We start from the raw sequence: 57,671 nt of genomic DNA, 5'->3' as shown, positions 1-57,671 counted from the left end.
CCCGGAGGCAGCCAGCATCATCGAGGATAAAGACCCGCGCCGCACCGTGCGTGCCCTCGAAGTCATCGAACTGACCGGAAAGCCCTTTAAAGCGTCCCAGCCACCGAAGAATGCGCCACCGCGTTGGGGCACGCGCATCCTTGGCCTGCGCACGAATGCCGAGTGGCTCAACCCCCGCATCGAGCTGCGCACCCGCATGATGTTCGAGCAAGGGCTTATCGACGAAACCCGCGCCCTGGTCAAAGACGGCCTCGTCCGCAATTCCACTGCCGGACGAGCCATCGGCTACGCGCAGGTTCTCGCAATGTTCGACGGGGATCTCACCGAAGAAGAAGCGCTCGAGCAGACCATCACTGGCACTCGCCGCTACGTGCGCCGGCAACGCTCCTGGTTTAACCGCGACCCGCGCACGGTATGGCTCGATGCCGCCGATTCGAACGTGGTGGATCTCGCGTTAGACTCGCTGGCGTGAAGTTCCTGAAAGCACATGCCACCGAAAACGATTTCGTTGTCCTGATCGATGTCGACGACCAACTCGACATCACCCCTGAGCAGGTCGCCTTCCTCTGCGACCGCCGCGCCGGCGTCGGCGGCGACGGCCTGCTGCGTGTCGTCCGACGTGACGGTATGTGGTTCATGGACTACCGCAACGCCGACGGTTCCATCGCCGAGATGTGCGGCAACGGCATCCGTGCGTTCTCCCACGTACTCGTCGCTGAAGGGCTCGAAGATGCCCGCGAGTTCGACGTGGACACCCGCGCCGGGGTGAAGCACATCCGCGTGCTTGAAGCTGATGACGCCAACGCCGTCGTCTCCGTCGGCATGGGGGCGGTTCAGGTCACCGGTGTATCCACCGCATCGATGGGGGAGAACCAGTTCGCTGGCATCGGCGTGGACGTGGGCAACCCACACCTCGCCTGCGTGATCCCGGGCTTGACTCCTGAGGGGCTTGCGGAGATGAACTTTGTCGCCCCGACCTTCGACCCGGAGTTCTTCCCTGAAGGCGTCAACGTCGAAGTGCTTACCGAACTTCGCGACGGCGAAGCGCACATGCGCGTCTGGGAGCGCGGCGTCGGGGAGACCCGCTCCTGCGGCACCGGCACGGTTGCCGCAGCTCAGGCAGTGCTTGCAGACGCCGGAATTGAAAACGGTGCCGTCACCATCAACGTGCCCGGTGGCGCAGTCAAGGTCGAGCTCAACGACGGTGTAGCCACCATGACCGGCCCGGCCACCATCGTGTTCCGTGGAGAGCTTGCCAGCGCGCTTTAACGAGCAGTTTTTGTAAACCACGTGTGCGGGGGATTTTCCTGCCTTACAATCAACCTGTCATTGTGACCCCACCCCCCCTGACAGGAGTTTCCTATGCAACGCAAAGTTATCGCCTCGGCCGTCGCGCTTGGCCTTTCGGCATCCCTGCTCACCGTCCCTGCTGCATACGCAGCTGAGATCGGACCTCGCACCACCAACAACACGTGTTCGGTCAAGTTGGACCAGGCGGAAAAGGACTACCTGGCAAAACTGAACAAAAACTATACCGAAAAGAAGGTTTTCGAAGTTTTTGAAAAGGGTATTGAAGGCGCCTACCCGGAAATCAAGGGGTGGGCAGACTCTACGCTGAAGTCCGCAACAGTGCAGTCAGCGCTAAAGAAGATTGAGGCCCAGCGCACGGACGATCTCACTGCTGCTGAGGAGGAAGCCTTTGAAGCAGCCTACGACAAGTTGATGTCCTATAACCAGGACAACTACGTCGGCTACTTTTATGGCTACGCACGGCTGATGGAGAGCTACCCACGCGTTGCAAAGGAGCTCGTGTACAACGGCGATATCCCCGCGACGTCACCGCTTTCATTCACTGAAGTGGTAGCAAGCAATGAGGCTTTGCCGACTACCGATGTTGCATCGTTTGCCGCAGAGCAGCTGGGTATTCCGACGGGTCGCATTGAGGCATTCAAGAAGGCCGCCAACAAGACGGCGCACGTTAAGACCGGCAATGCAGTTCAGAAGGAATACAATCCTGCGGTTGAGAAGGCAATGGCTGCCTGCGCTCAGGGTGGCAACGCTACCGTTGCGTTCCCAACGAAGGGTTGGGCTTCGAACCCCTTCAATACTCCTGAGGAAAACGTTGGGGCAATCGTCGGCATCGTTCTCGGCACTCTCGCTGCCGTTGGCCTGCTGTTTGCCGGCGTAGTTGCGCTTGCTCCGCAGTTTGGCATCGCGCTGCCGTTTAACCTGCCGCAGTTGCCGTTCTAAAACCGCAACTTTAAACCGTTACGCCGGGCCGATCTCTTTTGCGGCCCGGCGTGCGTCGTCCCAGGCCTCCTGAAGTTCGAAGGCGCGCTCGTCAGCGACCATCAGGATGCGTTCCAACTGGGTTTTGTCGGTGCCGGGGGATTCGAGATAACCGTCAACGCGCTCGATGAAACGACGCGCGGAGGAGGCGCGAAGCAGAAACTCGTTGACCTGGGGGACTGAGTTATCTGGGTTTGCAAGCGCCGGGTAGTGCAGCGTCCGGTCTGCGATGTCGGCGGCTGATGCGCCGTTTTGGAGCTTCTCGTATGCATCGAGAATTTCGAGGATGTCGTCGCGCGCGTACTGCAGTGACGAGCGCATTGCTGCCACTTCGGGGTCAGGCTGCAGATGTCGGCTGATGAAGAATGCACAAACAATCAGTAGGGCAGACACGAGCAGACCGGGTAGTTTCAACGTCAAGACAAGCACTACTGTGGCAGCGAGTACGAGCGCGCCGAGTAGTGCTCGTGAGAGGTCTTTGTCCGGTGAACTCATGGTTCAAGCCCTACGGGATTAATGGCCGCCGCAACCGCAGGATCCGCCGCAACCGCCGCAGCCGCCACCGGTCGGAGTTGGGATGGAGCCGGCCATGACTGCGGTGCCTGCGATGACGGAGTCGCGGGACGGCAGGTCGCCGTCGGGCAGGCATACATCGAACGGGAACGCGGCGTCGACGGAGGCGTGGATGAAGCGCTGGCCGGTCAGTTCGGAGGTGCGGTATTCCGCATCCAGTACGCGGCCGGAGAATTCGGCGCGTGCGTCCGGGGTAGCGGCGGCACCGGATGCGACTGCTTCGGCGCCCGGGGAGGTTACCGTGCCAACCACCGCTCCCGGGTGCAGGGCCAGGTAGGCATCGGTGGAGGTGTAGCACTCCGTTGTCAGCGCGAGTGCAGTGACGGAGAGTTCTTGCCATTGGAGCGTGGGCTCGTCGACAAGCAGTGGCCCCTGGGCAAGATTCACGGTCAGGGATGCCATCGCGTTGCCGCGTGGGCCCACCACATCGGCGAGCGCAACTACGTCGTTGATTGGGGTGACGTGGGCGTAGGCGCGGGTTACGGAATCGAAACCTGCGAAGGTGGCAAACGGCTCAACTGCCAAAATGTTGAGCTGCGCACCTGAGGGGTCGGCGTATTGGATCAGTTGGCCGCCGCGCACTTCACCGGTGACTGCGAGACGGTCGGTGGCAATGGCGGCTTCCACAGCGTCCTGCCACTTATCAAAGTTCAAGCCGATTGCGGCGAGGTCGTTGCTGATTGCTGTGCTCATGGCGCCCGATAATAGTCGCAGTCGCACACGGGGAAGAATCTCGGCCGTATCTGCGTTTAATGGGGTAGATATGAAGAGGACATTTCAAGCTCCATTAAAGGATGTAATGACTGAACCCCACCTTGACCGTTTCGGCGGTAGCCGTGAGCGCTTTTTGCGTGACGACGACACCACGCCCGAGCAACGCGCCCACGACGAACTTCTCCGTGAGGCTTTTCGGCACAACACCGTCCCTGACGAATCCGCGCCGACGGTAGGCGCGCTCGACCTGGAGGAGCGCAACGCGTTTCGTACCGTGACCGGATCGACCGAGATCCGCTCGCAGGACCAAAAAGACATCACCGAGGTGGAGTACCGCAAACTCCGCATCGAACAGGTCTTGCTCGTTGGCGCGTGGACCGAAGGCACCCTTGCGGAGATTGAGGCTCGCATGTGGGAGCTTTCAGCACTGGCGGAAACAGCAGGCGCTGAAGTCGTCGACATGCTGTATCAAAAGCGCGACAAACCTGATCCGGGTACTTATATCGGCTCCGGCAAGGTTGCGGAATTGCGTGAGATTGTGCTGTCTACCGGCGTTGACACGGTGATTTTTGATGGTGAGCTTTCGCCGTCGCAGATGATCGCGCTGGAGGAAGCCCTCAAGATCAAGGTGATCGACCGCACGATGTTAATTCTCGATATCTTCGCCCAGCACGCGAAGAGTAAAGAGGGCAAAGCACAGGTCAGCCTTGCGCAGATGGAGTACCTCTACAGCCGTACCCGCGGTTGGGGTGGCAACCTGTCGCGTCAGGCGGGCGGTCGTGCTGGCTCCAACGGCGGTGTGGGCCTGCGTGGTCCTGGTGAGACGCGTATCGAGGCCGACCGTCGCCGCCTGCGCACCGAGATGGCCAAACTGCGCCACCAGCTGCGCGATATGGAGACTGCCCGAGAGATCAAGCGCGCGCAGCGCCAGCGCTCCACTATCCCGAAGATCGCGATCGCGGGCTACACCAACGCGGGTAAATCCTCGTTGATCAACGCGATGACGGGTGCGGGCGTGCTGGTGGAGGACGCGCTGTTTGCCACTCTCGACCCATCGACGCGCAAGGCCAAGTTGGCGGACGGGCGCAACGTAGTGCTGACCGACACTGTCGGGTTTGTGCGCCACCTGCCTACCCAGCTGGTTGAGGCGTTTAAGTCCACGCTCGAAGAGGTCAGCGGCGCCGACCTTGTCCTGCACGTCGTGGACGGTTCGGATCCGTTCCCACTGAAGCAGATCGAAGCAGTCAATGCGGTCCTTGCAGAGGTCACACGCGACTCGGGCGAGGAGATGCCGCCGGAGATCGTTGTGGTGAACAAGATCGACGACGCTGACCCGATCGTGCTCGCCGAACTTCGCCACGCCTTTGAAAAAACCGGCCGCACCGCGGTGTTTGTGTCCGCGCTGACGGGGGAGGGAATCGACGAGCTAGAGGCGCGCATCGAGCAGCACCTCAACTCCATCGACGCGCACGTGACCATGGTCGTGCCCTACACCCGCGGTGATGTGGTCAGCCGCGTGCACGAGGAGGGCACAGTGCGCTCCGAGGAGTACGAGGCAGAGGGCACGCGTATCGACGTCCGCCTGCCACGTGTCCTCGCCGACCAGTATGCGGAGTTCGTCGTCTCCTAAGCCTGGCGGTTCGGGTTGGCGTTGACCCCGGTGTTAGCGCCAGTAAGGGTCGAACGCCTTGTAGGTTTCGGCCCCGGTGAGCATCTCGGCGGCGCTTTCGTCTACGACAACCTTCGCGGCGTTGTGCAGCTGCAGTGCCGATGCCGGGCACGATGCGGACAGAGGCCCCTCGACGAGTGCTTGTACCGCGTTAGCCTTCGCCGGGCCAGTGGCGATAAGCACCAGGTGGCGTGCCTCAAGGATGGTGCCGATGCCCTGTGTCAGGGCTTGGCGCGGGACCTCGTCGGCAGAATCGAAGAAGCGTGCATTGTCCTCGATCGTGCGTGGATGCAGGTCGATGAGACGGGTACGGGAGCGCAGCGAACTCGTCGGCTCGTTGAACGCAATGTGTCCGTTTGCGCCAATGCCGAGAATTTGGATATCTACACCGCCCGCGTGGCGGATGGCGTGGTCGTAGGAGGTAGCTGCTGCCTGGGGGTTGGCGGCCTCGCCGTCGGGAGACGCAACGGACGAATCCGGAATGTCGATAGAGCCGGTGAACTCGCGGCGGATCGTCGAGTAGTAAGACTGCTCGTGGTCACGAGGGATGCCGTAGTACTCGTCCAGCAAGAAGGCCTTGCAGTTGGCGAAGCTCAAGCCTTCTTCGCGGTGTCGGCGGATGAGCTCTTTATAGGTTGGGTTGGGTGAGGATCCGGTCGCAAGACCGATGGTGGCGCCTTGTCGTGCGAACGGCTCGATGCAATCGGCGGCGTATGTGCCGACTTCCTCGGGGGTGCGTCGAATGATGATGTCCATGAGGAGCAACTTACCCGCTCGAACTGCTGCGGCTGCGATTAGCTATGCAAAGCGCGCGAGGGCCATAATGAAGACTCGTGACGAACTCAATTGGTTGGACCCTGCATGGCGACGGACGCCATGTGAAACCCGGGGCGGTTGTCGCTCCCGACGAACGACTGTCGTGGTCGCGCACCATCGGCATCGGCATGCAGCATGTGGTGGCTATGTTTGGCGCAACACTGCTGGTGCCCACGCTCACTGGCTTCCCAGTAAACACCACGTTGCTGTTTTCCGGACTTGGCACGATTATCTTCCTGCTGATCACCCGGAACCAGTTGCCGAGCTACCTCGGCTCTTCTTTTGCCTTCATCGCCCCGCTGACCGCGTCTCAGCAGTATGGCATTGGATCGCAACTCGGTGGCGTGCTGCTGACGGGTGTGGCGCTCATCCTTGTCGGCGTGATCGTGCAAAAAGCCGGCAAACGCGTCATTGACGCCGTAATGCCCCCTGTAGTCACAGGTGCGATTGTGGCGTTGATCGGCTTTAACCTCGCACCGACTGCGGTCAGTAACGTACAAACCCAGCCTGCTGTTGCAGGCGTGACCTTGCTGACCATCGTGGTGGTCACGGTTGCAACGCGCGGGATGCTTTCCCGACTGTCCATCCTGATTGGTGTGTTGGTGGGTTGGCTCTTCGCCGCGCTCACTGGCGGTTTGAGCGAGGACGCGCTGGCCACCATCGGTGACGCCGCCTGGGTTGGCCTGCCGCAGTTCCACACTCCGGAGTTCCACCTTTCTGCCGTGCTAGTGACACTTCCGGTGCTTGTTGTGCTCATTGCTGAAAACGTCGGACACGTCAAGGCGGTCGCCGAGATGACCCACCGCAACCTGGACCACATGCAGGGCCGGGCACTGATCGGCGATGGCATCGCCACGACCCTGGCGGGTGGCTTCGGCGGCTCCGGCACCACTACTTACGCCGAAAACATTGGAGTCATGGCCGCGACCAAGGTGTATTCCACCGCTGCGTACTGGGTGGCTGCCACCTTCGCGATCATCCTCGCGTTCATCCCGAAGTTCGGCGCCGTCATCTTCACCATTCCCGCCGGCGTGCTCGGTGGCGCGTGCTTGGTGCTTTACGGCCTGATCGGCATGCTTGGCGTGCGTATCTGGCAGGACAACAAGGTCGACTTCACTGACCCGGCGAACCTCACCGCAGCTGCCGTCGCGCTGATTGTCGGCATCGGCAACCTCACCTTCGAGGTCGGGCAGGTCACCCTGGAAGGCATCGCCCTCGGCTCCGTTGGCATCATCGTTATCTATCCGATGATGCGGTGGGCTTACGACCATATTGGTGAAGGCCAGTTCCGCTAACCTCACCCATCAAAAAGACTACGCCCGGGCAACCACTGTGGTTGCCCGGGCGTAGTCGTCGCTAAGCAAGAAGCTTTTACTCGTCGTCGAGATTTTTCGCGATCAGTGCGGCGATCTTCTCAACCGCCTCGGCATTATCAGAGGTGACGATGACCTCATCGCCGTGCTCTGCACCCATCGCCATGATCATGAGCGAGGACGCAGCATCAGTCTCATCGTCCTCGTCGCCGCCGACCAGGGTAAGCAGGATCTCGTCATCGTACTCACCAGCAGCGTCCGCAATCACCGTCGCCGGACGAGCGTGCAGACCAACCGTGGAACCGACCTTGACCGTCTTCGAAGCCATAATGCAACTTTCCTTTCACGCGGCTTTTCAAGAATGCGCTTTGCAGTCGAGTGTACGCCCTTGTGCTTAAGCCGACACGAGTTCTTCCTCGCGTTTCGCAGCCTTTCGGATCTCATCGTTAGGCCACCACTGTTTGAGCGCCACAACAGCGAGCGTCGCCACCGCGACACCGGCAGCCAACGCCACGAGCATGCCCCACCACGGGTGGTAGGCGAAGATCACAAACACGCCACCGTGCGGTGCCTGTGCACCCACACCAAGGGCCATCGAGACCGCACCTGCGGTTGCACCGCCAAGCATCATCGAAGGGATCACACGGAACGGATCTGCAGCTGCGAACGGAATTGCGCCTTCTGACACGAACGACAATCCCAACAGCCAGGCGGATTTGCCGTTCTCCTGCTCAGCCGGGGTAAACAGCGAGGAACGCAGGAAGGTGGCGATAGACAGCGCGATCGGCGGCACCATGCCCGAGATCATTACCGCGGCCATGATTTCGTACGCACCCTGGGTACCCGCAGACAAGCCAGCGGTGCCGAACAGGTAAGCAGCCTTGTTCACCGGACCACCCAGGTCGAAGCACATCATCAAGCCGATAGTCACGCCAAGCAGCACGGCAGACGAACCGGACATGGACTCCAGCCACGCGGTGAGTCCTTCCATGACAGCGCCGAGCGGACGGCCCAGCAGCAGGAACATCAGTACGCCGATGATCAGCGATGTCAGCAGCGGGATGATCACCACCGGCATGAGCGAACCCAGCCAGCGCGGAACCTTCCACGTCTGAATCCAGCGGGCGATCACACCTGCGAGCAAACCGGTGATCAGGCCACCGATGAAGCCAGCGCCGACCATCACGGAGATTGCGCCGCCGACGAAGCCAGGTGCGATACCCGGGCGCCCAGCGAGTCCGTAGCCGATGTAGCCGGACAGTGCCGGCACGACGAATTGCATAGCCATCTGCCCAGTGGCGAAGAGCACTGCGCCGAGGTAGAGCAACCAGCCGGAGCGCCTGAACGCAATGAGTTCGCCGTCCACAGTGATCTGATTGCTCGGCAGGTTGGTCGGGGAGTGCTCGGTGACCAGTGCCTGCCAGCCATTCGCCATGTCCGCGCCGCCGAAGAGGAATCCGAGGGCCAACAGCAGGCCACCGGCGGCGACGAACGGCACCATGTAGGAAACGCCGGTCATGATCGCTTGTTGGATGCGCTTGGGCCAGCTCTGTGTCGCGGCAGACGCGGTGTCGTCACTATCTGCCTTCGACGCTGCAGCTACTCGAGGTGCGTTTGGGTCCTTCGATGCGGCGATCGCCTCATCGATCATCGCGTCCGGTTCGTTGACACCACGCTTGACTGGACTGTCGACCACGGGCTTACCCGCGAAGCGACTCTTTCCGCGAACAGCGACATCATGGGCGAAAATCACCACATCAGCGGAATCGATAAACGCCTGGTCGAGCGGATCCCCACCGGAGGAGCCTTGCGGCTCGACACGAAGATCAACATTGTCGCGCTTGCTAGCTGCTTGCGTCAGTGCATCCGCTGCCATGTAGGTGTGCGCAATGCCGGTCGCACACGATGTGACCGCTGCAATACGAATTGGCGCATTGCTTTGCGACGACACCACCGCATCGGCCTTCTTCTTCGGCTCAGCCTTCTTCGGTTCAGCATTGACCACGCCGTGCACAAGATCCACGATCTCCTGCTCGGACGCGGCGGAGCGGAGGTTATCAACGAAATCGCCGCGGACCAGTGCGCGGGCGAGCTTCGAGAGAATCTTTAAGTGTGCCTTGCCGCCGCCTTCAGGTGCTGCAATGAGAAACACCAGCTCGGCGTCACCGTCGGGGCCGTTGAAGTCAACAGGGTTGGACAGCCGGGCAAACGCAAGCGTGGATTCGGTGACAGCGGCACTACGGCAGTGCGGGATAGCGACCCGTCCGTTCACGCCGGTGCCGGCCTTAGCCTCGCGCGCGACGGCTGCCTCAGCCACCGCTGCGGCATCAGTCGCACGGCCAGAATCTGCGATACGTGCAGCGAGCTGGCCAATGACATCGGAGGGAGAAATGCCAAGGTCAGCATCAAGCGTGACAAGTTTTGGCGTGATGAGAGGTTGATTCACGTTGTCTTCTTTCATGCAGTTATACGGGGAACACGTGAGTGTGTTCAAGGTCGATATCGGAAGGAGAGGGGATGCCAGTGCCCGGCAGCGACGCCGCAGCCGAGCCGTACGCCACTGCACGGCGGAGGCACTCGGCTGGTTCATCCCCGGCGATCCGTGCCATCAGGTAGCCAGCCAACGAACTATCACCAGCGCCAACGGTTGAGAGCACCGTGACTGGAGGTGGGGTCGCCGCCCACGCACCAGCGCGAGTAACTAAGCATGCACCGGCGCCGCCTAAGGTGACCAGTACTTCGTTGACCCCGTGGTCAATCAGTTTCTGTGCTGCCGAAACGATGGCGGCGTAGTCGCCCTCGGAAGCGCTGCGCTCCAATGCGCTGCCGTCGCCACCGGTGAGCTGCGCGAGCTCAAACGCGTTTGGCTTCAACACGTCCGGCGCGCTCGTATCGAGTCGCTCACCAATTGCCTGCAGCGGTGCATCGGAAGTATCCACTGCGACCAGCGCGCCAGCATTAACCCGACGGATGCGCTCCACAAGATCTGCGTACCAGTCAGTTGGGACACCAGGGGGAAGCGATCCTGCAAGAACGACGGCTTCAGCGTCTGCGACGACTGAATCTATAGCTGATTCAACGGCCGCCTTTTCGTCGTCGCAAAGCCTCGCTCCTGGTTCGTTGATCTTTGTCGTTGTTGCGTCATCTTCAACGATCGCAGTATTGGTTCGCACCGATGCCGCGATAGCAACGGGGTGAAACTGCACCGGCAGTTCACGGATGACGTCCGCAAACGGATCGGAGGGGGCACAGGGGGCAATCGCGATGGTTCGAATGCCCGCTTTGGCACACGCGTGCGCGACATTGACCCCTTTTCCACCCGCCTCTTTTCGGGTCTGGGAAATCCGCGCAACCTCACCGCGTTTAAGCACGGGGACGTTTACGGTCACATCCATGCTGGGGTTTGGGGTGAGGGTGACTACCCGCACCGTGTTCTTTGTGCTGCTCACACAACCAGTGTGTCCGACTGTATCCGTTTTTGCAACGAATCCCACACAATCGGAATTAGTGTGTGCTGGATGTCACCGGCGCAAGAACGACCTCAATATCATTGCGCTCGAGATCTTCGAGGAATGTCTCAGGTGCACCACTATCGGTAATGACGATGTCGATGGCATCGAGGGGTGCGAAACTGACAAGGTAATCGTTGCCGATCTTCGATGAATCACACAAGACCACGACCTTCTGGGCATTTGTGACCATGGCCGATTTCACGGCTGCTTCCTGAGAATCGGCGGTAGATAGGCCGTGGTCAATCGTCAGAGCATTGGTACCAATGAATGCGACATCGGCGCGGAGCAATGCCAACGTTCGAAGTGCAGTCGCACCAACTACCGCTTGCGTAATTGCACGAACTGACCCTCCAAGAAGCTGTACGCCATCAAGGCCTGCGGAGGAAAGATCCAGGGCGATTGGCAGCGAATTTGTCACGATAGAGCAGTCTTGAGCGCGGGTGCCCTCGCAAAGCAACTGTGCAAAGTAACTGGTTGTAGAGCCAGAATCCAGAAAAATCGCGGCGTTGTCGTGGCGGGGGAGAAAATCCAGTGCAGCTTTCGCGATCGCGGTTTTCGCATCAGATGCCGCACGAGACCGGGCATCGAGCGGGAGTTCAGAGGTGAGAAACGCTTGGTTTGCAACAGCACCACCATGTACGCGGTGCACAATCCCATCGGCGTGAAGTGCGGTGAGGTCGCGGCGGATCGTTTCGGCAGTGACATCGAACTTCTCCGCGAGTTCAGCGACGCTCACCCTGCCTTCCACAGCAGTAAGTGACGCAATCTGGCGTTTGCGCTCCTCGGCGTACATCGCACTCCTCAAACGTTTTGGTCGGAGTACTCAGTATTTCAGACATTCATGCCCGGATGTCTGCGATTGTGTTTGTTTTGCCCCTAAAGGAGGGCAAATTCCCGCTAAAGGGTGCGGAAAACGGAAATAACACGCCCCATGATCTCTGCGTTATCGCCCTTGATTGGGGCAAACGCATCATTGTGGGGAAGGAGCCACACACCGGTGGAATCGCGGTGGAACTCTTTGACTGTCGCCTCGCCGTCAAGCAATGCAGCGACGAACTCGCCTTCCTCGGCAACAGGCTGCGAACGTACAACAACCCAGTCGCCGTTGAGGATGCCGGCATCGCGCATGGACTCTCCAACAACCTGAAGCATAAAAACGTCGCCATCACCGAGTAGGTCGCTAGGAAGTGGGTAATAGGTGTCGACGTTTTCTTCGGCCAGGATAGGTGCACCAGCTGCTATTTGTCCCAAAACTGGAACGAAACGCGCGGGAGTCGCGTCCTCGGGCGTGTCCTGCTGGGGGGTTTTGCGCTTCGGTTTGGTTGTCTGTTGCAGGTGGCGCAGATCCACGGCACGCGGCTTATTGGGGTCGCGGCGCAGGAAGCCCTTCTTCTCCAGTTCCTTGAGCTGGTATGCCACGGATGAGGTTGATTGCAGCCCGGTAGCGTCGCCGATCTCACGGATGCTTGGCGGGTAGCCGCGGAGCACAACGGCGTCTTGGATGACCTGAAGGATTCGACGTTGCCTGTCTGAAAGTGTGCTCATGTCGAGATTGCCTGCGTCAGATTTTTTCTTTGCCACCGCTCTTCCTCTTTCCGCGTGTCTCTGTTTCTAGGTCTGTAGGCATAGAACCTACCAGAGAGGGCAAGTTTGTTCGATATTTTCCGCTTTGGGCTAGACAGTGTTTGCTCGCTTTGCTATAAATCGAACATGTAAGCGGAATCGAACATACAAACGATTACATATTCGAACATGTCGAGTGCATTCGTACAGTGGTGCACGAGATTGAAGGAGAGTGAAATGTCGGTAACGATTAATCCAGCAGTGAACAGTGGGTATGGGAGCGATTGCGGTGTATCTCGGACGCCTCGGTTAGCGCAGCCGGTCGAGGTGTGGGACCTTAATCCAGGACGAGATCGTAGCGGTGTTTATAGCGGTGTTCGAACGCTTGACGTTATTGATCGAAAAGGTGAGCGTACAGAGAACCTAGGTTATGGACGTCGGGAATATGTATCTGAGGCATTCGAATCTCACCGCGAGGGCAAGGAAGGTTTCGTCTTAGCAGCGTTGCTGACTGGAGCGCTTTTAGCCGGCTCTGCGTTTGGTGGAGTGTTTAGTGATGCAGACCAGGTGCCGGGATCGTCCCAGCCGGTTTTCATCGCAGACTCTGAGGCGGTCCGCTAGAGGGGTATTCTGAGCCCTATGTATTGCCCCTTCTGTCATAACGAACAGACCAGAGTCGCTGACTCCAGACTTGTCGAAGCAGGCTCTGCAATTCGCCGTCGCCGTGAATGTACAGAATGCGGTGGTCGATTCACCACTGTTGAAAACGCGGTACTCACCGTCGTCAAACGTAATGGAGTAAGTGAGCCGTTCGACCGCGACAAGCTCATCGTTGGTGTGCGGCGTGCATGTCAAGGTCGGGACGTTTCCGACGATGCACTGAAGCGCCTCGCACAAGAAGTCGAAGAAATCGTGCGTGCGCAGGGCAGCTCGCAGGTTCCTGCTCACGAGATTGGTTTGGCAGTACTCGAGCCACTTCGTGCGCTTGACGAGGTTGCATACCTGCGCTTCGCATCTGTGTATAAGTCGTTTGAAAGTGCCGACGATTTCGAGTCGGAAATCAGGCTTATGCGTCGGCGCGACCGCGAAGAATATCGCTAGCGCAGCGCATCAATTTTCTTCTCAATCCGGCGCTGGCTGACCGGTCGGGGAGTGCCAAGTCGCTGCGCGAACAAACTGACCCGCAACTCCTCAATGAGCCAAAGAATATCCTTGTAGGCCCGCGTCTTCGACCGTTGTGTGGGAAGTCGCTTCATATGATCAGCAAGGTAGCGTTTCACCCCATCGACAACTTCCTGGCGGTCAGCATCTCGGTCCGGGTCCAGACGCATATCCTCCAGCCGGATCCGCATCGCATCGATATAGCGCGGCAAATGCTGCAAGTGCTGCACCCCATGAACCGTTATTGCGTGACGGGGGAGGTAGAAGACGAGCTGCGAACGCATGTCATCAATCGCAGGCCCCTCCCACTGATCGAGCTCCACCGAAATGTCGGCGTACGCGGCAAGCGCTGGAGCAGTGTTGACCACAGCACGCCTTACACCACCCGAGACCTGTGGCTTAATCTCGGCGAGAAGGGCGTCGAACTCCTCCGGAGTGCGCACCGGCCCCCCGTGCGACATCATCAGATCACGAATCACTGCTACACGAGCATCCTCGACCAGGCCATTTGCTCCGCCGTGGGGATAGCGGTCAACAGCGACCTTGTGGCGCAGCGGTAGGCCCTTGGTCATCTGCTGCGCATTAACGCTGATTTCGCGCAACAGCAACGTCAGTGTCGCAGTGACCATCGACGCGTCGGCAGCAGCCTTCGTCGGGTGCACCGTGACCTTGACACCGTCTTTTGTAGCTTCGAGTGCTGGGTAAGCATCAACCTCGTTACCGTCGATTGTTGTGGTCACAGTCTCCGGTACAGCGCCGAGCGAGTCCGACGTCCACTTTTTTACAGACTCAGACTCCGATTGGCGTCCAGCTTTGGATACAGACGACTTAATCTTGCCCGCCTGACGGCGTTTTAACGCTGCGAGATCCTTGTCGTGGTCGACGATCTTGCCGCGGCGGTCGATTGCCGCATAGGTAACCTGCAAGTGCGGTGGCAACGCCTGGGGGTTGAAATCCGTGGCGTTAATACCGCGGCCACCAACGCTTCGAAGCGCATCGGCGAGCGCTTCAGTAAACGGGATGTCCGTGTTGACGTCCTCGGGCATTACCTCGAGTGCACGCTGCGCAAAGTCGGGGGCGGGGACGACGGTTTTACGTAACGCCTTCGGTAGGGTGCGGATCATCTCGGCAGCGAGTTCAGAGCGCAAGCCTGGGACGAGCCAATCGAAGCCGTCAGGGTCAAGGTTTGCCAGGAGTGGCACGGGTACCTCGACAGTGACTCCATCAAACGGGTCGCCCGGTTCGAACTTGTAGCGCAGTGCGTATTCCACGGAGCCCTGGCGCTTGGCCTCGGGAAAGGCGGTCGCAGAGGCGTCAACGTTGTCGTCGTCAAGCAATGCGTTCGGATCGAAGTCCAAATAATGCTTGTCTTTCGCACGCTGTTTCTTCCACCACGAATCAAAGTGGCGAGCGGTGGTGACATTGTCGGGCAGGCGAGCGTCGTAAAAGTCGAACAACGTATCTTCGTCGACGACAAGGCCGCGGCGGCGAACCTTTTCCTCGACCTCGGCTGCTTCCGCAAGCAACGCTTCATTGTGGTCGATGAACTTATGGTGACGGTTCCAATCGCCCTCCAGCAGCGCGTGGCGGATGAACATTGTGCGCGCAGCGGCAGGATCCACCCGGTGGTAGGGAACAAGCCGATCACGCACGATGGTCACGCCGTAAAGCATGGATTTTTCGTGGACCATCGCTGCGGAACGCTTACGCGACCACACAGGTTCCGAATAGGAGTGTTTGAGCAGGTCGCCGGCGGCACGCTCAACCCAAACAGGTTCGATCTTGGCTACGTCACGAGCCCAGAGCCGTGACGTTTCGACGAGTTCAGCGGCCATGAGAAACTCCGGAGGCCGCTTAGCCAGCGACGAGCCGGGAAAGACCATAAACCGTGTCCCGCGCGCTCCCTGAAACTCTTTGGAATTGCCGTCACGCGCGCCGATATTGGAGAGCAAACCAGTCAAGAGCGACTGGTGGACTGCAGCTGCATCGCGCTCACCTGCGACACTATCGGCGGGAGACCAGCCGAGCTGTCGCTCCACGTCGCGCAATTGGCGGACAAGATCGCGCCACTCACGGATGCGCATGTAGTGGAGGAACTCGCGCTTCATACGCTTACGGAATGCGTTGCCGGACAGCTCGTCGCGGGAATCGCCGATGTAGTCCCACAGTTTCAGCGATGACAGGAAGTCGGACTCTTTGTCCTTGAAGCGGGCGTGTGCTTGGTCGGCCTGGGCCTGGTACTCCAAGGGGCGTTCTCGAACATCCTGGATGGTCATGGCTGCGACGATGACAGTGACGTCATCAAGCACGCCGAGGCGATTGGCCTCCACCAGCATGCGGGCCATCTTGGGGTCCACAGGAATGCGGGAAATATCGCGGCCAACGTTGGTGAGGGTCGGTGCGCCACCACGTTCTTTTTGCGAGATCGCCCCCAATTCGTGCAGCAGCATAAGTCCGTCGCGGACCGCCTTATGGTCAGGCGCCTGGATGAAGGGGAACTCATTGATATCCCCAAGCCGCAGCGAGATCATCTGCAAGATGACTGACGCCAAGTTTGTGCGCAGAATCTCCGGGTCAGTGAACTCTGGGCGCGCTTCGAAGTTCTCCTCCGAATACAGGCGGATGGCAATGCCGTCGGCGGTACGGCCCGATCGGCCCGAACGCTGGTTCGCGGAAGCCTGGGAGATTTCCTCGATAGGCAGACGTTGGACCTTGGTGCGTGTCGAATACCTCGAGATACGCGCCAGGCCAGTGTCCACCACATAGTGGATGCCCGGCACGGTCAGAGACGTTTCGGCGATGTTTGTCGACAACACAATGCGACGACCCGAGTGTGGGGAGAACACACGGTGCTGCTCCGCGTTGGAGAGGCGACCGAACAGCGGAACAACCTCAACGCCACGCCAGTGCTGCTTCTCAATCGCCTCCATGCAGTCACGGATGTCGCGCTCTGAAGAGAAGAAACACAGAATGTCGCCGTTGCCCTCACCCATAAGTTCTTTGCAGGCGGCGACGACACCGTCGATCATGTCGGTGTCAATCTCCTTGATGGAGCCGTCTTTTTTCTGAATCTGCTCAACCAGTGGTCGGTAGCGGATTTCGACTGGGTAAGTACGCCCGGAGACCTCGATAATCGGAGCTGGGTTGCCCTCGGCGTCGGCGAAGTGGCTGGCAAATGCCTCCGGGTCAATGGTCGCAGATGTGACAATCACCTTGAGGTCCGGCCGCTTGGGCAGCAGTCGCTTGAGGTAGCCCAGCAGGAAGTCGATGTTGAGTGAGCGCTCGTGGGCCTCGTCGATAATGATCGTGTCGTACGCGTTGAGGAAGCGATCGCGCTGCATCTCTGTGAGCAAGATGCCGTCCGTCATCAGCTTGACCGCAGTAGACGGGGATACTTTGTCGTCGAAACGAATGGCGTAGCCGACAGATTCACCGATGTCCTGGCCGAGCTCGTCGGCGATGCGCTCCGCAACGGTGCGAGCGGCGAGTCTGCGCGGCTGCGTGTGTCCAATCAGTCCACGCCGGCCACGCCCCATCTCCAGCAGCATCTTTGGAATCTGGGTGGTCTTGCCCGATCCCGTCTCGCCGGCGATAACAACGACCTGGTTGTCGCGCACCAGTTCCATGATGTCGTCGCGGCGCGCAGACACCGGCAGGTTTTCCGGGTAAGTAATTTCAGGGATCAGAGCATCGCGCTTCTCGACGACACCCCGTGCCCTCTCAATATCCTTCCCAATCGCCCGCAGCGCATCCGGCGCGCTCGCATTTTTGAGTCGCCTACGGAACCGTCGAACATCCGCAATCGGTATAGCATCGAGCGCATCGTAGAGCTGCGGCTTCGGCGGGGCGGGGGAGGAGGAAGAATGATCAGTCATAGCCAGAGGCAGAGCTTAGCGCGGAAGCAGGGATTTACCTGATTCCAGGGCCCGCTCATACGAAGCCTTCACGAGTTGCCCTAACTGCTCGAACTCCGCAACACGCTGCGAGGACGCACGGTAGACCAAGCTCACCGTGCGTTGCGCCTGTACGCCGTTTGCAAACGTTGCGGAAGCGACTCCGGGGCGAGAGCACTCAGTGCCTACCGCGGAGGCCGGAATCAACGTTGACCCCAGCCCTGCCACGACCAACTGGACGATCGTGGTCAGTGACGATGCGCGTGTCACAGCATGCTTGCGCGCGCCGGGAGTTGCCTCAGCGATCTTGCACAGCTCCACAATCTGATCCCGGAGACAGTGGCCGTCATCCAGTAGTAAAAGGTTGAGGTCCTTCAGGCTGTCCAGCCCCAGATCGGTGCTGCCGGCAAGTGGATCGTCCGGATTGGTCACTGCCACAAACGGCTCGTCGTAAAGCGGCAATTGCTCCAAACCTGGTGCGTGCGTCGGAGTGGCAAGCACTGCCAGATCGAGTTGCCCGTCGCGCAACATTTTTAACAGTTGATCCGTTTGGTTTTCTACGATGCGCGGTTCCAAATCCGGGTAGTTTTCCTCGATCCCAATAAGCACTCCCGGAAGGAGATACGGCGCAATTGTAGGGATGATGCCAATGTTCAGTGGGCCGGCGAGCTCGCCGAGCGCTCCGCGCGACTGGGCAAGAAAAGCATCGGCAGCGTCGAGGGTTGCCTTCGCATATGGCAACAGCGCTTCACCGGTGGGGGTGACGATCACGCGCCGGGTGGAACGCTCGATAAGTTGCAGGCCAAGACCATTTTCAAGCGACGCCAAAGCCTGTGACAGGGAAGGCTGGGAGATGCCAAGTTTCGCTGCTGCGCTCACAAAGTGTTTCTGTTCTGCAACCGTGACAAAGGTACGGATCTGTGCGAGTGTCGGTTTATACTCTCGATTGCTCATACTTATGAATCCTACACCGGCTAATAGGTTTTTGGTTGCAACCTTCTGCGAACTGTGTCATACTGTTTTACGTCCGAAACACATTCGTTTGACCAGATTCTTTTGGAGGATCATCATGCCGATCATGACCGTTGGAGAGCGTTTTCCGGAGTTCGACCTTCTCGCACTGAAGGGTGGCAACCTGAAGGAAGCTAACGCTGCTTCCCCGGACGACTACTTCGAGCGCGTCTCCCTGGATAAGTACGAGGGCAAGTGGAAGGTCATCTTCTTCTACCCGAAGGACTTCACCTTCGTTTGCCCGACCGAGATCGCCGCATTCGGCAAGCTCAACGAGGAGTTCGAGGACCGCGACACCCAGGTGCTCGGCGGCTCCATCGATAACGAGTTCTCGCACTTCAACTGGCGTGCAACCCACGAGGAACTGCTGGACATCCCGTTCCCGATGTTCTCGGACATCCGCCACGACCTGATCCGCGCCCTCGGTGTTGAGAACGCTGACGGTGTCGCAGACCGTGCAACCTTCATCATCGACCCGGACGGCATCATCCAGTTCGTGTCCGTCACCCCGGACGCTGTTGGCCGTAACGTCGACGAGGTCCTGCGTGTCCTCGACGCTCTGCAGTCTGAAGAGGTCTGCGCTTGCGATTGGCAGAAGAACGACCCGACCAAGAACATCGACAAGATGGCTGTGGTCCAGGAGTCCCTGAAGTAGCACCCGAACTTTAGTTTCCGTGCCGCCCCGCGCTCCTTACCGCTGGAGTGGCGGGGCGCTCCCATACCAACTGAAAGGATCAACGTATGTCTATCGATAACCTGCGCAACGCACTTCCCGAGTACGCAAAGGACCAGAAGCTCAACCTTGGTTCGCTGACCCGCTCGACCGAGCTGAATGAGCAGCAACTGTGGGGCACGCTCGTCGCCTCCGCGGCCGCGACCCGCAACGCAACCGTCATCTCCGAGATCACCGACGAGGCCAAGGAGCACCTCTCCGAGGAGGCCATCGACGCAGCCTTCGGTGCGGCCACTGTCATGGCGATGAACAACGTCGCGTACCGCGCTAAGGGCTGGTTGGGTGACGACTACGCCAACGTGAAGTTCGGCCTTCGCATGAACATCATCTCCAAGCCGGGGGTAGAAAAGGCTGACTTCGAGCTGTGGTCGCTCGCCGTTTCCACCATCAATGGTTGCGAGCACTGCGCCGTCGCCCACGCCAACACCGTCCGCGAGGAAGGCCTGACCAAGGAGCAGGTCTGGGAGTCCATCAAGGTTGCCGGTGTTGTCCAGGCTGTTGCCCAGACGATCACTATCGAAGACGCACGCTAAGCCACTAGCGCGTATCGACGATTAAACGCCGCTGGCCCCGAACCTTTCTGTTCGGGGCCAGCGGCGTTTCGTCGTTAGGCAGAGCGCTCTACATGGGGCTGAGCACCTTGGTGGTCAGGGAGAACAGGTCCTTCGGATCATCCGGATCGGCGACCAACTCAATATAGGTCTGGAAGTCGGTGCCAGCAGTCGAGTCGCGCAGGTAGCGCAGGGCGGAGAAGTCCTCGATTGCGAAGCCGACCGAGTCGAACAGTGTGATCTCCTCATCGCTAGAGCGGCCCGGGACCTTGCCTGCGATGACCTTCCACAGTTCGACGACCTCGAAGTCCTCGCCCTTGTTTTGGATCTCGCCCTCGATGCGGGTCTGGGGAGGGAATTCGACGAACACGGTGGCGTCGTCAAGAATGCGCGGATCAAGCTCCGTCTTGCCCGGGCAGTCACCACCCACACCATTGATGTGCACACCAGGGCGAACCAGGGAGTAATCCAGGATGGTGTTTTGCGCCTTGTCGGCGGTGCAGGTCGTAATGATGTCTGCGCCTTCGAGCGCATCCTCAACGCTGTCGGCGATGTAGACCTCGATGCCGAGCGGCTCGATATTGCGGCGGAACTTCTCCATCGCGTCCGGGTCGATGTCGAAGATGCGGACCTTCTCGATACCCAATGCCGCACGGAACCCGAGCGCCTGGAACTCTGACTGGGAACCGGAGCCAATCATCGCCATGACTTCAGAGTCCTTGCGCGCGAGGTACTTTGCCGCCATTGCGGAGGTTGCAGCAGTACGAAGTGCGGTGAGCAAGGTCATCTCGGCTTCAAACGTAGGGTAGCCGTTGTCTACGTCAGCCAGGAAACCGAAAGCGGTCACAGTCTGGAAGCCACGAGCCGGGTTCGACGGGTGGCCGTTGACGTACTTGAATCCGTATTCGATTGAGTCGGAGGTGGGCATCAGTTCAATGACACCGATAGGGGTGTGGCTGGCCACGCGCGGAATCTTGTCAAATTCCTCCCAGCGGACGAAGTCCTTTTCGATGTATTCGAGGATGCCGGCGATGATCTTCTCCACACCGTGGTGGTCGATCCAGCGGCACATGTTGGTGACGTCGACAAGTTGAGTCATACGGAAACTTCCTTTCAAAGTAAGAGGGGATTAATGGGTAACGATTGGGGGATCAATGTCGGGTGCTTGTTCACCAGTGACGTGCTCGTAGTTCACGTGCGAACGCGAGATGAATTCAACGCGATCGCGGACCTTGAACCAGCCGAATGCAAGCGCCGGCCACATCAGCAGCGACACAATCAGTGTCCAGGTGCCAATTGGGTAGTCGAAGGCCATGAGCACGACAACCAGCCCAAGGAACAGCAGCGAGACAATATCGGTGAACGGCGAGAATGGTGCGCGGTAATCCGGACGGGTGTACTTGCCCTGCCGGGCCAGCCGCACAAAGCGCATGTGCGACAGGGAAATTGCCGCCCAGGACGCCATCGTGCCAAGTGCCGCGATATTCAACACAACCTCGAACGCTGCCTCCGGCACGAAGTAGTTGAGCACAACGCCGAACAGGGCGACGCCGGTGGTCATCAGAATGCCACCGTAGGGCACACCACCCTTGGTGACCTTGCCTGCCCACTGCGGTGCGGAACCGGCCTTGGACAGCGAGTACATGATGCGGCCCGTGGAGTAGAGGCCGGCGTTCAGGGAGGACAACGCAGCGGTGATGACCACCAACTGAGTGATAGGACCGGCGTACGGCACGCCGATGGAGTTGAAGAAAGTCACAAACGGTGACTCGTCACCGGAGTACTGGGTGTACGGCAGCAGCATGCACAGCAGGAGCACGGAGCCGAAGTAGAACACCAGCAGGCGGAAGACAACAGCATTAATCGCCTTCGGGATGTCCTTACGGGGGTTCTTTGCCTCACCAGAGGTCGTGCCCAGCAGCTCGATACCTGCGTAAGCGAACACGACGCCTTGGATCACGATCAGTGCCGGCAGTACGCCGTTCGGGAACCAGCCACCGTGATCGGAGATGAGCGTCAGGCCAGTCAGATCACCACTCGGATTGCCGAAGATGACCATGAAGATGCCGACCGCGAGGAACGTGAGCAGGAACGCCACCTTGATCAGGGAGAACCAGAACTCCATCTCGCCAAAGAACTTCACCGAGACGAGATTCATCCCCGTCACAAGAGCGATGATCGCAAGTGCGATGACCCACTGCGGAATGTCGTTAATCCAACCGTAGAACTGGCCGAACCAGCGGATGTAGATAGCAAGTGCTGTCGCGTCAGCAACGGCGGTCGCTGCCCAGTTGAACCAGTACAACCAGCCCGAGACGTATGCGGCCTTCTCGCCAAAGAATTCGCGAGTGTAGGACACGAACGAACCCGAGGTTGGACGGTGGACAATGAGCTCACCCAGACTCCGCAGGATGAGGTATCCGATGAAACCGCAGAGCAGGTACATCAGGGCTAGCGACGGTCCGGCGGCCTCAAGGCGCGAACCTGCGCCAAGGAACAGACCGGTACCGATCGCCGAGCCAATTGCGATCATGTTGATCTGACGGGTGGACAGCCCTTTCTGCAAGCCGGCATCTTCGTCAGGAATGACGCCAGCTTTAGGACGAGTTGATGCTTCCGATGGTGGTGGTTTCGTAGTCATCGGGTTCTCCCAGGGTTGTGTCGGTTAGTGGGGGACTAGTTCCTGATGCCGGCCGGGTCGTGGATGACGCCGAAACGGTGCAGGGTTGCGGAGATGGCCTGCTCCAGTAGGTACGGGAGCAACTCACGTCGACCGTCGATGAGCGCCGGGCTATCAAAAACGGCGGTGGTGATGTCGCCGTAGATGTCTGCTGGGGCATCACCGATAACGCGGATGCGCGACGGGGTGCCTTCCACACGGTTCGCATCGACCGTGATCGCAGCAGCCTCCAGATCCGAGGCGATTTCCGCAGGAGCAACGACACGGATCTCGGAGCCGGTGATCGCTGCTGCGAGCAGCTGGCGGTAGACATCGCGCAAGCGGTAGTTCTCACCGACGTAGATCACGACCGGCTCGAGCGTGTTGCGGTAACGGAAGATGTTCGCCTCCGAGCGAAGACCAGAGTGGTCGTGACCACGACCGAACTCGCGGTCCCATGCGCGCTGGTCGTACTCAGCAGCACGGGAGAGCCAGCCGTAGTCCTCCGCATCGACGTTCGGGCGGAACGCCTCCAGCTGCTCCTGGATATCGGCGGAGATGCTCACGCCCGGCGACGGAGCCACACCATCGCGGTCACGCCACGTGCCCATCTGTGCCACATAGTTCGGGCCACCAGCCTTCGCGCCTGGGCCGACCGAAGACTTCTTCCAGCCACCGAACGGCTGACGCTGCACGATCGCACCGGTGATACCGCGATTGACGTAGACGTTGCCAGCTTCCACACGGTCGAGCCAGGTATTGATCTCGTCGCCGTCAAGGGTGTGAATACCCGCAGTCAAGCCGTAGCCGGTGGAGTTCTGCCACTCAATAGCCTCATCGAGGTCCTTGGCGTGCATGATGCCCAGGACCGGTCCGAAGCACTCGTTCTGGTGGTACCAGGAGCCAGGCTTAACGTTGTCGCGGATACCGGGGCTCCAGAACTTGCCTTCATCATCGAGCTTCTTCGGCCGGAGCAACCACTTCTCGCCCGGTTCGAGCTTGGTCAAACCGCGCTGCAGCTTCTCGCCCGGAGCTTCAATCAAGCCGTTCATCGTGGTGGAGAGCTCGGTGCCTGGGCCGACCACGAGAGTGGAAGCAGCGTCAAGGAGCTGGCCACGAATACGCTCAGACTCGGCCGCGGAGCCGACGAGAATTGCCAGCGACGCCGCGGAGCATTTCTGGCCGGAGTGGCCGAATGCCGACAGGTACAGGTCGTTGATCGCCAGATCCGGGTCGGCGGACGGCGTGATGATGATGGCGTTCTTGCCCGAGGTCTCAGCCATGACGTTAAGTTGCGGGTTCCACGACTTAAACAGTTGGGCTGTCTCAGATGCGCCGGTGAGGATGATGGCGTCCACGGCGTCGTCGGTAAGCAGTGCCTTGCCCGCTTCGCCTTCGTCAGCGCGAACGTACTGCACCGTATCCGGGTCGATGCCCTTCTCTGCGAAGACTGCCTGGATGCAATCCGCGATCAGCTTGGCGCACTGCGTCACCTGCGGTGCCGGCTTCAGGATCACAGCGGAGCCTGCAGCCAACGCCGCCATGACACCGCCGGTCGGAATGGCGACCGGGAAATTCCACGGTGGAACGACCACGGTGAGCTTGTTTGGCTCAAACTCTGCCTCAATGTCGTCGAGGTGACGGGCGCTATCTGCATAGTAGTCGCAGAAGTCGATAGCCTCGGAGATCTCCGGGTCGGACTGGTCGACAGTCTTGCCAGCCTCGTGCGCAGCAACGGAGATGAACTCGCCACGGCGGCGCGCGATCTCGTCACCAATCGCCTCGAGCACTTCTGCACGCTCGTTCGCGGACAGCGCGCCCCACGCCTTCTGCGCCTCGAGTGCGCGCGCGATGTTGTCGCGGATAGCAACCGGATCGGTGATCTCCTCACCGGTGTCGATCGATGGCGGAGTGCTCAGGTGCTTGATCGCCCAAGCACGGTTGGCCTCAAGGGCAGGATCCGTATCCGGCTCGTTGAAGAAGCGGCCGGTCGTTGCGGAAGCATGTGCGACGTGGCGCTCAGTTTCCGTATTACGGTCTTGCGTGCGGTTCGGGCCATTGTGCACGTCCCAACGGTTGCAGACAGCCCAGCGGAAGACGTTCTCTTGCTCCTTAATCGGATCGCGGTCCTCAGTCTTCGGAGCGAACAGGGCATGCAGGAAGTTCTGCGGGGCAGCGTTTTCTTCGAGACGACGCACCAGGTAGCTCACCGCCACGTCGAAGTCATCGCGGCCGACAACCGGGGTGTAGAGGATCTGGTCGCCGTACACCTCGCGCACGATTTCCTGCTGCGCAGGGGACATGCCCTGCAGCATCTCAGAGTCGATCATCGCGGTGACACCGCGGCGCTGTGCCAGCTCGTATGCCAACGCAGACGTGAACAGGTTGTGCGAAGCGATACCGATAGAAACCGCATCTGCAAACTCAGGGCGCAGGATGAAATCCAGCAGGCGGTAGTAGTTTGCGTCCACCTCATCCTTGGTCAGGTACGGAGCCTGCTCCCAACCCTTGACTTCAGCGTGGTGGCGTTCCATGGACAGGTTCGCACCCTTGACCAGACGGATCTTGATCTTGGAGCCACCGTCGGCCACACGCTTCTGGGCGAAGTCGGCCAGGTACTCGAGTGCACCAAGCGTGTCCGGCAAGTACGCCTGAAGCACAATGCCGCCCTGGTAGTCCTTGAACTCCTCCTCGCTGAGCAGCTGCGTGAACACGTCCAGCGTGAGATGCAGGTCGTGGTACTCCTCCATGTCCATGTTGATGAACACCTGAGGGCTACGGTCGCGCGCAGCGCGGTACAGCGGGCGGATGCGGTCCTTGACCAATCGAACGCATTCGTCGTAATCCCAGTGGTTGAGCTGCGACACCATCGACGATGCCTTGACGGACACATAGGTAACGCGTGGGTTCTTGATCAAATTGAGGGTGCGTTCTGCACGATCTGTTGCTTCCTTCTCGCCGAGGACGGCCTCACCGAGCAGGTTCAAGTTGAGCTGCTCGCCGCGCTGCTGCGCGTTGTCGAGCAGCTTGTTCAGTGCGTCACTTTCGGCATCGAGAACCAGGTGGCCAACGAGCTGGCGGAGACGGGCACGTGCCGCAGGAACAACTACGTTTGGCAGGAATGGGCCGACGAAAGCACCAATTCCGACGAGTAGGGAGTTGATCTGGCCGAGGAATCGGGCGTCGACACCGCGCGTGATCGCCCGCAGTGCGTGTGCTGCGACACGGTTGCTTTCCGGGCGCATGACGCGGTCAACGAAGTCCATGGTGAAGCGGACACCGTTTTCGTCGCGAAGCAACTCAGCGAGCTGCTGGGTGGAGGCGTCGTCGGCGTCTGCTTCGGCGGTAGCTTCCATCCAGTGGTAGGCGCGAGCAACAGCTGCCTCGATTACTGCCTCGAGGTCATCGCTATTCGACGGCGCGATCTGGTTGGTGCTCAGTTGTGGCATTTGTGTTCCTTATCACTCATAACTGACCAATGTGACAGGAATTAAGATAAGGCACAACTGCGATTTTCAATGCAATTAGATGCCGTCGCACGAGTCGTGCGAGGAAACCTGCAGCGCACAGCGTTGACGGGTGGGGAAAACGGGGGATAAAAATAACCCCGCCACATGCATAGTGCAGTGACGGGGTTTGAAACGTTGGTGCGTTACAGGCCACCGAACGGGCCGCGCAGCGGGTCGAACGGCTTGATCGTCTCGTCGATCTCGCCGGTCACAATCTGCTTTGCCAGCATCTTGCCGGACAGCGGGCCCAGGATGATGCCCCACATGCCGTGACCACCGTTGGTGTACACGTTTGGCACCTTCGTCGCGCCAACCAGTGGGAGACCGTCCGGAGTGACCGGGCGGGAACCGACCCACTCGTCCTGGCGATCTTCCCAGTCGATGCCACGGAAGAACGGCTTCGTCGAGTGAATCATCGAGGTAATACGGCCTGGCTGGAACGGCTCATCCGGGCCGCGGAACTCCATCGTGCCTGCAATGCGGAAGCGACCCTGGTACGGGGTGCAGGCGATCTTTGGATCCGGCAGATACACCGGGCAGGTAGCAGGCTCAGCTGTCTCAACCGAGAAGGAGTAGCCGCGACCAGCCTGAATCATCGTGTTCACACCAAGCTGTTTAGCCAAGGACGGAAGCCACGCACCGGTTGCCAAAACAACGTTGTCGGCCTGCAGCCACTCCCCGGTGGAAAGCTTCACGGCTGGCTTGCGGGTGGAGGTGACCTCTACGACCTCAACACCCGTCGTGATCTTGCCACCGCGCTCGATAATCGAATCTGCAATGGCCCGGCAGTACGGACCCGGCTCGATGAAGCGCTGACCGCCCATGCGGTAGGTTGCGCCGACCTTCTCGGTCAGCATCGGGGCGTCAGTGCGGGCGTCGTCAAGCGTGATCTGCTCGAAAGGAATATCTTGGCCGTGACGCTGAGCGCCTTCGACTTCCTTGAGGAAGCCGGCGGCTTTGCCCTCGTTTTCGAAACCGATGATGAACGGACCCTCATGTGTGGAGGCCTTCACACCACCTGCTTCGAGCTCGTCGAAAGCATCGAGGGAAGCAATATCTGCCTTAGTGAGGCGAGCCATGGTCTTGTCCCATGCGCGTCCCGTCGCGTGTGCCATGAAGTTGGCGCAGAAGCGCCACAGCTTCGGGTCGAAACGCACCGGCACATCCAAAGCAGCGTGCTTATCAAACAGTGCGGTCGGGCCGTATGCCCACAGGCTCGAGTTGGACAGCGGGATCGTCTTGCCCGGTGCCAACCAGCCGGCGTTGCCCCAGGAAGAACCGGCCGCAACATCGATGCGTTCGAGAACTTCCACCTCATGGCCATATTCCTGCAGATGCCATGCGGTTGACAGACCGGTCATGCCGGCGCCGACAACAATTGTGCGCGTCACGTTGTGCTCCTTGTCACGCTAGAACCAAAGTTTGCCCCACACAATCTAGCCGGGGTGGATGTGTTTTGGGGCAAATTAGAACTTTCCGTTTCATGCGAGCACTTCTACTGCCCCCGAACCTCCAACGAGGAGACCCGAACCTCACCCGCTTCATCGGATGCGTCGAGATCCACCACACCGTGAATCTGGAACGCGTTGTCGCCTTCGGGGTCGTTAATAATCTGGGTGACCTGCCAGGATCTGCCGGATTGATCACCGATGTGGAAGAATTCAGGACCGCGTGCGTCTGGGCCAAGATCGACATCGTCGTACTCGTCGAAGTAGTCGTCCATCGCCCCCGGCCAATCCACCCGCTCGTCTGTTTCTAGGTAGTCGAGCATCTCGGCCAACTCATCTTCTTTCTCATAAGCGAACAGTTCGACCATTCGGAAGAAGTAGTTGCGGACCATGATTGTGAACGCACGACGGTTGGCGGTCAGTGCGGATGGGTCTTGTACACCAAACGCCAGCTCTCGGTCGATGGTTTCCTGGCTGACAGGTTCGTCTTCTCCGGTCATGTGCGCCCATTCGTCGATGAGCGACGAGTCCACCTGACGAATCATCTCGCCGAGCCATACGACGATGTCCTCGAGCTCGTCGTTCATGTAGGCATCGGGGATGGAGTAGGAGAGCGTGCGCCAAGCATCGGTGAGGTAGCGAAGCACCACACCCTCGGAGCGCGCCAGCCCATATGTGGAAATGAGATCGGAGAACGTCATTGCGTGCTCGATCATGTCCCGCACCACAGACTTCGGCGACGGCTCGAACTCCTTCGCCCACGGGTTGCCCTGGGTGAAGGTATCGAACGCTTCGTCCAACTCGTCGGCCAATGGCTTCGGATAGGTGACATCCTCAATAATCGCCATGCGCTCGGTGTAGTCAACACCTTCAGCCTTTAGCGCAGCAATTTCTTCTCCACGAGCGGCTTTCTCTTGCGCTTGGAGGAGTTGCCTCGGGTCGTCGAGGATCGCTTCAAATGCTGAGATGACATCAAGGGTGTATGTATCCGATTCCGGATCCAGCAGGGTAAGAAACGCCAGTGCGAACGGAGCGAGAGGTTGATTTAGCGCAAAGTCGCGGTCGAGCTCCTGCGTCAGCGTGTATGGGCGAAACGCGGGAGAGTCCGGAGTACGTTCCACCACTCCAGCGTTAATCAGCCCACGGAATAGCTCCACTGCGGTGAGGATGTCCCTGTTCTGCTTCGCACGGTTGTCGTGGTTGTCGCGCAGTAACTTGCGCATGTGCTCGTAGCCGTCACCAGGACGTGCCACCACGTTGAGCAGCATCGAGTTGCTCACCTTGAACTGGCTTGTCAGTTCTTCGGGTTCAGCGACCTTCAGACGTTCAAAAGTGTTCTCAGACCAGGAAACTTCACCGTCGCGGGCAGATTTCTTCCGTATCTTCTTGAGTTTCTTCGGATCATCACCCGCCTTGCGGCGCAGCTTTACGTTTTCTATCTCGTGTTCGGGCGCTTCCACCACTACAGTGCCTTCGGTGTCGTAGCCTGCGCGACCTGCGCGGCCTGCGATTTGGTGGAATTCACGCGACTTCAAGATGCGCTGGCGAGTTCCGTCGTATTTGGCCAACCCAGTGATGAGCACTGTACGAATCGGCACGTTAATCCCCACACCGAGCGTGTCTGTACCGCAGATGACCTTCAGTAAGCCGGTTTGGGAAAGCCGTTCGACAAGGCGACGGTACTTCGGCAACATGCCTGCGTGGTGGATTCCGATGCCACGACGCACAAGTTTGGACAGCGTCTTGCCAAACGTGGTGGTAAAGCGGAAATTGCCAATCTCTTCAGCGATCCGCTGCTTTTCCTCATCCGTAATGATTTTCATGCTGGTCAGCGCTTGCGCTCGTTCAGTGGCTTCGCGCTGAGAGAAATGCACAACGTAGATCGGTGCCTTGCCGTCGGCGAGCAGCTCCTCAATCGTCTCGTGCACCGGCGTGAACACATAGTGGAAATCCAGCGGAACGGGACGCTCAGCGCCGCCCACATAAGTGGTGGTGCGCCCGGTGCGTTTCGTCAGGTCCTCCTCGAGCCACGCAGTATCGCCTAGTGTCGCCGACATCAGCAGAAACTGTGCCTTTGGCAACTCGAGGAGCGGAACCTGCCAGGCCCATCCGCGCTCCGGCTCGGAATAGTAATGGAACTCGTCCATGACGACCTGGTCGATCCGTGCATGCTCGCCCTCTCGTAGCGCGATATTTGCGACGATCTCCGCTGTGGCTGCAATGATTGGCGCATTGGAGTTCACCGTTGCGTCACCGGTCATCATGCCGACGTTTTCAGCGCCGAAAATCTCGCACAGCGCGAAAAACTTCTCGCTTACCAGTGCCTTAATCGGCGCGGTGTAAAACGATCGTTGTCCACGGGCGAGGGCAATGAAATGCGCCGCGTTGGCCACCATGGACTTCCCGGATCCAGTTGGGGTAGCCAAGATAACGTTGTCGCCAGCGAGCAACGCTAGCGAAGCTTCCTCTTGAGCAGGGTAGAGGCTGATACCGCGGGACTCGGTCCAGGAGGTAAACGAGTCCCACACCACGTCCTCGAAGAGGGACTCTGGTGCTTCGGCAATGTCGGAGAGCATATCAGTGAGCGTCACGCTCACCACCGTAGCTGACCGCCCCGACATCCCATCAGCATTTAGGATGTTGCGCCGGTGTCACCGTCGCTGTCGTCGCTGTCGCCGTCACCTTCTTCAGCGTCGGGGTCGATGAAGTAGTAGTCACGCAAGCGCCGATCAGTGTCCTCATCGTGAGGCAGGCTGCGCTGTTGACCACGGTTGCGGTCACGGTCCTCTATGGCGGTGAGGTAGTTCTCAAAAGCCTCGCTAATTTCCTCACCAGACGGCATCTGCGCCTCGCCAGGCATCATGGCCTGCGGATGGTGGCGACGGTATTCCTCCATCTCCTGGTCATAGTGTTCCTCCAAGGCCTGGACCACATGGGTGATCTCAGCGGAGTTCGTCGTTTGTTCTGCAAGTTGCTGGGAGACCCGCTTCATGTCGCCTTCCAACGAACCAAGCGGGAAGGTCAACGTGGTGGAATCCTCTACCGACTGCAAGAGCTGGAAAGTTGCGTGCGGGTACGGAGAAGCAGCGACATAGTGCGGGACGTGCGCTGTGTAGCCTGCGACATTTCGCCCACGCTTGTGGAGTTCGCGCTCAATGAGAATTGCGGCGGAGCCAGGAACGCTCACCATACCGTCGAAGGTGTACATCGAGCCGACGAGGTCGGTGTCGTTGCCGTGTGCTGATACCACAAGGGGGCGAGTGTGTGGCGCGCCCATAGGGGCAGCGTAGAGGCAGATCGTTTTATCCACGTTGAAACGCTCGACGAGGTCGGCGACTGCATTGCTAAACGCTTCCCAGCGAAGATCCGGTTCAGGCCCGGACAGGAGCAAGAAAGACTTGCCCTTGCTGTCGCGCAGGACCCGCATATCGAGTTGCAGGTCTGCAACGTCTGCGATTTCAGCATGGGCGAGTGTCACCGTTGGGCGTCGTGAGCGGTAGTCGATGAGCTCGTCGTTGCTAAACGTCGCCACCGTATGGGTCTCTAGCGCGGCCTTAAGATGGTCGGCTGCAGACTCAACTGCGTGACCTGCGTCGGCGTAGCCGTGCATGGCAATAATCAGCGCCGGGCCCGATTGGGAGGTGCTGTCCACGGTGGGCGAGGGGTACTCAAGCTCGTACATCTGCTGATCGTAAGTCACGGTTGTAGATCTCCTGAAATGGTATCGCTGATTCCCCCACCACAACGAAGGAAGCGAGCAAAACATTCCCCGTTATGTTTTTGGATGGAACCGAACACTGTTTCAGTGCGTCTGATATTTATGACAGACACTCAACCACAAGGAACTCATTCATCGGATGGTGCTGGCGCGGCGCACCACGACACCTACACATTGCAATCGCCCGCGCACTTGATTGCATCACTTCCTGGAACTCTCGGGTACTTTCCAACTGAAACTGTTTCGCTGATCACCTTGCAAGCGCGTCCGGGGGAACCTGACATCTTGGATGTTGGACCGTATTTGTGCTCGGATTTGGGCAGCACAGAGCAGCTTCGCAACATGCTTGAGCAACTGCCAATAACGCAACGTGTGGCGACGTTTGGCGTGATCATTAGCCGAGTCCCTGATTCGGAGATGGTCAAACAGGCCGTTAAGGAGTTGCGAGACAGTTATCAGGGGATTGTGCCACTGGTCGACGCGTGCTGGTTAGTTTCGGAAGTCGCTGATGGCACCCCGTACCGCCTCGCGTTCTCCAACGAGACGGAGAACGCACAGATCTGGGGGTGGGAGGACACATTCGCTTCGGGTACGGTCGCTTCGGTGATCGCGTCGCCGGCGATGCGGCCGTACATCGATAACGGCTTGCTGCCGGAGCTCGATCGCGCGGATACGTTCGAGCACTTCGACCCGCTATTGCTCAGCGATGCTGTGCGTTGCGACGAGGTCGCGCCCGCTGCGTATCGACGAGGCCTTGACCTAATGGATCTGGTCTCAGTGGCACCTGCCCTTGCGCGCCGGGACGTCGAGCGGGCCTGCGAGCTCTTCGTCTCAACGCCAGCGGATTCGATCATTGACGGGGATGGATACGTTGAACTGAGCGATGTGTTTCAGTCGGATGACGAAGTCGAACTTATCGCCGCGATGCTGAGCAGAAGCCGGTTGCGCGACTGCTTAATCGTCGACGCGCTTGCATACCCGTTCGGGGCATCCGCGGTCATGCTGTGTATCGCGAGGAACTTCACCGGAGCCATTCGGGCCAACGCGTTGTGTCTTTGGGCGATGGTTGCCCTTTCCCAACGCTTGTACGCATGGGCGGGCACTGCGTTGCGGTGCGCAGACGAGGAAGTTCCAGGTCATGCGCTGTCGAATCTGCTGCTGCAAGTGATGCTGGCGGGCAAGGCAGAAGAGATTCTTGAAGTGAGCAGTCGAGCATGCAGAGACACGTGGCTCGAATTCGGAGGTTAACGCGCCGAGTGCGAACGGCTTCCCAGTTCGCGGGTGAACGCCCATGCGTCCTCGACGATTCGGCGTAGATCTGTGCGGGTGGGGTTCCAACCAAGCTCACTTTTGATCTTTTCGGACGACGCGATGAGCACAGCCGGGTCGCCTGCACGGCGAGGAGCTACCTCAGCTGGGATGGGATGGCCGGTGACTTCGCGACACATCTCCACAACTTCTCGCACCGAATAGCCAGCACCGGAACCAAGGCTATAGATCTTGTGTTGGCCAGGCGTGTTGTTTTCCAAAGCGAGCATGTGGGCGTCGGCGAGGTCGCGGATGTGAATGTAGTCGCGCACGCAAGTACCGTCGTTTGTTGGCCAGTCATCGCCGTACATCATGATCTTGTCGCGGTAGCCCATGGCAACCTGCAACACAATGGGGATGAGGTGGGTTTCAGTGATGTGGTTTTCACCAACACCGTTGTGTGCGCCGGCGACGTTGAAGTAGCGCAGACTCGTTGCGCCGAGGCCGTACGCATTGGCGTAGGACGTGATTGCGTGGTCAATCGCTAGCTTGGAGGCGCCATAGGGATTCGTTGGACGTGTTGGCGCATCTTCGGTAATCGGCACGGTGTCTGGTTCACCGTAGGTGGCAGCGGTCGAGGAAAACACCAGGGATTTCACGTCGTGCTTGCGCATTGCGTCGAGCAACGCGAGTGATACTCCGACATTGCCATGCCAGTACTTGGCGGGATCCTCCATCGACTCGCCGACAAGCGAGCGTGCAGCGAAATGCAGTACGCCATCGATGTCACCGTCAGCCAGTACGTCGTCGATAACATCGACAATGTTTCCCTCAACGAGCACAGCCTGCTCAGGGACAGCGTAGCGGTTTCCAGTGCTGAAATCGTCGATAACGGTGACGTCGTGGCCTGCTTCAAGCAGTGCTTGCGCGCACACACTTCCGACGTATCCTGCGCCGCCTGTGACTACAAGTTTCATGGGGTTTCTCCTCGAAGCGTTAGTTGAGCGGTTCGACGCGCAGCGCGTGTGCCAGCTCAGATGGAAGTACAACAGTTTCTCCGTTGGCGGTCTTGACTTCCAGCGCGCCGTCTTCAAATGGAGTCAACGTCACTTCTTGGCCGACGAAGTGACCGATGCCTGCAAGGGAGACACCGTCTGTCAACGGGACCTGAAGAATTTCCGAAATCTGCACAACACGCGCTCTGGTCGGCTCCTGGATTCGAAGATCGGTCGCTCGAGTTCCGCGTGTCTCGGGCACCCCCTGTGGTGCTCCCAGCTCTTCCAGTGCGGGGATCGGGTTACCAAATGGGGAGTGGGTGGGGTTATCCAACACTGCGACAAGGCGACGTTCGACCTCTTCGCTCATGACGTGTTCCCAGCGACATGCCTCGTCGTGCACTTTCTCAATATCAAGGCGCAGCACGTCGGTCAGAAGACGTTCCGCGAGACGGTGTTTGCGCATCACCGCGGTTGCGAGTGCGCGCCCTTCCTCAGTGAGGGAGAGGGAACGGTCTTGCTCAACAACGATAAGTCCGTCGCGCTCCATGCGTGCCACAGTTTGCGACACGGTGGGGCCAGACTGCTCAAGCCGTTCAGCGATGCGAGCGCGAAGGGGAGTGATGCCCTCTTCTTCCAGCTCGTAGACCGTTCGCAAGTACATTTCTGTGGTGTCGACGAGGTCACGCACGGTTGTTGGTTCCTTCCACTCGACGAGGCAGCAGCTGTTGCTGCTATAACGAACGTTCGACAAATACTGTAGCCCAGCGATAGTGACCTAAGTCCCATCACTGGGCGTAGTTGTTGTTTTTCCTAATGGCTACATTGCGTAATCGCGAAGACGGTCTGCACGTTCGCCCACACGAAGCTTCGCCATGACTTCGCGTTCGATCTGACGTACACGTTCCCGGGATAGTCCGTACTGTCGGCCAATCTGGTCCAAGGTGCGCGGCACACCGTCAGTCAGTCCATAGCGCATGCGGATGACATCCTGTTCGCGCTGCTCAAGGCCATTAATGATGTCTTGAATGTCGTCATGGCGCAGCGTAGTTACGACGGCGTCTTCGGCGTCGGTGGCTTCCGCGTCCTCGATGAAGTCACCCAAAGGCGCCTCTTCATCTGCACCGACCGGCATATCCAAGCTGACGGGGTCGCGGGATTGGCGCAGCAGCATTTCGATCTTGGACTCTTCGATGCCGGACTCTTCGGACAGTTCCTCGTTCGTCGGCTCACGGCCGAGAGATTGATACATTTCGCGACGAATACGTGAGAGCTTGTTGACCTGTTCGACAAGGTGCACAGGGAGGCGGATTGTGCGGGACTGGTCAGCCATACCTCGCGTGATTGCTTGGCGGATCCACCAGGTGGCGTAGGTGGAAAACTTAAAGCCCTTGGCGTAGTCAAACTTTTCCATCGCACGAATAAGGCCGAGGTTGCCTTCTTGGATGAGGTCCAACAGTGGCATTCCGCGGCCGGTGTAGCGCTTCGCAAGCGATACGACCAGGCGCAGGTTCGCCTCGAGGAGGTGCGCGCGCGCCTTGCGGCCTTGCTTAGCGAGGATTGTCAGGTCGCGCTTTTTTGCCCGGGTGAGTTTCACCTCCGGATCGTCGAGAAGATGCTGAGCGTAGAGGCCAACTTCGATCTGTTGGGCAAGCTCGACCTCTTCTTCAGCGTTGAGTAGGGCGGTTTTGCCGATGCCGTTGAGATAAACGCGTACAAGGTCTGCGGATGGGTTGTCGTTGGTCTGATTACGTCGGCTACCGCGGTCGACGTTCTCTTCTTTTTCTGTGGCACGATCCGGCTGGGTCATGTGACAACGCCTCCTCGGACTGGGGTGAAACACTTCATGTTGCATCGCTGCAATCTGATAGAGCAACGGTCCGAGGTGAAGAGGTGTTCCCGCGGGCACCATTTATATTCACTGAGCGTTACGTTTCTACCAACACGGTGAACGGCCCTTCGTTGACACTCTGGACTTGCATGTTGGCGCCGAATCGCCCTTCTTCGACATGAATTCCGCGTTCACGCAGTGCCGACGCGATCTTTGCGATGATTGGCTCCGCAACTTCGCCAGGGGCAGCGTCTCCCCACGATGGGCGGCGACCCTTGGCAGTGCGGCCTAAAAGCGTGAACTGGCTGACTAAAAGCACCGGAGCATTGACGTCTTCAACGGACTTTTCCCCGTCGAGAATGCGCAGTTCTGCAATTTTGCGGGCCATCTTTTGCCAGGCTTCTTCGTCGTCTTCGCGGCCAACGCCGACAAGGGCGAGGATTCCGCCTGTCTCAGCGCAATTGATAGCGCCGACAACGTCGCCGTCGACGGTGACGGAAGCCTCGGAAACGCGGGTCAGGACGGCTTTCACAGGATATTCCTCTGTTTCTGATCAGATAGCGGCGATTTCTGCGGGTAGGACAACGCCATGACGGACAAGATCAACTGTGGCTGCCGAGCTGGATTGCTCAAGTTCATGTAGTGCAGCCTCGTCGTTAATACCGTTGGCAGCAGCGTAGAGCCCAGTGACGTCGCGAAGCGCAAGGCCTTGCGGGTGCAGCCCACGAATAACGGAGAGCACCCCAGCATCCACGGTATGGGTAAACCGTGGCCCGTCCGTGCGAGTCACACGGATGACCTCGGGTGCGAAGCCGATACCGGTTTCGGTGTCGGCCAAACTGACCTCCTCAAGCGCGACCCCTGGGCGCAGCATGTATTGGGCATCAAGAACTTCGGCGAAGGATTTTCCACGCAGCCAATCGCTACGCAGGAAGTATTCTTCAACCTCCGGTGCTAAGCGGTCAGTGAAATGCTGGGATAGTTCCTCAGCGGTGACCTCAGTTGCGGCATCGCCGATATCTTCCAAGACAATCCACCCGAATCCGATTCCAGTGACGTTATTTTGCGCAAAGTGCTCCAGCCACCGTTCGGTGCGTTCGATGCCTTCAGTAGAGCGGGGGTCGATGGATTCGTCGCGAAGCCACGTGGAGATGTACATCCCTGGATCCACAACATCGCGCTGCAGCACCCAGGCGTTCACTCCTGTGCTGGGCAACCACGACGCCACTCGAGACTGCCAGGACGCATCCTTGCTGTGCACCCAGGAACCCAGGATGAAAGCACGGCCGCCTTCGGCAAGATGTTCCACTGCGCCGGAGACAACGAGCTCGGAGGCCGCATCAAGATCCAAGCCTGAATCGCGGTAGACATGGCCCACCTCGGGTAGTCCGACAACAAATGGGGGGTTGGCCACAATGCGGTCGAACCGTTCGCCCGCAACAGGTTCAAACCAACTTCCTTGCCTCAGTTCCACATTGTCTACACCGTTGGCAGCAAACGTCGCTCGAGCTAAGTCCAGCGCTCGACCGTGAACATCTGTCGCGACAACTCTCTTAGCAACGTGGGCCTGTGCAAGTGCCTGCACCCCCGAACCCGTTCCCAAATCCAAAACAGACGACACCGGTGTCTGAGGCGCAGCCGAAAGCAGTGATAAGGAAGCGGCGCCAACGCCGAGAACATGATCGTGTCCTGGGACGATGTCGGTCATCGACGCATCGAGATCGGAAAAGACAAAGCGCTCCTCATCTGCGATCACATGCGGGCGCACATCGAGTGCGATGTGAAGTTCGGCATTGTCGGTTGCAGGGGCGACCACGCAGTCGTCGATAAGCAGCTGCACAAGCTCTTGCGACAGCACATCACTGAGTTCCGCTGCGGTGCATGGCTCGCGCAAGATAAAAAACCGGATCAACCGCGACAAACGGGACCCATCCTGGCACGCGTGGCGCACTACTCCAGGCTCACCGCGAAACATCGCCTGCGTCGCGGCTGGCCCAAGGTGCTCAGCAATCCCTGCGGACGTAAAACCGGCCTTTGCCAATGCTTGGGCAAGAGTTTTCGCTGTCTCCGGGCTTACCGTTACTGAATCACTCATCGTTGTCTCCTGTTGCATCATCCCCACCGTCGTCGTGATCGATGATATCGGGCACGTTTGCCGTGCTTGATGACGAACTCTCGAGCGCCACACGACGAGAGTTCTCCAACCGAATCTCCTCACGCACTACCGCAGGCTTGTACACGTTTTTTGAGCGTGCATCCCGCTTCTCGCCCTGTGCGTTGCCCAACACCACCGCAATCCAAGGCAGCGGTACCGAGACGACGAACAATATCGCCGCCAGCACCCACCAGCTCATCCACGCAGCCCAGATCGCGGCGAGGATGAACGGTAGGCGAAGCCCCTGCAAAATGGCGTACTGCTTCTCACGAGACTGCCGGTTTTGTTCAGGACTCGTCACCGCGTCTGTGATCAAGGCGCGGGCCATGCGACGACGGCGACGCGAGTGGGGCACAGAGGAGTCGACGACATCCTCGGCTTGAGCGTCAACCGTCTGATCGTCCTGGCTCAAACTAGAGAACAACCCGTCACGGGCTCGGTCCCGCGGATCAGAATCGGGGGAAACGTTCTCATTGGTGCTCATATGCGTCGAGGTTAGCCCTCCGGCTTAACCTCTCGCTCAATTTGGGGCATGATAGAGCGCGTGAACACGACGACGAAGACACTTGAACGCCCGGATTTGCGGGAAGATACCTCGTCGACAACCGACGACGGAACCCCGAAGTTTTTCCACTACGTCAAAAAAGACCAAATTGTCGACTCTGCGATTTCCGGCAAAATGGTCGTCGCCCTGTGTGGCGAAACCTTCCCGGTGAAAAAACAAGCAAAGCCCGGCTCTCCGGTGTGCCCGGACTGCGAGCGGATCTATAAGGGGCTGCGCCGCAAGTGACAGCCGCGTCTTCTGGGCCTTCGCTGCGCAAATGGCAGCAGGAGGCCCTCGATTCGTTTCTGAGTACCAAGCCACGCGACTTCATGGCTGTGGCAACGCCCGGCGCAGGTAAGACCACCTTCGCGCTCACGCTTGCCTCGACCCTGCTTGCTGACCGCACCGTTCAGCGCATTATCGTTGTCGTACCGACCGAACACCTCAAGCACCAGTGGTCGGACGCCGCCAAGCGGTTCGGAATGTCGTTGGACCCAAACTTCACCAACTCTTCGGCAGTCAACGCCGCCTACGACGGCATCGTCGTCACGTATGCGCAAGTAGGTATGCACCCCTTCAAACACCATGCTGTCGCTTCAGCACGACGCACGCTGGTGATTCTCGACGAGATCCACCACGCAGGTGACTCCAAGAGCTGGGGTGATGGTGTCTACGAGGCATACAACGACGTCGAACACCGACTCGCTCTGACCGGTACACCATTTCGTTCCGACGACTCGCAGATTCCTTTCGTGCGCTACGTCGAAGACGGCGCCGGCCACCTCGTCTCAGAATCGGACTACACCTACGGCTATTCCCACGCACTGGCCGATGGCGTCGTCCGACCCGTGGTGTTCCTTGCATACTCGGGCGAAGCACAATGGAAAGACTCAGCAGGGGAGGAGTACTCAGCTCGCCTCGGCGAACCACTGAACGCCGAACAAACCGCACGTGCATGGAAGACCGCACTGGACCCGAAAGGTGACTGGGTCGCAGCCGTCCTTAATGCTGCACACACCCGCCTGATGAAAGTCCGCGCAAACATGCCAGACGCTGGCGGACTAGTCATCGCCACCAACAAAACCACCGCCCGCGCATACGCGAAGATCCTGGAAAAACTTTCCAACACCCCAGTCACGCTCGTTCTTTCCGACGAACCAGGCGCCTCCGATCGAATCGACGAATTCTCAGCATCTCGCGACGAATGGATGGTCGCTGTCCGCATGGTGTCCGAAGGCGTCGACGTGCCACGCCTATCCGTCGGCGTCTACGCAACCTCAGCATCCACACCATTGTTCTTCGCCCAGGCCATCGGACGCTTCGTCCGTTCCCGCATGCCCGGCGAATCGGCCTCCGTCTTCCTGCCCTCCGTCCCAGTGCTGCTGCGCCTGGCTGAGGAAATGGAAGTTTCTCGCGACCACGTCCTAGGCAAACCTCACCGCGAATCCGGCTGGTCCGACGAACTGCTCGAGCAGGCCAACCGCACCCAAAACGAACCCGACGAAACCTCCGGATACGAAACCATCGGAGCATCGGCGGAGCTCGACTCGCTGATCTTCGACGGATCCACCTACGGCACCCCAACAGTCGCCGGCTCTGCAGAGGAACAAGACTTCCTCGGACTGCCCGGCCTCCTCGACGCCGAGCAAGTACGCACCCTGCTGGCCAAACGCCAGGCCGACCAACTCGACGCACGCGATGCTGAAGAAAAAGCGCGCCGGGCAGAGGAACGACGCGCTCGTGAACGAGCAGAGATCCTCGGGGAGCCGCAGAAGGTAACACAGCCGGTGGAGGAGACTCCCCAAAGTGCAACTGCAGCTGACGAACTCCCTCAGCTACGCAGCGAACTCAACGCGCGCGTATCCATCGTCGCCAGCAAAACTGGTCGCCCACACGGTGCGATCCACACCGAGGTACGAAAGGCCTGCGGAGGTCCACCGACTGCACTGTGTAGCGCGGAACAGCTCCGAGAACGCATCGCATACCTTCGTGACTGGTGACACCGAAGTCGGTACAGTGGGCGGGCACATTACGTAAAACGAGGAGAAACGAATGACTGACCGCTACAACCCCAACGGTTACCCGAACGACCCGAACGGCCACCCTGAGGGAGTCTCGCCCTATAACCAGCCGCAGCCGGAAGGCTACGACACAGCGAACAACTACGCCGGCTATGAGGCACCAGCGGGCTATGACACGGCCCAGAGCCCCTCCGCTTACGGCGCGCCCTACGGCACAGCGCCGGTAGGGGAGCAGAAACCTAATGGCGTTGCAATGGCAGCCCTGATTTTCGGCATTCTCTCGATCCCTGCCATGTTCACGTTGTTCGGTGCCATCATTCTTGGTGTCATCGCGGTGATCCTCGGCATCGTTGGTATCCGTAAATCGAAGAACATCGTGGGGCCGGGTTCCCGCAAAGGCATGGCGGTGACCGGCCTGGTCCTAGGCGCTTTCGCAATGATCGCAACTGCGGTGATGATCTTCTGGGGTGTGTACTTTGCCAAGGACATCATCGGCGATTGTGAACAGTACCAATCGGACAACGCTGCATACCAGAAGTGCATCGAAGATGGCTTCAATGAAAAGATAAATGAAATGGAAGGGTCCTCGAACTAAAGACCGCGGTGATACTCGCCGTAAACGAGTAGCACCGAGTAAAGCGCAAGCTCAGCGCCCCGGCAGATACATGATCTGGCCGGGGCGCTGAGCTTTGTCGCGTGAAAATTTAGTCCAGGTAGTCGCGCAACACCTGGGAGCGCGACGGGTGACGCAACTTCGACATCGTCTTCGACTCGATCTGGCGGATACGTTCACGCGTGACGCCGTAGACCTGACCAATCTCATCTAAGGTGCGCGGCATGCCATCGCTCAAGCCGAAGCGCAGGCGAACGACGCCAGCCTCACGTTCGGTGAGCGTGTGCAGAACGTCTTGCAGCTGATCCTGTAGAAGCGTGAAGGACACGGCATCCACGGCAACGACTGCCTCGGAGTCTTCGATGAAGTCGCCGAGCTGGCTATCGCCCTCGTCACCAATCGTCTGGTCGAGCGAAATCGGCTCACGAGCGTACTGCTGGATCTCGAGGACCTTCTCCTCGGTGATATCCATTTCCTTTGCCAGTTCGAGCGGCGTTGGCTCGCGACCGAGGTCCTGCAGCAGCTCACGCTGAATGCGGCCAAGCTTGTTGATGACCTCGACCATGTGCACCGGAATACGAATGGTGCGGGCCTGGTCTGCCATAGCACGCGTAATTGCCTGGCGGATCCACCACGTGGCATAGGTGGAGAACTTGTAGCCCTTGGAATAGTCGAACTTCTCAACGGCACGGATGAGGCCAAGGTTTCCTTCCTGAATCAGATCCAGGAATGCCATCCCGCGGCCGGTGTAACGCTTGGCCAGCGACACGACGAGACGCAAGTTCGCCTCGAGCAGATGGTTCTTTGCCTTGCGGCCATCACGAGCAACCGCGCGGAGATCACGCTTTACCGCAGGCGTGAGCTTTGCATCCTTGTCGCCTTCTGCAGCAGCACGTGCCATCTCGTCGAGACGGTGCTGTGCGTAGAGTCCTGCCTCGATGCGCTTCGCAAGAGAGACCTCTTGCTCTGCATCGAGAAGTGCAACCTTGCCGATTTGCTTGAGGTAGGCACGAACAGAGTCCGCGGATGCGGTCAGCTGAGCATCCTTGCGTGCTTGGCGCAGGGCAGCGGATTCTTCAATGTCCCAGACAGAAGAACCGTCGTCCTCTTCTTCCTCGTCATCTTCGTCTTCGGTCTCGTCGGCGTCGTCCATGGCACCGTCGAGATCTTCGTCGAACGCGTCGTCCTCATCGTCGCCCATGTCCGGGTCGTAATCCTCGGCATCGGTCGGATCCAAGGACTCGTCGTCCGCGCTTGTTGCCTCGAGATCCTCGGTCTCGGCTTCGTCCGCCTTCGCTGCAGCGGTTTGAGCAGCCTTTGTGGTGCGCTTCGCCGCAGACTTACGGACAGTTTTCTTCGCGGACTTCTTTACCGTCTTCTTGGCTGTCTTTTTCGCGGTTTTCTTCGCAGTCTTTTTAGCAGTCTTTTTCGCGGTTTTCTTCACTGCTTTTTTGGCTGCTTTCTTCACCGTCTTCTTGGCAGGCTTCGAGTCGGTACCGGAACCGTTGCTCTCGCCACCGTTTGACGGATCCACAGGCTCGCCATGAACGGTGTTGTTGCTTGAAGCTTCGCTGGCTACCACGTACGCCCTTTCGACTCATCAGACTATCTCGGGGCCGGGACCTCGCAAGAGGTTCGGCCCACAACCACTGCGATGTGCACTTCACCGTTGTGAAGTGCAGTTGGTGCAGTGTTTGCTACCACTGGAAAACCAGGGTACGCAAGCACATAAAAATTTTCAGAACGCCCATCCTAGCAAGCAGGTGAACGTTCCATTTTTATGTGCCTACTGCACGTATGGGCGCGTAGCCCGAATATGCAGAATGTCAACACCCTACAGGATTTACCTATGAGGTGAGCCAGCGACATGACCGGCACCGGCCTTGGCAGCGCCCACGATGCCTGCTCGATTCAGTAACTTGGCCACAACTACTGGAGTGTTGACGTTCAGCAGTGGAACCCACTGGTCACTGTTTTCCGAAACACCGCCGCCAACGATGATGACATCCGGGTTGAGGAGTCGTTCGTATTCGCAAAGAACAGTTTCCACGCGCTTGGCCCAATCGGCGTAAGAAAGGCCTTCCCTCGTGCGCACGGCGGATGACGCAAGGTGTTCGGCCTCGGTGTCGTCGATAAGCAGATGCCCGAGCTCGCTATTGGCAAAGAGCTGACCGTTAGCTAGAAGCGCTGAGCCGATACCCGTGCCAAACGTCAGAAACAAGGCAGAGCCGCGCTGTGCTTCGGGGCTTCCGAAAGACACCTCCGCAAGCCCGGCTGCGTCGGCATCGTTGAGCACAGTGACATCGTGGTGCCCCAGCACGGTAGAGAAGAGCTCAACCACATCCGTGCCCACCCAAGTCGGGTCAATATTCGCCGCAGTGCGGGCAATGTTGCGGACAATCACGCTCGGAAGCGCAATCCCAACCGGGCCTGACCATGCTGCTTGACGCGTTAACTGCGCGATCGCCTCTGCAATAGCGTCAGGGGTCGCCGGTTGTGGCGTAGGCACCTCAAGTCTTTCACCGTGAAATTCGCCACTGTGAAGGTCGACAACCGCAGCCTTCAGGGAGGAGCCTCCAACGTCAACTCCAAAGCCGAACCGGGATGAAGGGGAAACTGAGCGCGACACGTGCGACTCGTTGTGTGGTTGAGGTGAGGTCATGTGCGCAGTGTACAAACTTGCACCCTTGTGCGGATGATGTCGAAAAAATGAGTTTCTACCAGCAAAGATGACAGAAGCATGGACGTGCTTTAGTATTCCGCTCAAATGTCGCGTGTAGAGGCGCGATCAAGCACGACGTTGAGCTGGAGGAACATCAAGCATGGCCACCGATTACGATGCGCCGCGCCGCCGCATGGACGACGACATCGAAACCGACTCCCTCGAAGGCCTGAAGGCAGCAGAGGTTGCAGGCAGCAGCATGGACGATGATGGGGAAATCGTTGAGCCTGTCGAGCCCCCGACGCAGGACCTCTCGGGTGAGGAACTCAATGTTGAGGTCAAGCCGCGACAGGAAGACGAATTCACCTGCGCGTCCTGCTTCTTGGTGCAAAAGAACAAGCGCCTCGCCTATGTCGAGGACGACGGCTCCAAGATCTGCCTCGACTGCGAGTAATTAGTACCAGGCGGCGCAAGCCGTTATCCGCTCCTCGCAGAGATTAGGAGCGGCCCGTAAGGCCCGGAACGAATGCATCAAGCACGGCTTCCGGGTCTTTTGCTGAAATAAGCCAATACGGCGTCGGATCCTCAGGGTCATCGAGCACGAGAAGAACATGCTCGGGCACCCACGACCGCGTGATGAGGAACGCTGCCGGATCGAGTTGCCTACCCAAAGCATTCTGGCGGGCGGAAGCCGGCACAACCGTCGCGCGGTCCACGACCGTACTGGGCAAGTTCGCATCCCCGGCGAGCAACCAGCGGGTCCCGTCAGGGTCCTGCTCAACGGTCAGCGTGTAGCGTGAAAGCCACACCAAAAACCAGACCGCTAACGCGCCTGCAACAACAAAGCCGCCAACAAACCACCACATGTTGCGGTTCAGTGCGAGCTCGCCTGCGAGGAGCAGCGTCAGGCCTGCAACTGCAGCCCACCAGTACCAAGGCACCCATTGGCGCTCGGTATACAGCACTTTCGGTGCATCCGGAGCGGAAGTGTCGGAAGGATTCACTGGGTTCGTAGTCACCCCTCATACCTTAGGCATTGATATCGGAGGAACCCAGCTGCCGTATGGTTGGCAGCGTGGAAGAGCAACAATCAATCGCGCGTATCGACGACACCATCGGCCCAATCGCAGTCAAGCGACTTGACCCTGATTTGCCCTTGCCTCACCGGGCTCACCCGGAAGATGCCGGAGCTGACCTTTACTCCGCAGAGGATGTGACGCTCCAACCAGGTGAGCGAGCGCTTATTGGCACAGGAATTGCGATTGCGCTTCCTGTAGGCACAGTAGGATTGATTCACCCGCGTTCCGGGCTCGCAGCAAAGCAGGGCTTGAGCATTGTAAATACTCCCGGAACCGTCGATGCAGGGTACCGGGGCGAGCTCAAGGTGTGCCTCATTAACACCGACCGGTCTGAGCCGATTGTCATCACACGTGGAATGCGTATCGCACAACTCGTCGTGCAACGTGTGGAACTGGCAAGCTTTAAAGAAGTAGACGAGCTCGATGAGACGGTCCGAGGCGCTGGCGGCTACGGATCGACTGGCACGAACTAACTCTGTGTCGCTCTGGGGGCTACAGTCTTTAGCGACGAAAACGTACTGAGAATTTAGAGGAGGTACCTGCAATGGCAATCTGGCCGTTCAGGAGGAAGAAGAAGGCCGAAACAACCCCGGAACCGCAGAAGGTTGTAGAGGAGTCAACCGCGGCACCGGCAGCGTCCGAGGCTGAGGCGCCCGAATCGGTTGCTGATACCCAGTCGGCATCTGCTACGGCAGATGCGCAGGTAGAGGCGCCGGAGCTTCGTGTGGCAGAAGGCGTGCAGGTCCTTACAGATTATGACCCGATCAATGGCTCCACGGGTCCGTTCGATGGCGATAACGTCAACATTGATGACTTTGACTTTTCGGACTTCTCCCAGGCCACGCTGAACCTCGGATCCATCCGGATTCCACTGCCGAAGGAATCTCAGGTCCAGGTGGAGATGGGCGAGCAGGGCCCCAAGATGGTTCACATCGTCACCCGCTTCGGCCGCCTGACCCCGGTGGCGTTTGCTGCTCCGCGAACCGGTGGTTTGTGGGAGGAATCTTCCGAAGAGATCATCGAAGGTATGCGTTCTGAGGGTATGCCCGTCGAAGTTGAGCAGGGACCCTGGGGTCAAGAGATCGTCGGAACCGGTACTAACGGCGTCATTCGAATCATCGGTGTGGAGGGGCCGCGCTGGCTCTACCGCGTGACACTTGCTGCTCCGTCCGGTTCGGAAGACCAGCTTGCGCAACTTGGTCGTGAAACGGTCGCGCGCTCGTTTGTTTACCGTGGCGACGACCCGATTCTTGCTGGAAACTCTCTCCCCGTTGTGCTTCCTGAGCAGCTGGCAAAGCAGGTGCAAGAGGCTGTGGAGGCGCGTGCTCAGCAGGCTCAGGGCGCTCAGGAAGCCCCCGCGGAGGGTAACCCGAACGTGCTGAGCGACGCGTTGCAGAAGATCATCGCTCAAAATGTCGAAGGCCAAAAGCAGCTCCGCGAATTCCGTGAGGCGCAGCGCGCTCAGCGCCAAGCCGGACGCGGTAAGTCCGAGTAGCTGTGACTGACGAGATTACTGCCGGCCTCGTGCTGAAGTTGTCTGTGAGGGCAATGGCGCACGGGGGAGAAGGCATCGCCGACGCCCCAGACGGGCGCGTCGTTTTCATCGCGGGCGCAATTCCCGGCGACACGGTTGAAGCGCGACTGACCCGTGTGAAAAAACGCTGGGCACGTGCAGAGCTTGTCAAAGTAGTGGATCCATCGCCTCACCGGGTCAGATCGGCTTGTCCTGCGGCAGCAGCAGGTGCGGGGTGCTGCGACTTCGCGCACGTTGACCCGGCGGTACAGGTATCGCTCAAACGCGATGTTCTTCTTGGCCAACTCGGTGCGCTTGCGAGCAAGAGTGGTGTTGTCGAGGCGGATGTCGTCGAGAAGCAATTGCGGGTTGTGGAGCTTGAACCCAGAACTGGTTGGCGCACCCGTGTCCGCATGGGCGTTGACCCGCAAGGACGAGCCGGAATGCGTGCACTGAAATCGACAGACGTTGTCGGTGGTGTCGTGTGTAGTCAGGTCGCGCCGCAAGTGCTCGACGGCATCATTGGCGACGACGCGGCTCGATACACGCCCGGCAGTGAGATTGTGGCGGTCGTGGATTTCCGCGGGAAACGTCACGTTGTGGAAACACAGTCGGCGCAGCGTGGCCGACGCGTTGAGCGTATTCACAAGGTGCTTGAAGGCCCGGGGTTGGTCACCGAGGTGGTAGACGGTCACGAGTTTTCCTTTCCCCCTACAGCATTTTGGCAAGCGCACCTCAACGCGGCGCAAACCTATAGCGACCTCATTAAAGAATGGGGAAGCGACAACTACACGCACCGTAACGGATGGGATCTGTACGGAGGCGTCGGTGCATTTGTGCCTGCGATCAATGAGGCAATCGGCGGCGGCAGGATCGACAGTGTTGATTACTCCGCTTCGGCGACGGCGACCCCACAGCCAGTGGAAGACGAGTTTGATGTGCATCGCCACAATGCGAAGGTGGAAGTTGGAATCAGCGAGCTTCCGGCTCCGGGACTTGTTGTCTTAGATCCGCCCCGGTCAGGGGCAGGGCGTGATGTCGTCGACAAGATTGCGCAAGCGGCTCCAGAACGCATCATTCACATCGGTTGTGATCCAGCAACCTTTGCGCGCGACCTCGCAGGCTTTGGCGCGCACGGATTTAGAGTCGAGCACATCGCTCTTATCGATGCTTTTCCCAATACTCACCATTTTGAGGTCATGGCATCACTTGTGCCTGACCACAATGGTGGTGCGGAGGAATAGGGTCAACCAATTTCGGAGTGTAAGCTGACCAGAACCGATTCCGCACTACGCAACGTGCGGAAACCATACGGGAACACTGCAGATGCGGACCGCATCGCGGCGAAAAACCTGAAGGAGAGCGACAGGATAGTGGGACTGCTCGAGCATATTGAGACACCGGCAGACGTGCAGAAGCTCGCGCCGAGCCAGCTCAACGCGCTCGCGGACGAGATCCGGCAGCTGCTCATCCAGAAAGTGTCAGCAACCGGAGGACACCTCGGACCGAACCTCGGCGTTGTTGAGCTGACACTGGCGCTGCATTACGTTTTCGATTCCCCGAACGACCCGATCATCTTTGACACATCGCATCAGTCGTATGTGCACAAGATTTTGACTGGACGTGCGAACCAGTTTGATTCCTTGCGCAAGAAGGGCGGTCTTTCTGGGTACACGTCGCGATCTGAATCAGAACACGACTGGACCGAATCTTCCCATGCCAGTGCCTCGCTGTCCTATGCTGACGGTCTTGCCAAAGCGAAGGAACTCACCGGTAGTTCGGACGATCACGTCATCGCAGTTGTCGGTGACGGAGCGCTCACAGGTGGCATGTGTTGGGAAGCACTCAACAACATCGCGGCCGGAAACCGCAACGTTGTCATCGTGGTTAACGACAACGGCCGTTCGTACTCTCCGACGATTGGCGGACTGGCCAATAACCTGACCAAGCTCCGTGACCAGCTAGCCGCTATTCGGATCCAGCCTGGCTACGACGAGGTCATGGAGTCTGGGAAAAAGACCCTCAAATCTATGGGGTGGGTCGGAGAGAAGACCTTTGATGCGTTGCATGCGCTCAAGGAAGGCGTGAAGTATCAGGTTCTTCCAACCGAAATGTTCCCGGACCTTGGTATGAAATATGTCGGTCCGGTCGAGGGGCATGATCTCAAGGCACTGCTCAACGCCTTTAAGTATGCCAAGCGCTACGAGGGGCCGTTGATCGTGCATGTTGTCACTGAGAAAGGCCACGGTTTCGCCCCGGCAGTCAATGACGTAGCCGACCAGATGCACTCTACCGGCGTGATCGACCCTGTAACAGGAAAAGCACTGGCCACCTCTAAGCCAGGTTGGACCGCCGCTTTCACCGAAGAGCTGCTTCGCGCAGGCCACGAACGCGATGACATCGTTGCGATCACTGCGGCAATGGCGGGGCCAACCGGTCTGCAGCCATTTGGTGAGCAGTTCCCAGACAGGTTCTTCGATGTGGGGATTGCGGAACAGCACGCAGTGACGTCTGCCGCTGGTATGGCACTCGGTGGATTGCACCCGGTTGTGGCGATTTACTCGACCTTCCTCAATCGTGCTTTTGACCAGTTGCTTATGGATGCAGGTTTGCTCCACCAGCCGGTTACGTTAGTGCTGGACCGTGCAGGCGTAACTGGCTCCGACGGCGCAAGCCATAACGGTGTTTGGGATATGGCGATCGCATCGATCGTCCCGGGTGTCCGTATCGCCGCACCTCGAGACACTCAGTCGTTGCGCGAAGAGTTCAGGGAGGCCCTTCTTGTCGACGACGCCCCGACGATCGTACGGTTCCCGAAGGGCTCTGCCGGCCCGACGATCCCGGCACTGCGAAACGTCGGCGGTGTAGATATCCTCGCCGAACCCACAGGTGATAGCAGCGATTCAGAAATCGACGTGCTACTCGTTGCCGTCGGCGCATTTGGTCAGGCCGCGCTCGAGATTGCAGATGCGCTTGTCGACGACGGTATCCGCGTAACTGTTGTCGATCCCCGTTGGATCATTCCCGTCAACGCCGCGCTGTGTGACCTGGCTGTCGAAGCTGACATGGTTGTGGTCTATGAAGACGGCATCATTCGAGGCGGCGTCGGATCTGCTATCGCTGAGGCGTTTTCGGCAGCAGAGGTGGACACACCGCTACGCCAACTCGCGTTTCCGGATGTGTTCCCCCTGCACGGGTCCCGCGACGAAATCCTCGAGGAGTATGGACTCGATGCGGAGTCTGCCGCCCTGCAGATTAGAGAGTGGGCACAGCGACTCGCTGACAGCGAGTAAGGCGCTATTGAGCGCGCTTCCTGCGACGGCGACGTGCTGCAGCTCGCCCAGATGACGGGGTTTTGCCCTGCGGGATTCTTGCTGCTTTCGCTTCAGCTTGGGCCCGCGCGAGCAGCGGTGCCGTAAGGGCGATCTGCCATGGGCGTGCCCCAGCACGCTTCAGTTGCATAGCAGCAGCGTCAGTGCTCCATACGGCGTCGGAGTCTGGGGCGGTCCACATAACTTGTCGCAGCACTGCAGAAGAGAGCAGCATATCTGGACGGATGTTTTGTTGCGCCGCCACTTCAGAGACGTACTTTCGCGCCGACTGCAATGCGTGCCAGGAACGTGGGTAGTCGTGTTCCCACACAATTTTTGCGGGAGGGTCAGTCGGTGCAGGCTGCGCGGGGGTTGGCCATTGTTCGGGGTCCTCAGCGAGCGCCTGTTCGACGAGACTAAACCAGAATTTGGCTTTCGTTGTATTGAGCGATCGGTAGCGCAGGCAGTTTCGTAGTTCCCATGGGGAGGATGGCACAGTACGAGCGATGGTGACGATTGATTCGCTCGAGAGCATGTGACCGGGAGAGATGTCTTCTTTTCGGCAATGTTCGTCGCGGGCGGTCCACAGCGTTTTAGCGAGCTGCAGGCTCCTGGCGGAGCGTAGCCCTGACACTCCCTTCATGTCACGCCATGTCTCATTAAAGGGTGCGTTGTCCGGTCCGAGCTCGTTGACAATCCGCTCAAACTCCTGCTCGGCGAACGAAAGCTTGCCTTCGTTGTCCAATTGCTCGGCGAGAGCCTCTGCGAGATCGTGGAGGTGTGCGACATCTAACGCGGCGTATTCTTGCCACGTTGGTGGCAGAGGTGTGGTGGACCAGTCCTCGTGGCCGTGACCTTTTTTAAGTTCTACTCCCACGAAGTGCTGCACCATCGCCGCCAAATTTGGCCTATTAAACCCTGCGAAGCGGGATGCGAGTTCTGTGTCAAAGATTGTGCCTGGGTAGAGACCGAGCATTGCGAGCGACTTAAGATCATCGACGGCAGCGTGGATAATCCAGTCCTCACCGTTGATGACGGGAGCGAGGGCATCATGAAGCGCGTCCCGGTTGCCTTCCGGGGCGAACAGGTACGTATCGGTATCTCGTCGATAAATCTGCACGAGGAACGCTCGGTCGTCATAACGAAATGACGCTGCGCGCTCGGTATCGATGGCGTAAGCGCCTCGACCTTCTGCCAATGCCGCCGCTGCGCGAGAGAATTGCTCGGGAGTTTCTACGAGGTGGTACTGCACCTGGGATGTCATGTTGCGTAAGTATGCCCTAGCGTGCGTTGAGCTGTGTCACACCCTCTGGTGGAAGCCCGGCAACATGTGCCAAAACCTTGGAAAAAGCCTCGACGTGGCTCTTCAAGTCGATCCCCTCAGCAGTCCAGGAGGCGCGCATCTCCAACTGGTATGCGCGGGGAGGTCCACCGATCTCACCGAAGCGTACTGATGCGGTCGACGTAACCGTGCCGCCAAGATTGGTGAACCCAGCACTGGTCTCCGCGAGCGATTCATTGAGCCACTGCCAAGCGACGTCAGGTAGCAACGGGTCTGACGCCACAGCATCATCCATGTCCGCTTGGATATAGGCCACCAGCCGCATGGTGCCCTCCCAGGCCTCCTCGGCGGCAGGGGAGTGTAGGAGGATTAGTCGGCCGAAAGCATCGCCTTCTGAATCGACCGGGATGTTGTCACCGTCCTCGTTCGGGTGGACTACTTCGAGCCCCACAGCATGGCTAAACGGTGCTGGTCGCTGCGGCGGTCGGATGGTCCCGAGGGAAATCTCAGGACGCAGCTGGGCTGCATGCATTGACTCGACGGCCTTAGAAAAATCCGCCGGCCAGTTCTCGTTCGCGCCTTCCCCGAGCGTATCCGCACTATGTGTGGAGGTCTGGGGGGTGGTGTCCGGATTCATCACACGCATAAAGGTATCGACCCGTTGCGTGTGGTGGGGGAGGCGCGCCGACATATCGTCGAGACGCAATGTGCGACAGCGTAGACTCATTACGACTTTAGTTTGATCTGCCGTATCGGCAGGGAAGGAGCGTCATCATGGCCAAGCTTGACTTTGCGAAACTCAACGCCACGCAGCGTTATCTGCAGTTTGCAGTGTTCCGTGCAATTCCCGGTGCTCTTGGGACGGAACGTACTCGTATCATCGAAGAAGCGCAGGCTTTCTTCCGCAAGCTTGAAGAAGAGGGCGTCGTTGTTGTTCGTGGTATCTACGACAACACCGGCATTCGTGCTGATGCAGACTTCATGATCTGGTGGCACGCAGAAGAGTTTTCCGACCTACAAAAGGCACTGGCTGATTTCCGACGTGAGACTGCGTTCGGTCAGCTCGTTGAGGTGAGCTGGCTTGGCAACGGTTTGCACCGTCCTGCAGAGTTCAACAAGTCCCACCTGCCGAGTTTCATTATGGGGGAGGAACCGGGTGACTGGATCACGGTCTACCCCTTCGTTCGCTCGTATGACTGGTACATCATGGACCCCCAGAAGCGTCGCCGAATCCTTTCTGAACACGGCCAAGCCGCCCGCGACTTTGCGGACGTGCGCGCGAACACCGTCGAGGCGTTTACGCTCGGCGACTACGAGTGGATGCTGGCATTTGAGGCGCCAACGCTCGAGCGCATTGAGGCCCTGATGAAGACGATGCGCTACACCGAGGCCCGCCTGCACGTGCGCGAGGAGGTTCCGTTCCAGACCGGACGTCGCGTCAGCGACATCGCGGAGATCATCAACATCCTGCCGTAGGCCGGATGAGGCCCTAGGCCTCTTCCAGCGTCAGGCTAATGGAGTTGATGCAGTAACGCAGGTCGGTGGGGGTGTCAAAACCCTCGCCGGCAAACACGTGGCCGAGATGAGAGCCACAGTTCGCGCAGAGTACTTCCGTACGGATCATTCCGTGAGAGCGGTCTTCGCGCTCAATAATCCGATCGCCCGCCAGTGGGGAAAAGAATGCTGGCCACCCGCAGTGTGCGTCGAACTTTTCTGAGGACCGAAACAGTTCCTCACCACATGCTCTACAGCGGTAGACACCTTCAGTGGTGGTGTTGGTGTATTCGCCCACACCGGGTGCCTCGGTGCCGGCCTCCCGCAGGACCCGAAACTCTTCAGGGCTAAGTTTTTCTCGCCACTGTGCTTCGGTGAAGTCCTTGTAATTTGGTTTGGATTCGCTCATTGTCGTGTCCTCTCCTTTTGTGGCGCCGATGTGATTTGAGTAGACCATACCCACGATGCCACCGCGACAATAAACACGGCCCATCCAAATGTGGGAAGAAAAGTGTTCAGCCACCGTCCAAGCAGTATCGCGTCAGGCGTAACCCAACTCAGTGGCGCGAGACATAAAACGGCGCCCAGCCACGTTGGCCAAGTGTGCAGGGGGCTGGCGCGGTGAAACACAGTAAACAGGGCGGGGAAGAGCATCATCGAGTAGTACGCCTGTCCGAGTGAGGACAGTAGGCATACGCCTGCGAGCAGGACGCCGGTGCTCAAGGTCAGCCAAAGCCATTCGTCGCTATAACGCCAGCGGGCTAAACCAATGATCGCCGCCGCAACAGCAGATGCAGCGACGACAAAGAGGATGGTGTGCGCCCAGGCAGGCATACCGAAATAGACGGCAAAACCTGCGAGCGAAGAGTTGGCATAGTCGCGTGTGATGCCTAGATACGGCACAACAACGTCGATGTAGTCGCGAGCACCTGGAGTCAGCGGCCAGGCAATGACGTTGAGGAATACAGGTACGGCGACACCGCTAGCAACTACCTTCCACCGCATTTTCATCAGTGGCAGTACGAGAAGCGGAGCGAACATTGGCTTGACGACGACCGCCAGCCCGAGCACGATACCCGCACCGACATCACGCCTAGCGAGAAACAACGCGATAAACGCAGTCAGGGCGAGAAGCAGTACGCCGTTGATGTTCGAAAACACCAAGGTATTTGTCACGGCTTCCGTCATAAATGCAAGGGCTAATGCGATTGGAAGCACCGGGTGAGACATGCGGAAGCCCGCTAGCCGCGTAAGCCATGTGACTGCAGCAATAATGCAAAGCGCGTTGAACAGGATGAAAAATGGCCTCGCGCTTTCCATACTTGGAAGCATCCCAAGAGGAGAAAGTAGCAGCGTAGCACCCGGGTTATAGAGGTAGTGCGGGTCAACGTGCTCGTAAATCTCGTTGTACACAGGTACTCGGTCGACGAAGCGGCGTGCCGCCGACCAGACCGTAGTGAAGTCGTCGGTCACCGATCCGGTGCGTGCGAGGACAAAAAGCCTGTGCACGATCAAGATGACTGCCAGTGGCCAAGCCAAAGCACCTGCGCCTCGAAGCGTGGAGGTTGGTACCTCCGCGTGGGAACGCGTCGCGACGGGCGCTGGGGCGACCCAAAAATCATGGAGGCGAGTTTGCAACATCACGGGTGATACCGTACCGGCTCGATTAGCCTTTTCGGTCCCGCACCCTTCGGTAACGGCAAAACAGCAGGGAATCGCTTGTTGCTTTAACCGACTCGAGAACAAAGGGGATGTTGCGATCGTCGTCACTGTGCCCGAACAACCTCACTTCAGAAGGCTGCAGCACTGCGTGAGGGCTGATGGTGTAATGAAATACGTCTACCGCGTCTTCATTCAGCATCTGGGTGTTGAGCTGTGGACCTCCCTCGCAAACGATGCGGGACATACCGTGCATGTGCAGCGCTTCAATTGCTGTTCGCATGGAGTCATCTGTAAGCGGGAGGATGCTGCCACCAGCCTCGGTGATGTCATGTGCGCGAGCAGCAACCTCAGGGGTATCGAGCATATCCTGGGGGACGGCGAATATCGGCGCTGCGAGACTATTGGAGAAGAGCTGCGAGGACGTATCAAAACCGAGGCTGCGGCTTAACACCACAATCGGAGGCGCGACAGACTGCCCGTTTTCCTTCCGTTGTTGCTGTTTCTCTGGCGAGACTCGCGCACCGAAGTAGTCTTCCTTTCGTACCGTTTCCGCACCAACGAGCACTGCATCAGACCACACGCGAAGGGCGTTGAGCAATGCGAAATCGGTCGCATTTCCCAAGCCGGCAGATGCTCCCTCGATTGCGGCAACCCCGGTGAGCGAAGCAATACCAATCAAGCGTGTCTCGCACTCCCCAGGTGGAAGAACCGGCCCAATCAATACCTGCGTGTCGATCGAGTCGGGAAGCTGGTCTGAGGTGTTGGGGGTAAGCATCGTCGTTAATTGTAAAGCGGTTTTGTTTCTGGCCTCGTGGTTTTGGAACGTGGTGGGTTGAAGCTGATCAGCTTCGGTGAAAGCGTGAGCTGATGCGTGCTCCCGTAAGCGCCAAACCAGCGCAGGTGAGCACGCCGAGCGCCATCGCAGCGGCTGGGTTTGGGCCGAGCGCAACAAGTGGTGGAACGAGTCCACCGATAATGAATTGGAAGAACCCCATGACACCGGTTCCGGCTCCGGTACCGATGTCTCGCACTTCCTCGATAGCGAGAGCGGAAGCATTCGCCATGATGAATCCCGCCATCGCGGAGAGGATTGCGATAAAAGGAATCATTGCGGTGCTTGGACCCAAAATGGAAAATGCGAGGAGTATCGCACCCACTGTGAGATCAACTCCGAGTGCGACGGTAAGGAGCGCGCGCGGCTGGTGCCGCTTGAGCAGCCGCATGTTGAGCGTGTTGCTCAGTGGAATGAGCAACGCGATGCTCCCGAAGACGAGAGAGAATGTGGTTGGGCTCAGACCGAGCTGCAATTGGAGGACTAGGGGAGAAGCCGCGATGTAGGAAAAGAGCGTGCCAAAGCCCAAACCTGCAGCCACCATGTATCCAGTGAACGCGGGACGTTGTAGACAGCGCCCCATCCGCGGAAACATCTGGCGCAAGGTGCCACTTGTCCGCTTGTGGGAGGGCAGCGTCTCGGGAACGAGCCACAAAGCGACAACGAGCTGCGCAAGATTGACTGCAGCGATTGTCCAAAAAACGCCGCGCCAGGTGAATGCGGGAATGATGAGGCCACCAAGCACCGGGGCGATTGCAGGCATAAACCCGGAGATCGCCATGAGCGCTGAAAGCCCGCGCGCGGCTTGTTTTCCGTGAGCAATGTCGGGGACGACAGCACGAGCAACAACGATCGCGCATCCACCTGCGAGGCCTTGGAAGAAGCGGGCGCAAATGAGAAATGCGATGGAATCGGCTAGCGCGCAAGCCACCGAGGCAACAAGGGCAACGGCGGAAGCCACAATAATGACAGGCTTTCGTCCAGTCCCGTCGGAAATCGCCCCAAACAAGAGATTGCCAAGGGCCATACCGAGCATGAACCCGGTAATGGTCATCTGGGCAAATGAGTGGGTCGTCGACAAACTCGTAGCTAGTTCTGGCATGCCCGGGAGGTACATGTCGATGCCCAGGGGGCCAGAGGCGGTAAACAAAGCCAGCGCGGCGAGGAGGCCACCAGAAAGTTTCTGCACGCCGGTAGGATAGCCCCTTAGGATTTTGATGAAGCGATGCCTATTGAAGTCTCATGACCATTGCAGTGAGCGAGAACAGCAGAGGCAACAATCGGGGGAGCTGCACACACAGATTCGCTAATAGGTTGGGAACAGGCATAGCGTGGTTATCATGCAGTTGCCAAAGTACGGTCCGGCGTGGGCCGGTGCCTTGATGGGCACTTCAATTGCCTCCACCTTGTCTGGTTTGCATGGCTTTCGTCTCTGCCAGATCGCGTTCGCCCTGTGTGCCGCTGTGTTGCTTGCGGTTTTTACGGTGGGCGCTCGACATGAGCCTCCTCGCCACCAAAATATGGCGGCGTGGGGCATGTACACGATGGGGCTACTGTCTTGCGGCTCAGCGTGGACCGCGCTGACCGGTAACGATGGATTCCAGTTGGCCAGTTGGTGGATCGGTGCACCGCTTTCCGCACTAGTGTGTTTGTGGCAGCTTTGGGCGTTTTGGAAGCGACCGAGCCTCTATGGAAAACCTGCGTTTCCCTGGGGCCTTGCGTTGGTCACGCCAATGGTGGCCGCAACGTCTGGAGGGCAGCTATCCGATGAGCATGGAGCGCTCTACCACTATGTCGGTGTGGTGTGTTTCTGGCTCACGTTGACAACGGCAATTCCGCTGTTTGCCTATTGCTTTTGGTCATTCATGCGCCACCGTTACCACCCAAGTGGCGCAGCCGCAGGTACAGCCTGGATCCCACTAGGCGTCGTCGGGCAATCGACGGCCGCATCTACAGTGCTTTTCGACGCCCACCTCTACGGCATTGTCATGTTCGTGATCGGAGTGCCGTGTTCCTTGTTCGCAATGTATTGCTTCTACCAGGCGGTAGTGACAATTTCGCCCTACGGTCCGGGGTGGTGGGGTGCCACATTCCCGGTGGGAACGCTGTGCTTAGGCGCTTGGTACCAGGGGTGGTCCCAATTATCCTTTGCGCTGTTGATTCTGCTTCTTGTGCACTGGAGCATTTGCGCGGTACGTTTCGGGGCTTGGCAATTGCAGCGCCTATAGAAAAGGGGATAAAAGAAAGACTGCCTACCGAAACGATAGACAGTCTTTTTTGGAGCGGATGACGAGACTCGAACTCGCGACCCTCACCTTGGCAAGGTGATGCGCTACCAACTGCGCTACATCCGCATCTTGTATTCAGTTGACGAGGGGAAGACCCTCTGTGCGCGATACTGGGATCGAACCAGTGACCCCTACCGTGTCGAGGTAGTGCTCTACCGCTGAGCTAATCGCGCTTGGCTGGTGACAGCTTGGAGGTGGATACGGGAATCGAACCCGTGTACACGGTTTTGCAGACCGTTGCCTAACCACTCGACCAATCCACCGTGGAGTTACCTCCAAAGTATTCGGGAACTCCGAAGTACTTGGAGCGGATGACGAGACTCGAACTCGCGACCCTCACCTTGGCAAGGTGATGCGCTACCAACTGCGCTACATCCGCATCTTGTATTCAGTTGACGAGGGGAAGACCCTCTGTGCGCGATACTGGGATCGAACCAGTGACCCCTACCGTGTCGAGGTAGTGCTCTACCGCTGAGCTAATCGCGCCCACGTTCCTTGATGGAACTGGAGCGGATGACGAGACTCGAACTCGCGACCCTCACCTTGGCAAGGTGATGCGCTACCAACTGCGCTACATCCGCATGCTCTCCGCGCTTACCGCGCTGATTGCGAGAACAAACCTTATCCTCATTCACCGCTTGTATCCAAATCGGCAGTTCACGGCACTTGGTGCGGGTTGGTTAATGAGGTTTCAGCGATGTAATTCTCGGGAGCCGCACGCGATTCAAGGTGTCAAACTAGGCAGGGGAAGGCTCTCTTGGGGGGAAAGTGGTTGTGGCCTGCGGATTCGTCCGTGGCGCTCCATCCGTGTAATCTAGCAACTCGTTCGGTCCTATGGCTCAGTGGAAGAGCGTTCCGTTCACACCGGAAAGGTCGCTGGTTCGATCCCAGCTAGGACCACAACGCAAACCGTCAGGAAACTGACGGTTTTTCTTTTTCTTCAGGCAGTCAGGGCGGGGGCCTGTGGGTTAAGGCTGGGTTAAGCGACAAAATGTGTGTCTGCTATCGG

General features: G+C 58.8%; 50 protein-coding genes and 7 tRNA genes (1 of these 57 running past the window's edge). 20 read left to right on the top strand and 37 right to left on the bottom strand.

Features of this window, described 5'->3' with window-relative positions; all coding sequences use genetic code 11:
* The 3 genes from miaA to HMPREF2734_RS06145 all read left to right on the top strand — a co-directional run.
* On the top strand, window positions 1-472 hold the 3' portion of the coding sequence (gene miaA, locus HMPREF2734_RS06155) for a tRNA (adenosine(37)-N6)-dimethylallyltransferase MiaA (RefSeq protein ID WP_070569947.1). The gene continues 428 nt to the left of window position 1, outside the view; the window shows 472 of its 900 coding nt (coding positions 429-900); the start codon falls outside the window, past its left edge; it ends in the stop codon at window positions 470-472.
* Entirely contained in the window at window positions 415-1,269 is an 855-nt protein-coding gene (gene dapF / locus HMPREF2734_RS06150) for a diaminopimelate epimerase (RefSeq protein WP_070569946.1), read from the top strand. Before miaA ends, dapF begins: the two co-directional genes overlap by 58 nt.
* Before the next feature lie 93 nt (window positions 1,270-1,362).
* Window positions 1,363-2,250 (top strand): hypothetical protein, encoded by an 888-nt coding sequence (locus HMPREF2734_RS06145; RefSeq protein ID WP_070483814.1) that lies wholly within the window; start codon window positions 1,363-1,365, stop codon window positions 2,248-2,250.
* Between the two features lie 18 nt (window positions 2,251-2,268).
* Here HMPREF2734_RS06145 and HMPREF2734_RS06140 read toward each other — a convergent pair whose 3' ends face one another.
* Together HMPREF2734_RS06140 and HMPREF2734_RS06135 are read right to left on the bottom strand one after the other, a co-directional pair.
* Window positions 2,269-2,784, bottom strand: coding sequence for a hypothetical protein (locus HMPREF2734_RS06140; RefSeq protein ID WP_070569944.1), 516 nt, complete (start codon window positions 2,782-2,784; stop codon window positions 2,269-2,271).
* An 18-nt stretch (window positions 2,785-2,802) separates the two neighbouring features.
* Complete coding sequence (locus HMPREF2734_RS06135) at window positions 2,803-3,555, bottom strand: hypothetical protein (RefSeq protein WP_210384745.1); 753 nt, start codon at window positions 3,553-3,555, stop codon at window positions 2,803-2,805.
* A 106-nt stretch (window positions 3,556-3,661) separates the two neighbouring features.
* Between HMPREF2734_RS06135 and hflX the strand changes: the two genes are divergently transcribed.
* On the top strand, window positions 3,662-5,206 hold the full coding sequence (gene hflX, locus HMPREF2734_RS06130) for a GTPase HflX (RefSeq protein ID WP_083308103.1): 1,545 nt from the start codon (window positions 3,662-3,664) through the stop codon (window positions 5,204-5,206).
* A 33-nt stretch (window positions 5,207-5,239) separates the two neighbouring features.
* Here the strand turns inward: hflX and nagB are convergent, their stop codons facing one another.
* Window positions 5,240-6,001: a glucosamine-6-phosphate deaminase gene (gene nagB, locus HMPREF2734_RS06125; RefSeq protein ID WP_070422335.1), complete on the bottom strand. Its 762-nt coding sequence runs from the start codon at window positions 5,999-6,001 to the stop codon at window positions 5,240-5,242.
* 77 nt (window positions 6,002-6,078) lie between these two features.
* Here nagB and HMPREF2734_RS06120 point away from each other — a divergent pair, with 77 nt between their 5' ends.
* Complete coding sequence (locus HMPREF2734_RS06120; protein WP_070451040.1) at window positions 6,079-7,356, top strand: uracil-xanthine permease family protein; 1,278 nt, start codon at window positions 6,079-6,081, stop codon at window positions 7,354-7,356.
* Window positions 7,357-7,432: 76 nt separating this feature from the next.
* On the opposite strand, the gene HMPREF2734_RS06115 is transcribed toward HMPREF2734_RS06120, so the two are convergent.
* The 5 genes from HMPREF2734_RS06115 to lexA all read right to left on the bottom strand — a co-directional run bounded on the left by HMPREF2734_RS06115 (window position 7,433) and on the right by lexA (window position 12,431).
* Entirely contained in the window at window positions 7,433-7,702 is a 270-nt protein-coding gene (locus tag HMPREF2734_RS06115) for an HPr family phosphocarrier protein (RefSeq protein ID WP_070422337.1), read from the bottom strand.
* 66 nt (window positions 7,703-7,768) lie between these two features.
* Window positions 7,769-9,820, bottom strand: a complete 2,052-nt coding sequence (locus HMPREF2734_RS06110; RefSeq protein ID WP_210384744.1) for a PTS fructose transporter subunit IIABC — start codon at window positions 9,818-9,820, stop codon at window positions 7,769-7,771.
* 19 nt (window positions 9,821-9,839) lie between these two features.
* Entirely contained in the window at window positions 9,840-10,823 is a 984-nt protein-coding gene (locus HMPREF2734_RS06105; protein WP_224212638.1) for a 1-phosphofructokinase family hexose kinase, read from the bottom strand.
* Window positions 10,824-10,878: 55 nt separating this feature from the next.
* Window positions 10,879-11,679, bottom strand: a complete 801-nt coding sequence (locus HMPREF2734_RS06100; protein ID WP_070451043.1) for a DeoR/GlpR family DNA-binding transcription regulator — start codon at window positions 11,677-11,679, stop codon at window positions 10,879-10,881.
* A 104-nt stretch (window positions 11,680-11,783) separates the two neighbouring features.
* On the bottom strand, window positions 11,784-12,431 hold the full coding sequence (gene lexA / locus HMPREF2734_RS06095) for a transcriptional repressor LexA (protein WP_083284773.1): 648 nt from the start codon (window positions 12,429-12,431) through the stop codon (window positions 11,784-11,786).
* A 657-nt stretch (window positions 12,432-13,088) separates the two neighbouring features.
* Here lexA and nrdR point away from each other — a divergent pair.
* Complete coding sequence (gene nrdR, locus HMPREF2734_RS06090; protein WP_070422341.1) at window positions 13,089-13,550, top strand: transcriptional regulator NrdR; 462 nt, start codon at window positions 13,089-13,091, stop codon at window positions 13,548-13,550.
* On the opposite strand, the gene hrpA is transcribed toward nrdR, so the two are convergent.
* Both hrpA and HMPREF2734_RS06080 read right to left on the bottom strand, forming a co-directional pair.
* Window positions 13,547-17,485 (bottom strand): ATP-dependent RNA helicase HrpA, encoded by a 3,939-nt coding sequence (gene hrpA, locus HMPREF2734_RS06085; RefSeq protein ID WP_070569940.1) that lies wholly within the window; start codon window positions 17,483-17,485, stop codon window positions 13,547-13,549. The two genes, nrdR and hrpA, sit on opposite strands and share 4 nt — an antisense overlap.
* Window positions 17,486-17,500: 15 nt before the next feature.
* Window positions 17,501-18,457 (bottom strand): hydrogen peroxide-inducible genes activator, encoded by a 957-nt coding sequence (locus HMPREF2734_RS06080; protein ID WP_070569939.1) that lies wholly within the window; start codon window positions 18,455-18,457, stop codon window positions 17,501-17,503.
* 115 nt (window positions 18,458-18,572) lie between these two features.
* Here HMPREF2734_RS06080 and HMPREF2734_RS06075 point away from each other — a divergent pair, with 115 nt between their 5' ends.
* Both HMPREF2734_RS06075 and HMPREF2734_RS06070 read left to right on the top strand, forming a co-directional pair.
* Entirely contained in the window at window positions 18,573-19,169 is a 597-nt protein-coding gene (locus tag HMPREF2734_RS06075) for a peroxiredoxin (RefSeq protein ID WP_070422344.1), read from the top strand.
* 86 nt (window positions 19,170-19,255) lie between these two features.
* A complete protein-coding gene (locus HMPREF2734_RS06070; protein ID WP_070483800.1) occupies window positions 19,256-19,780 on the top strand; it encodes an alkylhydroperoxidase, AhpD family in 525 nt (174 codons plus the stop codon).
* Window positions 19,781-19,868: 88 nt separating this feature from the next.
* Here the strand turns inward: HMPREF2734_RS06070 and HMPREF2734_RS06065 are convergent, their stop codons facing one another.
* The 6 genes from HMPREF2734_RS06065 to HMPREF2734_RS06040 form a co-directional block, all read right to left on the bottom strand.
* Window positions 19,869-20,897, bottom strand: a complete 1,029-nt coding sequence (locus HMPREF2734_RS06065; protein ID WP_070422346.1) for an ornithine cyclodeaminase — start codon at window positions 20,895-20,897, stop codon at window positions 19,869-19,871.
* A gap of 30 nt (window positions 20,898-20,927) precedes the next feature.
* Window positions 20,928-22,439, bottom strand: a complete 1,512-nt coding sequence (locus tag HMPREF2734_RS06060; protein ID WP_083279407.1) for an amino acid permease — start codon at window positions 22,437-22,439, stop codon at window positions 20,928-20,930.
* 35 nt (window positions 22,440-22,474) lie between these two features.
* Window positions 22,475-25,906, bottom strand: a complete 3,432-nt coding sequence (locus HMPREF2734_RS06055) for a bifunctional proline dehydrogenase/L-glutamate gamma-semialdehyde dehydrogenase (protein WP_070569938.1) — start codon at window positions 25,904-25,906, stop codon at window positions 22,475-22,477.
* Between the two features lie 203 nt (window positions 25,907-26,109).
* Window positions 26,110-27,357, bottom strand: a complete 1,248-nt coding sequence (locus HMPREF2734_RS06050) for an NAD(P)/FAD-dependent oxidoreductase (RefSeq protein ID WP_083308102.1) — start codon at window positions 27,355-27,357, stop codon at window positions 26,110-26,112.
* Between the two features lie 104 nt (window positions 27,358-27,461).
* Window positions 27,462-29,990, bottom strand: coding sequence for a DEAD/DEAH box helicase (locus tag HMPREF2734_RS06045; RefSeq protein WP_070422404.1), 2,529 nt, complete (start codon window positions 29,988-29,990; stop codon window positions 27,462-27,464).
* A gap of 56 nt (window positions 29,991-30,046) precedes the next feature.
* The gene (locus tag HMPREF2734_RS06040; RefSeq protein WP_070569936.1) at window positions 30,047-31,096 is read right to left on the bottom strand and encodes a PAC2 family protein; all 1,050 of its coding nucleotides are present in this window, start codon (window positions 31,094-31,096) and stop codon (window positions 30,047-30,049) included.
* A gap of 36 nt (window positions 31,097-31,132) precedes the next feature.
* Here HMPREF2734_RS06040 and HMPREF2734_RS06035 point away from each other — a divergent pair, with 36 nt between their 5' ends.
* Window positions 31,133-32,380: a DUF4192 domain-containing protein gene (locus HMPREF2734_RS06035; RefSeq protein ID WP_083292015.1), complete on the top strand. Its 1,248-nt coding sequence runs from the start codon at window positions 31,133-31,135 to the stop codon at window positions 32,378-32,380.
* On the opposite strand, the gene galE is transcribed toward HMPREF2734_RS06035, so the two are convergent.
* The 6 genes from galE to HMPREF2734_RS06005 form a co-directional block, all read right to left on the bottom strand.
* Window positions 32,377-33,357, bottom strand: coding sequence for a UDP-glucose 4-epimerase GalE (gene galE, locus HMPREF2734_RS06030; RefSeq protein WP_070569935.1), 981 nt, complete (start codon window positions 33,355-33,357; stop codon window positions 32,377-32,379). The two genes, HMPREF2734_RS06035 and galE, sit on opposite strands and share 4 nt — an antisense overlap.
* Before the next feature lie 19 nt (window positions 33,358-33,376).
* On the bottom strand, window positions 33,377-34,066 hold the full coding sequence (locus HMPREF2734_RS06025) for a metal-dependent transcriptional regulator (protein WP_070422350.1): 690 nt from the start codon (window positions 34,064-34,066) through the stop codon (window positions 33,377-33,379).
* Window positions 34,067-34,195: 129 nt separating this feature from the next.
* Window positions 34,196-35,185: a sigma-70 family RNA polymerase sigma factor gene (locus HMPREF2734_RS06020; RefSeq protein ID WP_070422351.1), complete on the bottom strand. Its 990-nt coding sequence runs from the start codon at window positions 35,183-35,185 to the stop codon at window positions 34,196-34,198.
* Between the two features lie 118 nt (window positions 35,186-35,303).
* Entirely contained in the window at window positions 35,304-35,738 is a 435-nt protein-coding gene (gene dtd, locus HMPREF2734_RS06015) for a D-aminoacyl-tRNA deacylase (protein ID WP_070422352.1), read from the bottom strand.
* A 21-nt stretch (window positions 35,739-35,759) separates the two neighbouring features.
* Window positions 35,760-37,301 carry a DUF7782 domain-containing protein gene (locus tag HMPREF2734_RS06010; RefSeq protein ID WP_070569934.1) on the bottom strand — a complete coding sequence of 514 codons (1,542 nt, stop codon included), beginning with the start codon at window positions 37,299-37,301 and terminating at the stop codon, window positions 35,760-35,762.
* Window positions 37,294-37,845, bottom strand: coding sequence for a DUF3099 domain-containing protein (locus tag HMPREF2734_RS06005; RefSeq protein ID WP_083308100.1), 552 nt, complete (start codon window positions 37,843-37,845; stop codon window positions 37,294-37,296). Before HMPREF2734_RS06005 ends, HMPREF2734_RS06010 begins: the two co-directional genes overlap by 8 nt.
* A gap of 48 nt (window positions 37,846-37,893) precedes the next feature.
* Here HMPREF2734_RS06005 and HMPREF2734_RS06000 point away from each other — a divergent pair, with 48 nt between their 5' ends.
* From HMPREF2734_RS06000 to HMPREF2734_RS05990, 3 genes are read left to right on the top strand one after another with little or no spacing between them, the layout of a single operon-like run.
* On the top strand, window positions 37,894-38,151 hold the full coding sequence (locus HMPREF2734_RS06000) for a DUF3039 domain-containing protein (protein WP_070422354.1): 258 nt from the start codon (window positions 37,894-37,896) through the stop codon (window positions 38,149-38,151).
* Window positions 38,148-39,905, top strand: coding sequence for a DEAD/DEAH box helicase (locus HMPREF2734_RS05995; protein ID WP_070451288.1), 1,758 nt, complete (start codon window positions 38,148-38,150; stop codon window positions 39,903-39,905). The genes HMPREF2734_RS06000 and HMPREF2734_RS05995 overlap by 4 nt, the downstream gene beginning before the upstream one ends.
* A 52-nt stretch (window positions 39,906-39,957) precedes the next feature.
* Window positions 39,958-40,521 carry a DUF4190 domain-containing protein gene (locus HMPREF2734_RS05990; protein ID WP_070451290.1) on the top strand — a complete coding sequence of 188 codons (564 nt, stop codon included), beginning with the start codon at window positions 39,958-39,960 and terminating at the stop codon, window positions 40,519-40,521.
* A 109-nt stretch (window positions 40,522-40,630) separates the two neighbouring features.
* On the opposite strand, the gene HMPREF2734_RS05985 is transcribed toward HMPREF2734_RS05990, so the two are convergent.
* Window positions 40,631-42,073 carry an RNA polymerase sigma factor gene (locus HMPREF2734_RS05985; RefSeq protein WP_070422357.1) on the bottom strand — a complete coding sequence of 481 codons (1,443 nt, stop codon included), beginning with the start codon at window positions 42,071-42,073 and terminating at the stop codon, window positions 40,631-40,633.
* 309 nt (window positions 42,074-42,382) lie between these two features.
* Window positions 42,383-43,201 carry a polyphosphate--glucose phosphotransferase gene (gene ppgK, locus HMPREF2734_RS05980; RefSeq protein ID WP_070569928.1) on the bottom strand — a complete coding sequence of 273 codons (819 nt, stop codon included), beginning with the start codon at window positions 43,199-43,201 and terminating at the stop codon, window positions 42,383-42,385.
* A 160-nt stretch (window positions 43,202-43,361) separates the two neighbouring features.
* On the opposite strand from ppgK, the gene HMPREF2734_RS05975 reads away from it, so the two are divergent.
* Window positions 43,362-43,655: a DUF4193 domain-containing protein gene (locus HMPREF2734_RS05975; protein ID WP_070422359.1), complete on the top strand. Its 294-nt coding sequence runs from the start codon at window positions 43,362-43,364 to the stop codon at window positions 43,653-43,655.
* 43 nt (window positions 43,656-43,698) lie between these two features.
* Here HMPREF2734_RS05975 and HMPREF2734_RS05970 read toward each other — a convergent pair whose 3' ends face one another.
* On the bottom strand, window positions 43,699-44,220 hold the full coding sequence (locus HMPREF2734_RS05970) for a DUF3093 domain-containing protein (RefSeq protein ID WP_070569925.1): 522 nt from the start codon (window positions 44,218-44,220) through the stop codon (window positions 43,699-43,701).
* 56 nt (window positions 44,221-44,276) lie between these two features.
* On the opposite strand from HMPREF2734_RS05970, the gene dut reads away from it, so the two are divergent.
* The 4 genes from dut (at window position 44,277) to dxs (ending at window position 49,086) form a co-directional block, all read left to right on the top strand.
* Window positions 44,277-44,753 carry a dUTP diphosphatase gene (gene dut / locus HMPREF2734_RS05965; RefSeq protein WP_246816787.1) on the top strand — a complete coding sequence of 159 codons (477 nt, stop codon included), beginning with the start codon at window positions 44,277-44,279 and terminating at the stop codon, window positions 44,751-44,753.
* Between the two features lie 71 nt (window positions 44,754-44,824).
* The gene (locus HMPREF2734_RS11570; RefSeq protein WP_083292003.1) at window positions 44,825-45,775 is read left to right on the top strand and encodes a DUF3710 domain-containing protein; all 951 of its coding nucleotides are present in this window, start codon (window positions 44,825-44,827) and stop codon (window positions 45,773-45,775) included.
* Between the two features lie 2 nt (window positions 45,776-45,777).
* Entirely contained in the window at window positions 45,778-47,037 is a 1,260-nt protein-coding gene (locus HMPREF2734_RS05955) for a class I SAM-dependent RNA methyltransferase (protein ID WP_246816786.1), read from the top strand.
* A gap of 129 nt (window positions 47,038-47,166) precedes the next feature.
* Window positions 47,167-49,086, top strand: a complete 1,920-nt coding sequence (dxs, locus tag HMPREF2734_RS05950; protein ID WP_070569923.1) for a 1-deoxy-D-xylulose-5-phosphate synthase — start codon at window positions 47,167-47,169, stop codon at window positions 49,084-49,086.
* A gap of 4 nt (window positions 49,087-49,090) precedes the next feature.
* On the opposite strand, the gene HMPREF2734_RS05945 is transcribed toward dxs, so the two are convergent.
* Window positions 49,091-50,368 (bottom strand): HRDC domain-containing protein, encoded by a 1,278-nt coding sequence (locus tag HMPREF2734_RS05945; protein WP_070569921.1) that lies wholly within the window; start codon window positions 50,366-50,368, stop codon window positions 49,091-49,093.
* Window positions 50,369-50,384: 16 nt separating this feature from the next.
* Complete coding sequence (locus HMPREF2734_RS05940; protein ID WP_371325696.1) at window positions 50,385-51,023, bottom strand: DUF3000 domain-containing protein; 639 nt, start codon at window positions 51,021-51,023, stop codon at window positions 50,385-50,387.
* 134 nt (window positions 51,024-51,157) lie between these two features.
* On the opposite strand from HMPREF2734_RS05940, the gene hemQ reads away from it, so the two are divergent.
* Entirely contained in the window at window positions 51,158-51,862 is a 705-nt protein-coding gene (gene hemQ, locus HMPREF2734_RS05935) for a hydrogen peroxide-dependent heme synthase (protein ID WP_180950015.1), read from the top strand.
* A gap of 13 nt (window positions 51,863-51,875) precedes the next feature.
* Here hemQ and msrB read toward each other — a convergent pair whose 3' ends face one another.
* From msrB to HMPREF2734_RS05915, 4 genes are all read right to left on the bottom strand, one after another.
* Complete coding sequence (msrB, locus tag HMPREF2734_RS05930; protein ID WP_070483781.1) at window positions 51,876-52,289, bottom strand: peptide-methionine (R)-S-oxide reductase MsrB; 414 nt, start codon at window positions 52,287-52,289, stop codon at window positions 51,876-51,878.
* On the bottom strand, window positions 52,286-53,521 hold the full coding sequence (locus tag HMPREF2734_RS05925) for a glycosyltransferase family 87 protein (RefSeq protein ID WP_070569919.1): 1,236 nt from the start codon (window positions 53,519-53,521) through the stop codon (window positions 52,286-52,288). Before HMPREF2734_RS05925 ends, msrB begins: the two co-directional genes overlap by 4 nt.
* A 25-nt stretch (window positions 53,522-53,546) precedes the next feature.
* Complete coding sequence (locus HMPREF2734_RS05920; protein ID WP_070569917.1) at window positions 53,547-54,317, bottom strand: pyrimidine reductase family protein; 771 nt, start codon at window positions 54,315-54,317, stop codon at window positions 53,547-53,549.
* A gap of 67 nt (window positions 54,318-54,384) precedes the next feature.
* Window positions 54,385-55,563, bottom strand: a complete 1,179-nt coding sequence (locus HMPREF2734_RS05915) for a multidrug effflux MFS transporter (protein WP_070569913.1) — start codon at window positions 55,561-55,563, stop codon at window positions 54,385-54,387.
* Between the two features lie 151 nt (window positions 55,564-55,714).
* Between HMPREF2734_RS05915 and HMPREF2734_RS05910 the strand changes: the two genes are divergently transcribed.
* A complete protein-coding gene (locus HMPREF2734_RS05910) occupies window positions 55,715-56,602 on the top strand; it encodes an SLAC1 family transporter (RefSeq protein WP_070422369.1) in 888 nt (295 codons plus the stop codon).
* Window positions 56,603-56,652: 50 nt separating this feature from the next.
* Here HMPREF2734_RS05910 and HMPREF2734_RS05905 read toward each other — a convergent pair.
* The 6 genes from HMPREF2734_RS05905 to HMPREF2734_RS05880 form a co-directional block, all read right to left on the bottom strand.
* Window positions 56,653-56,728, bottom strand: a tRNA-Gly gene (locus HMPREF2734_RS05905).
* Between the two features lie 35 nt (window positions 56,729-56,763).
* A tRNA-Val gene (locus tag HMPREF2734_RS05900) sits at window positions 56,764-56,835 on the bottom strand.
* Window positions 56,836-56,851: 16 nt separating this feature from the next.
* Window positions 56,852-56,925 (bottom strand) — tRNA-Cys (locus HMPREF2734_RS05895).
* A gap of 40 nt (window positions 56,926-56,965) precedes the next feature.
* Window positions 56,966-57,041, bottom strand: a tRNA-Gly gene (locus HMPREF2734_RS05890).
* A gap of 35 nt (window positions 57,042-57,076) precedes the next feature.
* Window positions 57,077-57,148 (bottom strand) — tRNA-Val (locus HMPREF2734_RS05885).
* Window positions 57,149-57,167: 19 nt separating this feature from the next.
* Window positions 57,168-57,243 (bottom strand) — tRNA-Gly (locus HMPREF2734_RS05880).
* Window positions 57,244-57,490: 247 nt separating this feature from the next.
* Here HMPREF2734_RS05880 and HMPREF2734_RS05875 point away from each other — a divergent pair.
* Window positions 57,491-57,562 (top strand) — tRNA-Val (locus HMPREF2734_RS05875).
* The last annotated feature ends 109 nt before the right edge of the window (window positions 57,563-57,671 follow it).

It is taken from the genome of Corynebacterium sp. HMSC055D05 (assembly GCF_001810365.1).
Taxonomy (GTDB): domain Bacteria; phylum Actinomycetota; class Actinomycetes; order Mycobacteriales; family Mycobacteriaceae; genus Corynebacterium; species Corynebacterium coyleae.
The sequence above is the reverse complement of the archived record's forward strand: the minus strand, read 5'-3'. Positions and strand labels throughout refer to the sequence as shown.

Coding starts and splice junctions, on each gene's coding strand:
- HMPREF2734_RS06035 (WP_083292015.1), top strand. CDS start 31,133: ATGGTATCGCTGATTCCCCCACCACAACGAAGGAAGCGAGCAAAACAT.
- nagB (WP_070422335.1), bottom strand. CDS start 6,001: ATGGACATCATCATTCGACGCACCCCCGAGGAAGTCGGCACATACGCC.
- lexA (WP_083284773.1), bottom strand. CDS start 12,431: ATGAGCACACTTTCAGACAGGCAACGTCGAATCCTTCAGGTCATCCAA.
- hflX (WP_083308103.1), top strand. CDS start 3,662: ATGACTGAACCCCACCTTGACCGTTTCGGCGGTAGCCGTGAGCGCTTT.
- HMPREF2734_RS06075 (WP_070422344.1), top strand. CDS start 18,573: ATGCCGATCATGACCGTTGGAGAGCGTTTTCCGGAGTTCGACCTTCTC.
- HMPREF2734_RS06060 (WP_083279407.1), bottom strand. CDS start 22,439: ATGACTACGAAACCACCACCATCGGAAGCATCAACTCGTCCTAAAGCT.
- HMPREF2734_RS05925 (WP_070569919.1), bottom strand. CDS start 53,521: ATGTTGCAAACTCGCCTCCATGATTTTTGGGTCGCCCCAGCGCCCGTC.
- HMPREF2734_RS05920 (WP_070569917.1), bottom strand. CDS start 54,317: ATGCTTACCCCCAACACCTCAGACCAGCTTCCCGACTCGATCGACACG.
- HMPREF2734_RS11570 (WP_083292003.1), top strand. CDS start 44,825: ATGGCAATCTGGCCGTTCAGGAGGAAGAAGAAGGCCGAAACAACCCCG.
- HMPREF2734_RS06070 (WP_070483800.1), top strand. CDS start 19,256: ATGTCTATCGATAACCTGCGCAACGCACTTCCCGAGTACGCAAAGGAC.
- HMPREF2734_RS06005 (WP_083308100.1), bottom strand. CDS start 37,845: ATGAGCACCAATGAGAACGTTTCCCCCGATTCTGATCCGCGGGACCGA.
- HMPREF2734_RS05945 (WP_070569921.1), bottom strand. CDS start 50,368: ATGACATCCCAGGTGCAGTACCACCTCGTAGAAACTCCCGAGCAATTC.
- galE (WP_070569935.1), bottom strand. CDS start 33,357: ATGAAACTTGTAGTCACAGGCGGCGCAGGATACGTCGGAAGTGTGTGC.
- HMPREF2734_RS06080 (WP_070569939.1), bottom strand. CDS start 18,457: ATGAGCAATCGAGAGTATAAACCGACACTCGCACAGATCCGTACCTTT.
- HMPREF2734_RS05975 (WP_070422359.1), top strand. CDS start 43,362: ATGGCCACCGATTACGATGCGCCGCGCCGCCGCATGGACGACGACATC.
- ppgK (WP_070569928.1), bottom strand. CDS start 43,201: ATGACCTCACCTCAACCACACAACGAGTCGCACGTGTCGCGCTCAGTT.
- msrB (WP_070483781.1), bottom strand. CDS start 52,289: ATGAGCGAATCCAAACCAAATTACAAGGACTTCACCGAAGCACAGTGG.
- hrpA (WP_070569940.1), bottom strand. CDS start 17,485: ATGACTGATCATTCTTCCTCCTCCCCCGCCCCGCCGAAGCCGCAGCTC.
- HMPREF2734_RS05910 (WP_070422369.1), top strand. CDS start 55,715: ATGCAGTTGCCAAAGTACGGTCCGGCGTGGGCCGGTGCCTTGATGGGC.
- HMPREF2734_RS05990 (WP_070451290.1), top strand. CDS start 39,958: ATGACTGACCGCTACAACCCCAACGGTTACCCGAACGACCCGAACGGC.
- HMPREF2734_RS06020 (WP_070422351.1), bottom strand. CDS start 35,185: ATGACCCAGCCGGATCGTGCCACAGAAAAAGAAGAGAACGTCGACCGC.
- HMPREF2734_RS06045 (WP_070422404.1), bottom strand. CDS start 29,990: ATGCTCTCCGACATTGCCGAAGCACCAGAGTCCCTCTTCGAGGACGTG.
- HMPREF2734_RS06145 (WP_070483814.1), top strand. CDS start 1,363: ATGCAACGCAAAGTTATCGCCTCGGCCGTCGCGCTTGGCCTTTCGGCA.
- HMPREF2734_RS06065 (WP_070422346.1), bottom strand. CDS start 20,897: ATGACTCAACTTGTCGACGTCACCAACATGTGCCGCTGGATCGACCAC.
- dapF (WP_070569946.1), top strand. CDS start 415: ATGGCTCGATGCCGCCGATTCGAACGTGGTGGATCTCGCGTTAGACTC.
- HMPREF2734_RS06040 (WP_070569936.1), bottom strand. CDS start 31,096: ATGTACGAGCTTGAGTACCCCTCGCCCACCGTGGACAGCACCTCCCAA.
- HMPREF2734_RS06115 (WP_070422337.1), bottom strand. CDS start 7,702: ATGGCTTCGAAGACGGTCAAGGTCGGTTCCACGGTTGGTCTGCACGCT.
- HMPREF2734_RS06055 (WP_070569938.1), bottom strand. CDS start 25,906: ATGCCACAACTGAGCACCAACCAGATCGCGCCGTCGAATAGCGATGAC.
- HMPREF2734_RS05940 (WP_371325696.1), bottom strand. CDS start 51,023: ATGAATCCGGACACCACCCCCCAGACCTCCACACATAGTGCGGATACG.
- HMPREF2734_RS06000 (WP_070422354.1), top strand. CDS start 37,894: ATGATAGAGCGCGTGAACACGACGACGAAGACACTTGAACGCCCGGAT.
- HMPREF2734_RS06135 (WP_210384745.1), bottom strand. CDS start 3,555: ATGAGCACAGCAATCAGCAACGACCTCGCCGCAATCGGCTTGAACTTT.
- nrdR (WP_070422341.1), top strand. CDS start 13,089: ATGTATTGCCCCTTCTGTCATAACGAACAGACCAGAGTCGCTGACTCC.
- HMPREF2734_RS06010 (WP_070569934.1), bottom strand. CDS start 37,301: ATGAGTGATTCAGTAACGGTAAGCCCGGAGACAGCGAAAACTCTTGCC.
- HMPREF2734_RS06100 (WP_070451043.1), bottom strand. CDS start 11,679: ATGTACGCCGAGGAGCGCAAACGCCAGATTGCGTCACTTACTGCTGTG.
- HMPREF2734_RS06140 (WP_070569944.1), bottom strand. CDS start 2,784: ATGAGTTCACCGGACAAAGACCTCTCACGAGCACTACTCGGCGCGCTC.